Source organism: Mycobacterium sp. (assembly GCF_032159775.1).
In the GTDB taxonomy this organism is placed as follows: domain Bacteria; phylum Actinomycetota; class Actinomycetes; order Mycobacteriales; family Mycobacteriaceae; genus Mycobacterium.
This window is the reverse complement of the sequence record NZ_JAVHWK010000097.1, coordinates 1-49,866: the sequence shown is the minus strand read 5'-3', so window position 1 is coordinate 49,866 and position 49,866 is coordinate 1. Positions and strand designations below refer to the sequence as shown.

Below are 49,866 nucleotides of genomic sequence, written 5' to 3'. Positions count from 1 at the left end.
ACGATCCGCGCATCGATCGCATTGCGCTGCCCGGCCAACTCCGCCAACTCCTCGAACAACACCTCAAGACGCTCATTGGGGCGCACCTCAGCGGCCAAAGAGGTTGCGGTCGAAGCCATGACGCCATGGTTTCAGAGGGGTCCGACAAATCTTGGCCGCCAAGAGTCGGTCCTCACACCACCTTGATCGAGAAGCGGCTCGTCGCGGAACTCCCAGCGGACGCGCAGCTGTAGTCTCCGCGAGTCAGCGCATCCGTTGGTGCCGCCATCGGCTCGATGGCGATGAGGTCCTGGCCCGGCGGGGCGAACAACTGTGCTGCGGGATAACCCTTTTCGAACGTCACTTCGATGCGGCGGTCGCCGCCGGCCAGTGCGAACGTGGCGCCGTCGCCCACCTCGTCGAAGCCGTCGTCGTAGGTGACGTCGCCCAGCGGTCCGCTGGTGGTGTTCCAGTTCTCGGTCTGGCCGGTCGGGATACCTCCGCCGTCGACGGGGAGACGCCGCATGTCCGGCGTCGTGAGCGTCCATTCGTCGCGCGGCACATCCGGAATGACGAAGTAGGGGTGGTACCCGAAGCACAGCGGTACCGACGCACCGGTTGTGGGGGTCACTGTCGTCTCGACGGTGAGGGTTCGATCCGCCAACGTGATCTTCTGGGTCAGGATGTGCGGAAACGGGAACGACGCCAGCCGACGCGGGTCGGCGCCGTAGTCCAGGTCGGCGGTCAATCTGTTCTCTGACCTGGCGGTGACCACCCAGTTGGGGCAGGCCGCGAGGACACCGTGGATGGGCAGGCCGTTCGGGTCAGCACGTACGCCGTTGGATGCGGTCAGCGAGACGACTGTGCCATTGACCTGATAGCTGTTGCCACTCAACCGATTCGCCCACGGATACAGCAGCGGTATGCCCATGGTCTTGCCGTCGGCCACATAGGCATCGAGCCCGCGCCGTTGGCCGAGCAGTTCGACGCCGTCGTCGGCGAGCGAGGTGCCGATCATCCCTGCGGTTGGAACGTACGTCGCGGTCAGCGACGACGACGGGTCGCGCAGAGTTACCGACTCGAACTCACCCATGGCCGCGATCCTGCCATGGGTGACGTCAGCCGGCCAACGGATCGTGCTGGATACGTTCTGCCGGAGCGCCTTTGGCGATCAGCGCTTCCTTCGTCGCGGTCACCATGTCGGGGCCGCCACAGATCAGGATCTGTCTGTCGCCCCAGTTTCCGTACTTCGTCACCACCTCGGGCAGCCTGCCGGTCTGGTGCACATGAAGTCCGCGGGGCGGTTGCACGTCGGGGTAGTCGGCGGCCCACGGCGGGTTCTTGCGGAACTCCGAAACCGGCGACACCGACAGCCACGGGTTCTGCGACGCGATCTGCCACAGCGTGGGTAGGTCGTACAGCTCGCACGGGTAGCGCCCGCCGAAGAACAGATGCACCCTCGGGTTCACCCCCCACCGGGTGAGGTCCATGATGAGCGCCCGCAGCGGCGCCAGCCCGGTGCTGCCCGCGACCATCAACACGTCCCCGCCATCCCGGTCGATCTTCATGCCGCCGTGCGGATTCGACAACCGCCAGCGGTCACCGGGTCGAGTCTCGCCGACGACGGTGGGGCTGACCATTCCGCCCGCGACCGAGCGAACGTGAAATTCGATGGCGCCGCCGGGGTCGGGCGGCATGGCCGGGCTGAGGTAGCGCCAGCGCCGCGGCCACTGCGGCACCTGCACGGTGACGTACTGGCCCGCGAAGTAGGCCAGCGGTTGGTCCAGCGCAAGCCGCACCACCGAAATGTCTCGGGAGACCCGGTTCAGCTCTACGACGGTTCCGTCGCAGAACGGCGGCCCCTGCTCTGCATCCGCGGCGCCGCGCATGACGCCGATGAACAACTCGAGGGCGGCACGTGCGGTGTCGTCGAGCTTGTCGTCCCAGTTGTCGCTCAGCTTGCCGCGCAGCGTCGTGTAGAGCGCCTCGTGCATGCTGAAGTAGTGGCTCTGCACCACTCCGTATTTGCGATGATCGCGGCCCAGCTGCGCCAGAAACGCGACGGGCTCCTCGGCCCGCTGGTCGATGAGCTCACCGAACAGCCACGTCAAGGCCTGACTGAACACCGTGAATTGGCCGCCCAGATCGGGCGGGAAAAGGTCACGCACCGCCAAGTCGATGGCGAACCACTTGGTATAGAACCCGCGGATCAGGTCTTCGCCGCCGAGGCGTGGGTCGACCGCGTCGCGCAGCATCCGCAGCCCGTCGCGGTCGTCGAGTCCCACGTCGTTTGAGTGTAGGTATCAGCCGGGAAACCGCCCACCCTTGCCGGTACGGATCGCGGCAATCACGACCAACGCGGCTCCGACGGTGGCCCATCCGGCCAGCACGACGATCGCCATCGTTGCCCCCGAGCCACCGAAGAACGCCGTCGAGCGCAACAGTGTGGCATTGGCGCCCTGCGGCAACCACTGACCAAGGGCGCCCCATCCGCTTGGCAGTAATTCGGGTGCACTGGTCAGCCCCGACAACGGGTTGCCCAGCAACAGCGCGAGCAGCGCCCCGACAGCCAGCCCGGCGCGGCCGAACAGCGAGCCGAGGCCCAGCATCGACAGCCCTGAAGCAAGCGCGCCGAGAGCCAGGCCGCCGGCAACCCCCCAGAAATTCGCGTCGATCGAGCCGAGCACGAACCGCAGCAGCGCGGCGATGGTCGCGCCGGCAAGCCCCGCGAACACCACGGCGGCCGCGAACCGGGTCCACACCTCACGGCGAAGCACGAGCACGAGCGCGACCGCTGGCAGCAGACCCGCCAACGTGATCGGCAGCGCGGACGCCGCAAGCCCGGCTCCACGCGGGTCCTCGGCGGTCGGCGGAGCCATGTCCTCGGTTCGAAGCGCCACGCCGGCGTGCTGGGCGATGCCCGTGCCGACCTGGCTCAGCAGCTGCGCGACGGTCGGGCTCGCGCCGGTCGCGATCAGCAGGGTCCGGCTATCCGGACCGAACGAGACGCCGCCGTACACATCTCGATTGCGGATGGCGTCGCGCAGCGCCGCCTCGCCCGGGTAATAGGTGATCTCGAACGCGCCAGGCGCGTTCTTCTCGAGGATGTCGGCAACTTGACCGCTGGCCGCCTGCGGGCCCGCCGCGCCGATCGGGACGTCGTGCGGCTTCGACCGCGCGGCGGGCAGGGCGAAGGCGATCGCCACGATCGCGATCACCACAGCCAGCACCCCGACGACACCGCTCGCGCGCAGCGCGGCAGGGGGTTGATGGGCCGGGGCGGCGTGATGGGAGGGACTCGAGAGCGACTGCATTGTCATTGCTCACTCGCTTTTCATCCGACGTTGAATTTCCTGTCAGCGGTGAGCGTAACGCCGCGACCGTCAAATTTCAACATTGATTGAAATGATATCGTCGGAGTGTGTCTCCACCAGCGAAGACGACGAGCCGCCGCGGAAGGCGGCAAGGCGAGCCGGTGTCGCGGGACGCGGTGCTGCGCGCGGCCAAGCAGCGGTTCGCGGTGGAGGGTTACGAGAAGACGACGCTGCGCGCGATCGCCAGCGATGCGCGTGTCGACCCGTCGATGGTGCTCTATCTGTTCGGGTCGAAGGCCGAACTCTTCCGGGAATCGCTTCGTTTGATCCTCGACGCCGACGCGCTCGTCGCAGCACTCACCGAGGGTGACGATGACATCGGCACCCGAATGGTGCGCACATACCTGGGGATCTGGGAGCACCGGGACACCGGCGCCAGCATGGTCGCGATGCTGCAGTCGGCAACCTCGAACCCCGACGCGCACGAGGCGTTCCGGGCTTTCATGCAGAGCTACGTGCTGACCGCGGTGTCAGACGCGCTCGGCGGCGGCGAGCAGGCCCGGCTGCGGGCCATGCTGGCCGCGACCAACCTGGTCGGAACGGCGATCCTGCGCTATGTCATGCGCGTGCCGCCACTGGCCACGCTGCCGGCCGACGACGTCGTCAACCTCATCGGTCCGTCGGTGACCCGCTACCTCACGGCGTCGGCCGAGGAGCTGGGTCTGCCTGCGCTATAAGCCGTGAATTCCCTTGTACAACACAAGAAGACCGATGACGACCAGAATCGCGGCGACGAGTGTGGCGTGCTGGCGTTCCATCCAATCCTTGAGCCGGGTGAGAGGTTCGTGCAGGCGGTCGCCGGACACCGCGTAGGCCAGAATTGGGATCGCTACCGTCGAGGCGGCCACGGTGACGTACCAGATCTCGGCAATCCACACGCGATGACTGTCGAGGCCGGCGGTACCGATCGCCAAACCCGCTGCCGCACAGATGAACAACACCTTTGGGTTGGCCACCGTCAGGATCGCGGCCATGCCTGCCGCCTTGGGCGGGGTCAGCTTGCTCATGCTCTGCATCCATCGCGGGGTGTGCGACGAGCGGTTGCGTGTCAGCCACCGGTAGACACCGAAAACGACCAACGCCGCGCCGATGACGACGCGTAGCCAGGAAGCCCATCCCGGCGGTTTGTCACGCACGCCGCCCATGAGGTTGGACACCTCGACGAAGATCGCCGTCAGCGCCGCAAGGCCGACGAGCCAGCCGGCCAGATACGCCAGACCCGTGGGCCGGGGTCGCGCCGTGTGCAACACCAGCACGGCCGGGATGATCGACAGCGGCGACAGCGCGACCACCAGCGCGAGCGGAATGAGTTCGGTCAGAACCGATCCCCAATCGCCCGCCATCACCTGCCCTTTCGCCGCATCGTCACAGCAGAACGTAGCAAGCCAGGAGGCTGCTCCTCTACCATTTGCCGCCGTCCTAGTTCGACAGGATGGACGACTCGATCGCCGATTTGCCGTCCTACATGCTGCCTGGCTGACATACTCGCCTGCCATGACGCGATCCGCTTTGGTCAAGTGCGCGGCGGTTTTCGCGCTGACTGTTGCCATCTTGACCGTGCCGCAGGCCACCGCGCGAGCCGACAGCTGCTCGGACATCGCGTCCACCGCTGCGGTCGCGATCGACAGCGGTCCGTGCGCCGACGTGCTCGCACAGGAGCTGCGCTGGCTGACGGCCATCACCGACGGCGACCGCACAACGGTGGAATCGATTCTGGCGCCGGGCTTCAAGCACATCAACTCCGACGGCCTGCTGCTCGATCGCGCTCAGGAGGTCGCTGGCATGGAGAAGGTGTCGTTCACGATGAATCCGTCCGATCAGCTCGTCGACATCGCGGGAGACACGGCGGTGATTCACGGAGTGAACACCCTCGTTGACGGCGGCGAAGTGCTGGCGCGCGAGCGGTTCACCGACGTCTTCGTGCTGCAGAACCGAACATGGATGGCGCTTTCCGCCCAAGAGACCACGCTCGAATAATCGGCTCCTGCGGATTTGCCACCAGCGTGAGCCACGCTGGGTAGTGTTTTTGCTGGTCAGTACGCAACTCCGGAATTGGAGCTCAAATGCGGCGCCTTTGCAGCAACTCGATCTTCCTTGTCGCGCTTGTCACGGTCATCTCGATGACCGCGATGATGACGGGCTGCGCCAAGGAGAAGTCGGCGCCCGCGCCACAGGCCGGTGTCAACGCAGGGCCGGAAGGCAAGCCTGCGCCGTTCCGGGAACCGGTCAGGCTGTCTAGCAAGGACGGTGTGCTCGAAGTTCGACTCTCGGCCCGTCAAGGCACCGTCAACCTGGACACGGTGAAAGAGCCCGTCACCAACTTCCTGGTCTTCGGCTACGAGCTGATCAAGGGCACCAGCTCGGACGGATCGACCAAGAACGACAACGTATATCCCGCGCCGACGCTGCGCGTCGACCCCGGCGAACGCCTGATCGTCCACTACGACAACGACCTTCAAGGTCTCACGATCGACGACTTCAACGCGCAGACATACATCGCCGCAGGCAAAGATATTCCGATCTATCCGACGGTGCTGCGGGACGCGCCGCTGAACCTGCACACCCACGGACTGCACGTCAGCCCGTCGGGCAACGCCGACAACGTGCTGCTGTCGATTCCGGCGGGCATGGGCAACACGTACGACTATGCCGTGCCGTCGAACATGCCCAACGGCCTTTACTGGTATCACAGCCACCGCCACACCGTCACCGCCCAACAGACCTACATGGGATTGGCGGGCATGTTGGAGATCGGCCGCCCCGACGGCAACCTGCCACTGGTCACGAAGAACAACATCCCGATTCGCAACATGGCCCTGCAGTACAACTTCGTCTTCGACCGGAAAAATGGCGGGCACCAACTGAACAACCCGTACTGGGAGCAGTGGGTCAGCACGCTGAAGCCACCCGAGGGCAACCAGCTCGCCGACGGGACGTACCGACCGAGCCTGGCGCCGGTGAACTTCGCGAAGAGTTCGAAGGGTGCCGAGTTCTTCACCAACTGGTTTGCCGGGCCTCTGTCGATCCATAACCACCGCGGGCAGAACCAGTTCATTCCGCAGAACCTGCAGACGTTCACCAGCCCGACGAAGACCATCCCGGCCAACCCCGAGCTGCCGGAGAACCAACGCGACGTGCAGTTCACCATCAACGGACAGTTCCAGCCGGAGATGAAAGTCAAGCCGGGCCAGACCGAGATCTGGGTGTTCGCCAACATGAGCGACATCGCCTTCGTGCCATTGCGATTCACCGAGACGGCGACGGGCAACCATCCGAAATTCGCCGTCGTCGGCCAGGACGGCAACCCCTACACCCAGGTGCAGCGCCCCGTCGACGGCGACGGAACGTACCTCGAGATTCCGCCGGGGTCGCGCTACGCCGTCGCGGTGACCATGCCGAAGACCGGTGACCTCGTCGTGGACATGCCGCCAGGCCCCGGCGTCAAGGGCATCGACGAACCCGGCGTGCTCTACACGAACAACGGCACCGATAACTCTCCCGCCGTGTTGGGCAAGGTGACGATCGACCCCAAGTACATCGCAGCCAGAGACGGGTTCTTCACGTTCCCGACGCAGACGCTGTTGAAGGTCACGCCCGATAGCGGTGAGGGGCAGACGACCGCGTTCGAGCCGGGCCAGAACCTGGATGCCTACACGTCGTTCGTCGACACGTCGGTGATGGAGCCGGACGTCAAACGCGGGTTCGAGATCGGCGGTGGCTTCGACGACAGATACGCCAAGAACGACCCCAAGGCCTTCACCTACCAGTTCCAGGACAACATCTTCCCGAACGTGCCCCTGATCCAACCCCGACTGAACTCCGTCGAGGAATGGGGCTTCACCAACTTCAACAACGACAGCCATCCGATCCACATCCACGTCAACGACTTTCAGGTCCAACAGGTGGTCAGTCCACTCATCGGCACCACCACCGGAGTCCAGCCGTTCGGTATCGACAACGCGAACGTCCCACCGCCGGAGATCGACGAGAACGACACCGCGACCAAGACCTCGTCGCTGACGTTGCGGTCGGATTTCATCGAGTACGCGGGCACATATGTCGTGCACTGCCACCGGCTCAACCACGAGGACAACGGGCTGATGATGACGATCAACGTCATTCCCCAGGTGTCGACGTATGCGGTCGCGGTGCCGGGCGCAGGCGGAAAGCCGGCGTCGGTGCAGATTCATGACGGCAACGGAGACAAGGTGATCGCCTATGTCACTCCCTTCCCGGGTTTCGAGGGCACCCCGTCCGTCGCGATGGCCGACGTCAACGGCGACATGATTCTGGACCTGGTCGTCGGCACCGGGCCTGGAACCGAATCACAGGTCGTCGCCTATGACGGCAACGACTCGTCGCAGGGCCGCTTCACCGCGGAGTTGGCCCGCTTCAACCCGTTCGACGCCGGATTCACCGGGGGTGTCGCCGTCGCCGGCGCCGACATCGACGGAAACGCGTTGTCCGACAACATCATCGTCGGTACAGGATCCGGGATCGAGTCGCAGGTGAAGGTGTTCGCCTCCAAGCTGGCCGACGACAAAGGCACTGCGCCCGAGGTGTTCTCCACCTTCACCCCGTATCCGGGTTCGAAGTCCGGTCTCACACTTGCCACCGGGATGGTTGAGCTCGGCTCGGGACGCGAGAGCATCGTCACCGCTCCCGGCGCGGGAGATGCGCCGCAGATCAAGACCTTCCGCTACGACCTCTACAAGCCCACCGCGCGGGCTCAGGCCAACGGCACGGTACCCGAGCATCTCGGCAAGCCGAATGAGCCGACGATGACGTCGAACTTCCTGGCCTACGACGAGGGCTACCGGGACGGGGTGTCGCTTTCGACCGGGTGGGTCGCGGGCGCGGAGGGTGGCGCCAAGAGCATCGTCACCGGGCAGCTCGGGGACCGCGGTACGGTCCGGGTGTGGTCGAACGGGTCCCGGCTCGACGGGTTCCCGATCATGTACACCGACAACCCCAATCATCACGACGCCGACATCAAATACCGCCAGATCGCGTCGTTCGAGCCGTTCGCCGCGGGCCTCGGGGTGACCGTCGGGACCACGAGCACCACCAGTGGCGCGGATCTGCTGGTCAGCGGGAACGGCCCTGATCGCGCCGAGCTGCAGAAGCTTGCGCTCGCCAGGCCGGATCCGGCCGCCACGACCGTGACGCCGAAGGTGATCGCCGTGCTACCGCCGCTTGCGGGGCTGCGGGCTCCGGCGCCGCTCGGCGGTCAGTAGCGGGTCAAGGCAGATGCCAGAAGACCCTGGTGACGAGGTAGAACACCACGGTCCAGAAGGCGAGGGCGGCAACGGAAATGCCGATGCCGCGCCAGTTGGTGCGTGACTCCGGCACGTTGGCTGGAGGTCGCAACCAGTGTCTCAGCAGGGGATTGACGTAATAGGGCATCGTCACGAACGTCATGACGAAGCTGGAGAACAGGTTGCCGATGAGCAGGCCCAGCCACAGCGGCATGTGCAGCGGTGACAGGGCGAGGGAGAGAAGCACGACGGTGGGATACAGCCCCACCCAGACGGCGACGGATGTCCTGATGTCAGACGGCGGCGGTGTCTCGGCGCCGTGCTCGTCGAACGCGAACCAGCTGCCGAACGAGTTGTCGATAGTGCGGGATTTGAAGTCGGCGAACTTCTCACCCTCGGCCAGCAGTTGCCTGCGCTCGTCGGACACCAGCCAGCGGTCCAGGTCGGCGGCGGTGTCGAAGCGGTAGAGGGTGGTCCACTCCTCCTGCACACCGGCGACCGGGCGGAACACCTCGGTGCCGCGGAATCCCGGGAAAGTGCTCTCCGCCAAGCGAAGCCGGTCCTGCCAGGCCAGGAACTCGTCCACGCTCTCGGGGGGCACGTGATGGCTCACCGCCACCGTAACCAGCGGAGCCGAGTGTCTCGCACCGCCGCCGAGAACCTGCTGGGTGCCCGGGCCGTCGAAGAACTCCTGCCCGGCAGCCAGCCGCTCCTGCCGGGTCGCACTGTTGATCCAGGCCTGAACATGCGCGATCGAGTCGAAGCGGTAGACCACTATCCACTCGGGCTGCACCGCGGTAGGCGGATTGATCTCGGCGGCAAGGAAACCCGGGTACTTGGACGCCTCCCGGTTGAGATCCTTCTGCCATTCCTCGAAGGCCTGTTCCGAACCGGCGCGGACCGTCTGTCCGATGATGACCGTGGCCGCGGTGTCGGTCGGGTTCCTGGTGTCCATCAGCTGCCGATCAGTTCAGGGGAATCAGCCAGATCTCCCGAGAGCCTGCGGTAGATCCGCTCGGGGGTCAGCGGCAACTCACGGTAGCGCACGCCGGTGGCGTCCTGCAGAGCGTTGGCAAGTGCCGGGGCCACCGGGTTCACGTTCGACTCCGCAATTCCCTTGGCGCCCATCGGCCCGGCCGAATCGGCCGACTCCACGACGATCACCTCGGTGCGGGGGATGTCGGCGTAGGTGGGGATGCGGTAGTTCCGCAGGTTCGGGTTGACCATCACCCCGTTCCCGTCGAGGAGGAAGTTCTCGGTCAGCGCGAAGCCGATGGCCTGTGCCACCCCGCCCTCGATCTGCCCGCGCACCTGAGCCGGGTTGATCACCACGCCCGCGTCGGCGGCGTGAACGCTGTAGAGGATGCGGATCTCGCCGGTGATCCGGTGCACCGCGATGCGGAAGCCGTGCGCGTTGGACGTCACGCTGCGGGGAGACCCGTATGCCTTGCGGGACACCGTGAAGCGGATCCGGCGTGCCCTGGCCGCCGTCAACAGCTCCGTCAGCGGCACCGTGGTATCGCCACACTTAACGGCGTCATGGTGCAGCGAGCATGCTGTCGGGGCGACGCCGGCGTGCGCGGCAGCGAAGCGCAGGATGGCATCGCGAAGCGCCGTCGAGGCTTTCTGCACGGCGTTGCCGGAGACGAATAGTCCGGCGCTGGCGAAGGCGCCGGTGTCGAAGCCCGTCCGGTCGGTGTCCGACTGCACGAGGTGCACCCGCGACGGCGTCGTACCCAGCACGCTGGCAGCGATCTGCACGTGCGCGGTCGAGGTGCCTTCACCGAATTCGACCGTACCGACGGCGATCTCGTACACGCCGTCGTCACGCAGTGTCGCCCACGCGTCGGAGATGTGCTCGGTCGGCGGCGCGGTTTCGTGGATCGAACTCGCGGTGCCTGTACCGATCAGCCAGTCCTCGCCGAGGGCATGCCCGTTACTGCTGCGTTGCATTGCGGCGTCGACCCTGTCGATGCACGCGGTCAGGCTGTCTTCGGCGAACATCACGTCGTCGGGATGCTCGCCGATGGCCAGCAACGCGTCACCGGGCCGGATCACGTTGCGTCGCCGCAGCTCCATCGGGTCGAGATCCAACGCCAGCGCAAGCTCGGTGATGGCCGATTCGACGGCGAAGGTCGGCTGGGTCATGCCGTATCCGCGCAGCGCACCGCTGGGCACCGTGTTGGTGTAGACCGAGAAACCGTCGAATTTCTTGTTGGGACAGCGGTATTGCATCATGGCGGCGCCGCCGGCGAACAGTGTCTCGCCGCCGTGGTTGCCGTATGCGCCCGTGTTCGACACATTCTGGAAATGGAAGGCCGTCAGCGTGCCGTCGGCCTTCGCGCCGAGCTTGACCGTGATCCTCATCGGATGCCGCGGCGAGGCGGTGGTGAACTCCTCCTCGCGGGTGTACTCCCAGCACACCGGCTGTCCCGTGTCGAGTGTGGCCAAGGCGGGCAGATCCTCGGAGATCAGTTCCTGCTTGCCGCCGAAGCCGCCTCCGACGCGCTTGCAGAACACCCGGAGCTGGTCGGGCCGCAGATCGAAGAGGTGGGACAGCTTGAGCTTGCACACCGACGGGGACTGCGAACTGGTTCGCACGTTGAGCCGACCATCCTCCATCCAGGCGATCGAGCCGTGCGTCTCCAGATGTGCGTGCTGAACGCGGGGCGAGAAGTAGGTGCCCTCGTGGATGACGTCTGCCTCGGCGAAACCAGCTGCCACATCGCCGATCTCACCGTGCAGCTCGAGCAGGATGTTGCGGTCCTTGTCGTGCGCGAACGGGTCGTCATAGCTGTGAAGTTGCGGAGCACCTTCCCTCATCGCCTCTTCGGGGTCGAAGACCGCAGGCAGCACCTCGTAGGTGACGTCGACCTTTCGGCAGCCCTCCTCGGCGGCGCCGACGGTGTCGGCGAGCACCGCCACCACCCGCTGGCCCGCGAACCGAACGACGTTGTCGAGGATGTAGGTGTCGTCGGGATCCACCAGGTGGTCGGTGTGAATCGCGGTGCTGTAACGCTTGCGCGGGACGTCTTCCCAGGTGTAGACGCGGTGCACGCCGGGCACCGCAAGGGCGGCGGTTTTGTCGATCGACACGATGCGGGCGTGCGCGTGCGGTGAGTGCAGCACCTTCAGGTGCAGCATGCCGGCCATCTCGGTGTCCATTGTGTACTCGGCGCGACCGGTGACCACGCCGGTGGCCGCCGGGGCTCCGACGCTGGTGCCGACCGCCTCGCCCGGGGCCGCCTCCTCGATGTCGACGACGCCGTTGACGGCATCCTCGATCGCGCGGTATCCCGTGCAGCGGCAGAGGTTTCCCTTCAGCGCGCGCGGCAGGTCCTGCTTCTGCTCGTCGGTGAACGTCGCCGAGGTCATGATCATGCCCGCGGTGCAGAACCCGCACTGGAAGCCGGGGGCGTCGCGGAACTGCCGCTGCAGCGGGTGCAGGTTCTCGGGTGTACCGAGACCCTCGATCGTGGTGACGTCACGATCCTCGGCGCGGAACGCGGGGGTGATGCAACTGTGTACCGGGTCGCCGTCCAGCCACACCGTGCATGCGCCGCAATCGCCTGCGTCGCAACCTTTCTTGACGCCGTGCCAGCCCAGCGACCGGACGAATGTGCGGAGGCATTGCCCCGGTCGCGGCTCCTCTTCGAATATCGCGCCATTGACGGTGTACGTCATGCCAGCTCCTCTCGCAGCTCTTCGGCGAAGTGTGCGGCTAGGTGCTTGCGGTGGTCGGGCGTCCCGTTCGGATCGTCGAACCACACGTCGTGCGGGATCTCGTCGATGCTGTCCTGGAGGTCGTCGGCATCGGGCACCGAATCGAACCTGAGCCGTATCGGTCGGGTTGTGCCTGCGGTGATCGTCAGCAGGAAGTCGCCGCCTTCGCCCTGTGTCGCGATCATGAAGATGGTGGACCGGCCGAGGTGCGTCAGGGTAAATCGCCGGTTGGCGTGGCGCTTCCGCAGCGCGTCGGCCGGGATGTCGATCTTGCGCAGCAGTTCGCCCGGCGCGAGAACGTTCTCGTGGTCGCCGGTGACGAAGTCGGCCGCGTCGACGGTGCGTTCGGACCCGTCCGTTGCCTGCAGGGTGTAGTTGGCCTCGAGTGCAACGGTCATGGTGATCATCGGCCCCGCGGGCAGCGACATGCAGATGTTGCCGCCGACGGTGGCGGAGTTCCACACCTTGAACGATGCGAGAAACGCCTCGCAGCTGGTGGTGAACAGCGGTGCGGCGCGCCAGTCGGCTGGTGCCGCGAACGCATAGAGGTCGCGGACCGTGCACATCGCGCCGATCTCCAGGCCCGCTTCGCTGGTGGTCAGTCCGTTCCAGCCGAGCGGCATCAGGTCGATGAGGCGACGCAGGTCGGGTTGCTGGTCGGAGAACAGCCACGTGCCGCCGGCTAACCATGCATCGCCGTCGCGCCAGTCGCTGCCGGGACATTCGGAAGGTCGCCTGACGACCTCGGTGATGGTGTTGATGTCCACGTCAATGACCCTTCGAAGAATGGGACGCCGAGGGCTGGGTGACAACGCCGCGTAGCTGACTGTAGACACCGAATCCCAAGACCGAAGGCGATCGATCAGCCATCCAGCCATTTGCCAGTGGTCCGTCGCTCGGAAAAGAAGTTAAAGTTGAGCGGAACAGACTCAACCTTGACGGCGTTGACCAATACGACCAGCATTTTCTCTAGAAACGATCGGAGGTGTCGTGGACTCGTTCAACCCGACGACCAAGACCCAGGCTGCGCTGACCGCGGCGTTGCAGGCGGCGACCACCGCAGGCAACCCGCAGATCATGCCTGCCCACTTATTGATGGCACTGCTCACTCAGAACGATGGCATTGCCGCCCCTCTACTGGAGGCCGTCGGCGTCGAACCCGCGACCGTTCGCACCGAGACGCAACGGCTACTCGACCGGCTGCCCACCGCCAGTGGCGCAAGCTCGCAGCCGCAGCTGTCCCGCGAATCCATCGCGGCGATCACCACGGCGCAGAACCTGGCCACCGAGATGGACGACGAGTACGTCTCGACCGAGCACCTGATGGTCGGTTTGGCCACCGGCGACTCCGATGTCGCCAAGCTGCTCACGGGCCACGGTGCGTCCCCGCAAGCGCTGCGTGAGGCATTCGTGAAGGTGCGCGGCAGCGCTCGCGTCACAAGCGCCGACCCCGAGGGCAGCTATCAGGCGCTGGAGAAGTACTCCACCGACCTGACCGCGCGCGCCCGCGAAGGCAAACTAGATCCGGTCATCGGGCGTGACAACGAGATTCGTCGCGTCGTACAGGTGCTGAGCCGGCGCACCAAGAACAACCCGGTGCTCATCGGTGAGCCCGGCGTCGGCAAGACCGCCATCGTCGAGGGCCTGGCCCAGCGCATCATCGACGGCGACGTGCCGGAGAGCCTGCGCGACAAGACCGTGGTCTCGCTGGATCTCGGCTCGATGGTCGCGGGCGCCAAGTACCGCGGCGAATTCGAGGAACGCCTCAAGTCCGTCCTCGACGAGATCAAAAGCTCGGCGGGCCAGATCATCACGTTCATCGACGAGCTGCACACCATCGTGGGTGCCGGAGCGACCGGCGAAGGCGCGATGGACGCGGGCAACATGATCAAGCCGATGCTGGCCCGCGGCGAACTGCGGATGGTCGGCGCCACCACGCTCGACGAGTACCGCAAGTACATCGAGAAGGACGCCGCGTTGGAGCGTCGCTTCCAGCAGGTGCTGGTCGGGGAGCCGTCGGTCGACGACACCGTCGGCATCCTGCGCGGCCTCAAGGACCGCTACGAGGTGCACCACGGCGTGCGCATCACCGACTCCGCGCTCGTCGCGGCGGCGACGCTGTCCGACCGGTACATCACCTCACGTTTCCTGCCGGACAAGGCGATTGACCTTGTCGACGAGGCCGCGTCGCGGCTGCGGATGGAGATCGACTCCCGGCCCGTCGAGATCGACGAGGTCGAACGGCTCGTCCGTCGCCTAGAGATCGAGGAGATGGCGCTGGCCAAGGAGGAAGACGCCGCATCCAAGGACCGGCTGGAGAAGCTGCGCGCCGAGTTGGCCGACTACAAGGAGAAGCTCGCGGAGCTGACCACCCGTTGGCAGAACGAGAAGAGCGCCATCGACGTGGTCCGCGAACTCAAGGAACAGCTGGACACGCTGCGTGGTGAGGCCGACAGGGCCGAGCGCGACGGCGATCTGGCCAAGGCTTCCGAACTGCGTTACGGGCGCATCCCCGAGCTCGAGAAGAAGCTCGATGCGGCCATACCTCAGGCCGAGGCCCGCGAGAACGTCATGCTCAAGGAGGAGGTCGGCCCCGACGACATCGCCGACGTCGTCTCCGCGTGGACCGGTATTCCGGCGGGGCGCATGCTCGAGGGCGAAACCGCCAAGCTGCTGCGCATGGAGGACGAGCTCGGCAAGCGCGTCGTCGGACAGACCAAGGCCGTGCAGGCCGTGTCCGACGCGGTCCGGCGCAGCAGGGCAGGCGTTGCCGACCCGAACCGTCCGACGGGCTCGTTCATGTTTCTCGGACCGACGGGCGTCGGTAAGACGGAGCTGGCAAAAGCGTTGGCGGAGTTCCTGTTCGACGACGAGCGCGCGATGGTCCGCATCGACATGAGCGAGTACGGCGAGAAGCACTCGGTGGCCCGACTCGTCGGTGCGCCACCCGGCTACATCGGCTACGACCAGGGCGGTCAGCTGACCGAGGCGGTACGACGGCGTCCGTACACGGTGATCCTGTTCGACGAGATCGAGAAGGCCCACCCAGATGTGTTCGACGTGCTGCTGGCTGTGCTCGACGAAGGTCGGTTGACCGACGGGCAGGGCCGCACGGTCGACTTCCGCAACACGATCCTGATCCTGACGAGCAACCTCGGCGCAGGCGGCACCGAGGAACAGGTGATGGCCGCGGTGCGCTCGGCGTTCAAGCCCGAGTTCCTCAACCGGCTCGATGACGTGATCATCTTCGACGGGCTCAACCCCGAGGAGCTGGTGTCGATCGTCGACATCCAGCTGCAGCAGCTGGCGAAGCGGCTGGCCGCGCGGCGGCTCACGCTCGAGGTGTCGCTTCCCGCCAAGAAGTGGCTGGCCGAACGCGGCTTCGATCCGCTCTACGGAGCGCGTCCGCTGCGCAGGCTGATCCAGCAGGCCATCGGCGATCAGCTCGCGAAGCTGCTGCTTGCGGGCGACGTGCACGACGGCGACGTCGTGCCGGTCAACGTCACTCCGGACGGCGACGGGCTCGTACTGGGCTAGGGCCTGATCTCGCCGAGCTCGAACTCGCGGGTCTGGGCGCCTGCGTCGAGGATCGCCTGCAGCCGTTGGCGTGCGACCGGCTGCGCCAGCGCATCCCGGAACAGCTGATCCTCGGCGCGCAGCCCCGCGGTCACATCGCCCAACGCGGCGTCGACTGCGCGCTTGGCGCGCGAAATGGCCTCGAGTGGCGATGACGCGATGCGAGCGGCCAGCGTGTCGACGAAGCGGCGCAGTTCGTCTGCTGGCAGTGCGCGGTCGACGTAGCCCCACGCCGCGGCGGTCGCCGCGTCGACGTCCATGCACCCGAGGATGACCTCGAGCGCGCGCCCACGGCCGACGAGGCGGGGGAGCCGTTGCGTGCCGCCTCCGCCGGGGATGATTCCGACCGCCACCTCCGGTTGGCCGAAGCGGGCTTTGTTCAGCGCGGCGTAGCGCATGTCGAATGCCATCGCGAGCTCACTTCCGCCACCGCGGCAGACGCCCTCGATCACCGCGATGGTGGCCTGCGGCAAAGTTCGCAACTGTTCTGTGAAGGCGTGGAACATCGACAGTTCGTCGTGCAGCGAGGTGTCGTCCGTCGAAAGTCCCTGTATCAGTTCGACGTCCGCGTGTGCGATGAAGAATTCCGGATCGGCGGAGTCGACGATCAGCACCCGCACGTCGTCGTCCGCCCCGACCTCCTGCGTCAGGCGGCCGATCTCCCCGATCAGCGGCACATCGAGCAGGTTGATGGGCGGATGGTCGATGGTCGCCCGGCAGACACCACGGTCGACGGTGACGTGCAGAAGTTCGTATTTGTCGTAGGCCATACCGAGACGCTATGCGACGTGGATCACAAATTGACGTTTCCGTCGGACCGCTGCGGGGCACTCCTCTTCATTGACGAGGAGGTCAATCAAATGTCTGAGATGGTGTGGGTTCTCATCGCGGTCTTGGTCGTCGCTGCAGTGATCGTCATCGTGTGGTCGCTGAGCCGACGCAGACGGTCAACACGGCTGCAGCAGCACTTCGGCCCGGAATACGAACGCACGGTCGGCGAAGTCGGCGAGCAGCGTGCCGCAGAAGCCGAGCTGGTCGCACGCGAGAAGAAGCGCAAGAAGCTGGACATCGTCGAGCTGACGCCGGCGGCTCGGGCCGAGCACGCAGCGACCTGGCGGACGGTGCAGACCGAGTTCGTCGACGCCCCGACCGACGCCGTCGGACGGGCCGAGCGCCTGGTGACGCGGGTGATGCGCGAGCGCGGTTATCCGATCGACGACTTCGATCAGCGGGCCGCCGACATCTCTGTCGATCATCCGGACATCGTCGAGAACTACCGCGGCGCCCACGCGATCTATCAGTCGCAGCGGGGCGGCGAGATCAACACCGAGGACGCGCGGCAGGCATTCGTGCACTACCGCGCACTCTTCGACCGGTTACTCGGGTCCGACCCCGAGCCGCAGCACGTCAACGACGAACAACGGAGGCAGGAACATGACCACGCATGACATGCAGCCCGAAACGGCGGACCAGACAGTGCGCACCGATCGGCCCGCAGAGCCGCAACCCATGGAACCTCCTGTGGAAAGTGCCGACACCACAGGCGGTTTCGCGAATCCCACGGAGACTGGCCACGCACCCGACAACCCCAGTCACGCGCCCACCGACACAGCGGATTTGTCTGATGCGATGCTGTTCGCTGACAGCGAGCTGACGGACATGCGCTCACGCTGGGTCGAGGTGCAGTCGGCCTTCGTCGACGATCCCCGCGACTGCGTGCAGAAGGCCGACGGTCTGGTCGCCGATGTCGTCGACAAGCTCACGACGTCTTTTTCCGGCGCCCGCGCGCACCTCGAGGAGCAGTGGAGTCGAGGCGAAGAGGTCTCGACCGAGGACCTGCGAATCGCGCTCAAGCGCTACCGGGAATTCTTCGAACGCCTGCTCGCGGTCTAGTACTGGCCGATGTGACGCATGGGGGCACGCGCAATTGGGTTGTGACCTGCTCGAGTTCTGGCTATATACCCCTGAGCAGATAGGCTAGGGGTAATGGTGCCCCTCTGGTTCACGCTGTCTGCACTCTGTTTCGTGGGTGCGGCCGTGTTGCTCTACGTCGACATCGATCGTCGGCGCGGTTTGGGACGGCGTCGTAAGTCATGGGCGAAGTCGCACGGCTTCGACTACGAGCACGAGTCGGACGACCTGATCCGGCGCTGGAAGCGCGGCGTCATGTCGACCGTCGGCGACATCAGCGCCAAGAACGTGGTGCTCGGACAGATCCGCGGCGAGGCGGTATTCATCTTCGACCTCGAGGATGTCGCGACGGTCATCGCCCTGCACCGCAAGGTCGGCACCAACGTGGTGGTCGATCTGCGGCTCAAGGGCATCAAGGAACCGCGCGAGAACGACATCTGGCTGCTCGGCGCGATCGGCCCGCGGATGGTGTATTCCACCAACCTCGACGCCGCCCGGCGCGCCTGCGATCGCCGCATGGTGACGTTCGCCCACACCGCGCCCGACTGCGCCGAGATCATGTGGAACGAGCAGCACTGGACGCTGGTCAGCATGCCGGTCACCAGCACACGCGCCCAGTGGGACGAAGGCCTGCGGACCGTGCGGCAGTTCAACGACTTGCTGAGGGTGTTGCCGCCGATACCGCAGACCGGCGCTGCGGCGAGCCAACCCGCCCGTCGGGCCGCGGCACCCGGGCGCCCGGCCAAGCCGGCTCCCACAGAGGCGGGGTATGCCCAGCCACCTGCCGACGCCGACCGCTCGGACCCGGCCCTGCGCCGTCAGCCACCGCGAAACGGCCGCCAGTCACCGCACTATCAGCGGTAAGTAACCTGTCTGCATGCTGCGTCCCGTCGCTTTGATCACCGGACCGACATCCGGTCTTGGCGCCGGTTTTGCGCGGCGCTACGCCATCGACGGATACGACCTGGTTCTGGTCGCCCGCGATGTCGAGCGGCTGGAGCTACTCGCCGCCGAGCTGCACAATGAGGCAGGCGCCACCGTCGAAGTGCTGCCCGCCGACCTCGCGGAGGCCGCTGACCGCGCCAAGGTCGCCGACCGGCTGTCCGCCGGGGTCCGGGTACTGGTCAACAACGCCGGCTTCGGCACCTCCGGCGAGTTCTGGACCGCGAGCCTGTCGGTGCTGCAGTCACAGCTGGACGTCAACGTCACCGCGGTCATGCAGCTGACGCACGCCGCGCTGCCGCCGATGCTGGACGCGAACGAGGGCACCGTCATCAACGTCGCCAGCGTCGCGGGGCTGCTGCCCGGACGGGGATCGACCTATTCCGCATCGAAAGCATGGGTGGTGTCGTTCACTGAAGGTCTGGCCAACGGCCTGGGCGGCACGGGCGTCGGCGTGCACGCGTTGTGCCCCGGATTCGTGCGCACCGAGTTCCACGAGCGCGCAGGCATCGAGATGGACGGCACCCCGTCGTTCCTGTGGCTGGAGGTGGAAGACGTCGTGCGGGACTGTCTGGCTGACGCCGCAAAGGGCAACGTCGTCATCGTCCCTGGCGTGCAGTACAAGGCACTCACCACCGCGGGTCGGTTGGTACCGCGAAACCTGGTGCGCCGCATCAACAAAACAGTGGCCAAGGGCCGTGGCCGTACCTGAGTCGCGGTGCGCGCACTAGTCGCGCTGCTGTCGGCGGCCGTGTTGGCGATGTCGGCATGCTCGGGCGATGACGGCGGCAGTGCGCACCCCTACGGCGTGCAGACGGCCGCGGTCGGCGAATCGCTCGCCGTGCTCGGTTGGAACATGTCGTTGTCCAACCTCCGGTTCGACGGCGACTACGTTCTCTTCGACATCGACGCATCACCGACCAAGGCCGATGCGCCGCATGCCAACCCGTCAGACATCCGGTTCGGCCTGTACGGCGCGCTGGCGCATCCGTTGGAGGCGAACGCGATCGGGGGCTGCCGCGACGTCACCAATCTGGCGGTCCAGCCCGCGGCCGCCCCGACGCCCGACCGGCTGTCCGGCACGGTGTGCATCGGCCCGATGCGGGACCAGTCGCAGGTGCACGGCGCCTACGTGTACTCGCCGAAGGACCGGATGGCGGGCACCACGGTCTCCTACGGCGCCGCCTATCCGGTCGGACTGCCGCAGACCAACGAGAGCGACGCGGGCCTCTCGATCAGCACGACGAGCGTCGACGCGTTCCATGCCGACGGCGCACAGATCGATGTCGGCGCGCTGGGCGACCCGGCCGCGTTCAACGGCAAGGGATACATGCTGCTCGGCCTCGAAATCACCGGTCTGGCAGCGCGATACCGCGACGAGTCTGCCACCCGCGGCGGTCCGATGATGGTGTTGGTCGCCCCGACGATGCCCGCCCCCGGCCTGTCCCACGCGTGCGACATCTACGGCGCATCTTTGCTGGTGCTGCCGGACGCCTCGCTGGACGCCGTCTCGGTGCGCGCGTCGTTGTGTACGCAGGGCGAGATGGAGGCTGCAGCGCTCTACGCCTCGGTGTCACTCGTCGGCACGCACGCCGGCCTGTGGACCAGCGATGACTGAACTTGTGCCGGATGTCGCCGGCCAAGCGGCTCCGCCGCCCGATGTCGCCGGCCAAGCGGCTCCGGGGCCGACGGAGTGGGGTGAGGGCCCCGGTGTCGGCCCATGGCCGGGGCCGTTGCCGACCGATGCCCGGTACGACCAGGCGCTGCTGCGCGACGGCGACACCAGAAACGTCGTCGACGCCTACCGGTACTGGACCCGTGAGGCGATCGTCGCCGATATCGACACCCGCCGCCACCGGCTACACGTGGCGATCGAGAACTTCGGCAACGACGCCAACATCGGCTCGGTGGTGCGGACCGCCAACGCATTCGCCGTCGACACCGTGCACATCGTCGGACGGCGGCGCTGGAACCGCCGCGGCGCCATGGTGACCGACCGGTACCAGCGGCTGCGCCACCACGACACGACCGCTGACCTGCTGGCATTCGCGGCGGACGGCGGGCTGACCGTCGTCGCTGTCGACAACGTCCCCGGTGCGCGGCGCCTCGAGGAGACCGGACTCCCCGCGGCATGCCTGCTGGTCTTCGGGCAGGAGGGCCCCGGCATCACCGCGGAGGCCAGCGCGGGTGCCGCGATGACGGTGTCCATCGCCCAATTCGGGTCGACCCGCAGCATCAACGCGGGCGTCGCGGCAGGCATCGCGATGCACACCTGGATCAGAGAACACGGCGACATATCCCGGGCCTGGTAGGGCAGGATCTACGACATGGATCAGCTTTGGGCAAATCGGGCGGCGAGCGCAGAAGCCGCCGTCGCCAAGCGCCATCTGAAACGGCTCTGGGCGCTGCCCGGCACCCAGCTCGGAATGGTCGGATTCCCGCCCACGCGCAAGGATCTCACCTTCGGCACCTGGCACTACTGGTGGCAGGCACATCTGCTGGACAACCTCGTCGACGCGCAGCTGCGCGACCCGCAGCCCGAACGAGAAACCAAGATCAAGCGACAGATCCGGTCACATCGACTGCGGAACAACGGGTCCTGGGTCAACGACTACTACGACGACATGGCGTGGCTGGCGCTCGCACTGGAGCGGGCAGGCAGGCTCGCAGGAGTTGAGAAGCCCGGTGCGCTGAAGAAGCTCTGCGACCAGTTCGTCAACGCATGGGTGCCCGAGGACGGCGGGGGCATCCCGTGGCGCAAGCAGGACCAGTTCTTCAACGCCCCGGCCAATGGGCCTGCCGCGATTTTCCTGGCCCGCTATGACGACCGGCTGCGGCGTGCCCAGCAGATGGCGGACTGGATTGACGAGACCCTTATCGACCCGGAGACCCATCTGGTGTTCGACGGCATCAAGGCCGGCTCGATGGTGCGCGCCCAATACACGTACTGCCAGGGCGTCGTGCTCGGGTTGGAGACCGAGCTTGCCGCGCGCACCGAGGACCCCGAGCATGCGCAGCGCGTGCACCGCCTCGTCGCCGCAATCGACAAGGAGATGGCCCCCGACGGTGTGATCAAGGGAGCGGGCGGCGGCGATGGCGGGCTGTTCAACGGGGTGACCGCCCGCTACTTGGCGTTGGTCGTCACAACGCTGCCCAACAATTCACCCGAAGACGCAGCCGCGATAGCCACTGCGCAAAATATCGTGATCTCCTCCGCTCAGTCGGCGTGGGACTACCGCCAGACCCTTGACGGCCTGCCGCTGTTCGGACCGTTCTGGGACCGCAATGCCGAGATGCCGGTTGCGGGTGGGCAGGACGCCCAGTTCGTCGAGGGCGCCGTCAACTCGTCCTCGATCCCCGAGCGCGATCTGTCGGTCCAACTGTCGGGCTGGATGTTGATGGAGGCGGCGCACGCCATCTCTGCGAACGGAGAGAGCAATCCAGACACAGCGGAGGGCACCTCGGAATGACCGAACCCGGCGGCTGGATTCCAGACGAAGAAACCGTCGAGCGCGCCAACGTCACCCGCTTCATGGCATGGCTTGCCGAGACCGGCCGCGGCCAGTTCGACGACTACCACCAGCTGTTGGCGAAGTCGCTGGACGACATCGCGTGGTTCTGGGACGCCGTGTGGCACTTCTTCGACATCCGCGCGACCACGCCGGCCGACGCCGTGCTCGCCGATCGGGAAATGCCTGGGGCACAATGGTTTCCGGGTGCGACGCTGAACTACGCGATCGAGGCGTTTCGCCACGAGACCGACGAGTACCCGGCGCTTGTGGTGGCGGGGGAGGACGGCTCGACGGAGTGGTCGTGGGCGCGGTTGCGTCAGGAGACCGCCGCATTCGCGAACTACCTGCGCAGGCTCGGCGTCATGCCGGGCGATCGGGTCGTCGGATACCTGCCGAACATCGGCGAAGCCGTGGCGGCGTTCCTCGGGGCGGCCAGCGTCGGTGCGACGTGGGCGGTGTGCAACCAGGACCTCGCCGTCGACGGTGTAGTCGCCCGGCTCGGCCAGCTCGAGCCTGTGGTTCTGGTGGCCAGCGACGGTTCGGTCTACGCCGGGAAGCGCCACGACCGCAGCTCCGAACTCGCCGAGATCCGTTCCAAGCTGCCGACATTGAAGGCGACCGTCCTGGTGCCGCGGCTCGGCACCACTGCGTCCGACGACGTCACGCCGTGGTCGAAGGTCCTCGATCTCGACGCGCCGCTGGAGATCACCCCGGTGCCGTTCGGTCACCCGCTGTGGGTGCTGTTCTCCTCCGGCACCACGGGCACGCCGAAGGGCATCGTGCACGGCCACGGCGGGGTGACGCTCGAGCACCTCAAGTACCTGAGCCTGCACGCCGACCTCAAACCCGGCGAGCGCTTCTGTTGGTACTCGACCACCAGCTGGATGATGTGGAACCTTCTGGTCTCCGGACTGCTCGTCGGTGCGACGGTGGTGCTGTACGACGGCAGCCCCACCTATCCGCGGACCGACAGCATGTGGAAGGTCGTCGCCGACCACGACGTCGCCCTGTTCGGTGCGGGCGCAGGCTATTTCCTCGGGTGCGCCAAGGAGGAGTGCCGTCCCGGCGAGGAGTATCGGCTCGACGCATTGCGCGGAGTCGGCTCGACGGGATCGCCGCTACCGGCTTCAGGGTTCCGGTGGATCCAGGAGGGCGTCGGTCGCGCGGTGCCCGTGATGTCGATGAGCGGTGGAACCGATGTCGTGACCGCGTTCATCGGCGGCTGTCCGATCGTTCCGATTGTCGCGGGCGAGCTGAACGTCATCTGCCTCGGCGCCGATGTGCAGGCGTGGACAGAGGCGGACACCCCGGTGGTGGGCGAGGCCGGCGAGCTCGTGATCACCCAGCCGATGCCGTCGATGCCGGTGTTCTTCTGGAACGACGCCGACGGCGCCCGCTACCGTAAGGCCTATTTCGACAAGTATCCCGGCGTCTGGTGCCACGGTGACTGGATCACCATCACCGACCGCGAATCGGTTGTGGTGCACGGTCGTTCGGATGCCACCCTGAACCGTCAGGGTGTCCGGATGGGAAGCGCCGAGATCTACAACGCGGTCGAATCGCTCACCGAGGTCCAGGACTGCCTTGTGGTCGGGGTCGAACAGGACGACGGCGGCTACTGGATGCCGTTGTTCGTGCACCTCGCCGGTGACGCCGAGCTGGACGACGAGTTGCGCAACAAGATCACCGTCGCCATCCGCAACGGTGCATCACCGCGTCACGTCCCCGACGACATCGTCGGCGTGCCCGGCATTCCTCGCACCATGACCGGTAAGCGGTTGGAGATTCCGATCAAACGAATCCTGCTCGGCGCCGAACCCGCCGATGTGGTGTCGGCAAGCGCCGTCGACAAACCCGACCTGCTCAGCGTCTTCTCCGAGCACGCCCGGGCGTGAGCGTCGAAGCGGGAGGTTCGAGCGTAGGCGGCGTCCCGCGCATCGTCCGGATGCTGCCCAGTCGCTTCAGCCGCGACCCGAAGGTCAAGACCTCAACCGAGAACAGCGCCGCTGGTTTGCTGCTGCTGGCCACAGTGGTTGCGATCCTGTGGGCGAATTCGCCTTGGTCACACAGCTACTGGGCATTGCTGGACACACACGTCGGGTTCAGCTTCGGCAACATGCACTTCGAGATGACGGTCAAGCACCTCATCAACGACGGCTTGATGACGTTCTTCTTCTTCGTCGTCGGCCTCGAGGTGATGGCCGAGTTCACCATCGGTCAGCTGACCGACCGCGCACGGGCGGCGGTTCCGGTGCTCGCGGCGGTCGCAGGTCTTGCCGTGCCCGCGCTGATCTTCCTGATGATCAATTCGTCTGGCGACAATGCCAACGCGTGGGGTGTGGTGATTTCCACCGACACGGCGTTCCTGATCGGCGCGCTGGCCATCATCAACCCGAAATTCCCTGCGCGGCTGCGGCTTTTCCTGCTCACGCTCGCCGTCGTCGACGATATCGGTGCTCTTTCGGTGATCGCGCTGTTCTACTCCGACGACATCCGGCTCGAGCCGCTGCTCGTCGCAGTACTCCTGATCGCTGCGATCGCACTGGTGCGTTACCTTCCCGCCGGCCGCGGTCCCGCCTACGCGGTGATCGGCTTCGCGCTGTGGGTGGCGTTGTACGCAGGTGGTGTTCACCCGACGCTGGCTGGCGTCGCGATCGCGCTGCTGATCCCCGTGTTCAGCCCCGAGCGCAGGCAGGTCGAGGAGACCGTGGACCTGATTCGCGCTTTCCGGCAGTCGCCGAACTCCGACTATGCGCGTGCCGCCAGTCGCGGCCTGCGGGACTCGATTTCGATCAACGAGCGGTTGCAGACCCAGTTCGGCCCCTATGTGTCGTTCCTCGTCCTGCCGCTCTTCGCCTTGGTCAACGCAGGCGTCCGGCTGACCGCCGAGACGATGTCCGCGGCGATGCGGTCACCGCTGACGTGGGGCATCGTCGCAGGCCTTGTGCTCGGCAAGTTGATCGGCATCACCACTGCGACGTGGCTTGTTGCCCGGCTTCGCTGGGGCCAGCTCGCACCCGGCCTGACATTGCGCCGAATCGCGGGCGGGGCGGCGCTGTCCGGAATCGGTTTCACCATATCGCTTTTCATCATTGACATCGCGATCAGCGACCCGCTGCGACAGGACGAGGCCAGGGTCGGCGTGCTGCTGGCGTCGCTGCTGGCGTTCCTGCTGGGCTGGGCGATCTTCCGGATCACCGACTGGATCAGCCCGCCCGAGGCGGTCGGCATGAAGTTGGTTCGGCCTGTCGACCCCGAACGCGACCATATCCGCGGGGAAGTCGATGGGCCGCTGATCCTCGTTGAGTACGGCGATTTCGAGTGCCCGTTCTGCAGCCGCGCCACCGGATCGATAGACCAGGTGCGTGAACATTTCGGCGGCGAACTGCGGTACGTGTGGCGACACCTACCACTGGAACGCGTGCATCCGCGCGCCTTCGACGCGGCACGGGCCAGTGAGGCGGCTGCGTCGCAGGGCAGGTTCTGGGAGATGGCACGCGAGTTGTTCAGCCACCAGGACGATCTCGAGTGGTCCGACATCTACCGTTACGCCGTCACCGCGGGCTGTGACATCGAACAGTTCGACAAGGACGTTCGCGTCCATGCATCGAGGGTGGTGCACCGGGTGCAGGACGACGCACAGGACGCCGAGGTGATGGACCTCAACTCGACGCCGACGTTTTTTGTCAACGGCAGGCGGCACAAGGGGCCCTGGGACGCCGCCAGCCTCATTCGTGCCCTGGAGGAGAGCCGACATGCGTGACGTGCTGGCGGAGCTGCTGGACGTCTGGGAGTCGGGCGGCACCGCCGGGGTCGGCACAGTCGTGCGTACGTTCCAGTCGGCCCCCCGACCGCCTGGCGCGTCGATGGTGGTCGCGCCCGACGGCTCCGTCAGCGGTTCGGTATCCGGCGGGTGTGTCGAGGGAGCCGTGTACGAGGCCGCCAATGAAGTTGTGCGGGAAGGCACTTCGCGACTCGTGCGCTACGGGATCTCCAACGACGACGCGTTCTCCGTCGGGCTGACCTGCGGCGGCGTGATCGACGTCTTTGTCGAGTCTATTTCGGTGACCACTTTTCCCGAACTCAAGACGGTGGCCGATGCCATCGCCGCCCATCGGCCGGTCGCGGTCGCCACGGTCATCGCCCATTCCGATCCCAACTGGGTGGGGCGCAGGCTCGTCGTCGGCGCCGACTCGACTCACGGCACCTTGGGCAGCGACCGTGCCGACGGGGCCGTCATCGACGATGCCGCAGGACTGCTGGCGTCGGGGCGCAGCGAGGTGCTCACCTACGGCCCCGACGGTCAGCGCCGTGGCGCGGGCATGGAGGTGTTCGTGGCCGGCTATGCGCCACGGCCACGGATGCTCATCTTCGGCGCGATCGACTTCGCCGCCGCGCTTGCCCGGCAAGGATCGCTGCTCGGCTACCGGGTCACCGTCTGCGACGCTCGGCCGGTGTTCGCGACGGCTGCGCGATTTCCGACCGCCGACGAGGTCGTCGCCGAGTGGCCCAACCGCTATCTGGCCGCACAGCACGACGCAGGCGAGATTGACGCGCGCACCGTCATCTGCGTGCTCACCCACGACCCGAAGTTCGACGTTCCCCTGCTCGAGGTGGCGTTACGCCTCCCCGAGGTCGGCTATCTGGGCGCGATGGGTTCACGACGTACCCATGATGACCGGCTGGCCCGATTGCGCGAGGCGGGCCTGACCGAGTCCGAGCTGGCCAGGCTGGCCAGTCCGATCGGGCTGGATCTCGGCGCGAGGACGCCCGAGGAGACGGCGGTGTCGATCGCCGCAGAGATCATCGCAAGGCGGTGGGGTGGCGGGGGTCGCCCGCTGGCCGACGTCGACGGCCGCATCCATCACGAGGGCGGCAGATGGCCGCAGTAGCGATCAGGAGGGCTGCTCAGCCGAAGGTCCGGTAGTCGAACTCCCGGCTGCCTTGGCAGCTTTTCGCCGCTTGTACCACTCGATGATCATCGGGGTGATCGAGGCCACGGCGATGAAAATGAAGATCGGCTCGAGCAGCTTCTGAACGATCTCGAACTGACCCAGCCCGTATCCGAGGAGCGTCAGACCCACGCCCCACACGACCGCACCGATGACATTGAAGAGGGTGAAGACGCCGTAGCTCATCTTGGCGGCCCCCGCCGTGATCGGCGCCAGCGTCCGCACGATCGGCACGAATCGGGCGATCACGATCGCGAACGGTCCGCGCTGTTCGAAGAAGGCGTGCGCCTCGTCCAGGTAGCGCTGTTTGAGGATGCGCGCGTTGGGCTTGAACATCGTGGTGCCCAGGTACCGGCCGACGAAGTAGCCGACCTGCCCACCGAGGACGGCGGCGATCGGGATGAAAACCAGCAGCTGCCACAGCGCGAAGTTGGCCTGGCCCGCGGCCGCGGTGCCCGCGGCCAGCATTCCCGCCACGAAGAGCAGGGTGTCGCCGGGCAGAACGGGAAAGAGCACGCCCGACTCGACGAAGATGACAACCAGCAGCCCGACCAGGGCCCACGCGCCGAAGTAGCCGATGAGCTTGATCGGGTCAAGGAAATCCGGCATCAACATCACCGTGGTGCTGGTCATGGCTCACCAAGATACCGGCGTGTCGGGTAGGGCTGCTCAGCGCGCCTCGCCTTGACATACTGCGGGTGCACAGTTGAACCAGCGAGAGGACGACCCATGCCCATCGCCACCCCCGAGGTCTATGCCGAGATGCTGGCCCGCGCCAAGGAGCACTCGTATGCGTTTCCCGCGATCAACTGCACCTCATCCGAGTCGATCAACGCCGCGCTGAAGGGGTTCGCCGATGCGGGCAGCGACGGCATCATCCAGTTCTCGACCGGTGGCGCGGAGTTCGGCTCCGGGCTGGGCATCAAGGACATGGTCACCGGGGCGGTGGCGCTCGCCGAGTTCGCACACATCGTCGCCGAGAAATACCCCGTCACCGTCGCGCTGCACACCGACCACTGCCCGAAGGACAAGCTCGACACCTATGTCCGACCGCTGCTGGCGATCTCGCAGAAGAGGGTGGCCGACGGCGGCAACCCGCTGATCCAGTCGCACATGTGGGACGGGTCGGCGGTACCCATCGACGAGAACCTGACGATCGCCAAGGAACTGCTCAAGCTGGCGGCCGCCGCCAAGATCGTTCTCGAGATCGAGATCGGTGTCGTCGGTGGCGAGGAGGACGGCGTCGAGGCCGAGATCAACGAGAAGCTCTACACCACCCCGGAGGACTTCGAGAAGACGATCGAAGCCCTCGGCGCGGGTGAGCACGGGCACTATCTGCTGGCCGCGACGTTCGGCAACGTGCACGGCGTGTACAAGCCCGGCAATGTCAAACTGCGCCCCGACATCCTGCAGCAGGGTCAGAAGGTGGCCGCGGCCAAGCTCAGATTGGCCGACGATGCAATGCCTTTCGACTTCGTGTTCCACGGCGGGTCCGGCTCGCTGAAGTCGGAGATCGAGGAGTCGCTGCGCTACGGCGTGGTCAAGATGAACGTCGACACCGACACCCAGTACGCATTCACCCGTCCCGTTGCAGGCCACATGTTCGCCAACTACGACGGCGTGCTGAAGATCGACGGCGAAGTCGGCAACAAGAAGGTCTACGACCCGCGCAGCTATATGAAGAAGGCCGAGGCATCGATGGCCGACCGGGTCGTCGAGGCGTGCAACGACCTGCACAGCGCAGGCCGAAGTGTCAGCGCCTAAAAGTCGATGGTGGTGTCTGTCCTGGTGCCGTTGTCGCACGTGACGGTGACGGGCCATGCCTTGAAAAGCGGGACAGCGGGCACGAGATTCACGTCTGCGGTGGAAAACGCGTTCAGGGTGAAGTCGCGGTCATAGACCTCTGAGTCGTAATGGCATCTCGAGGTCTTGCCTGAGTGGTCCGTTACGTGAATGACGATGCCGCCCAGAATCGGTTCACCCGTCACGTCCGGGGCTGGCAACGCCACCTGCTTTGTGCACGTCAGCGGGGCGGTTGTGGACCACGAGAGACCCGCAGGCTGGACATCGCCGCTCACCTTCCCGTCATCGAAGGCGTTGCCTGCGAAATGGCGGTCGTCGTTGGCGCCGTGAATGAAATGGAAGTCCATGCGGCCGGTGTTCGGGTCGACAGTGCCTTGGACGGCCCCCGGGGTGCCGCCGATCTCGGTCGGCGCGTTGATGGACGTTCCGCCGCCATTGAACGTCATGCTGGTGCCGTCGCTGATGTTGATATTGACGACGCCGGGGAGGGCGAACCCCTCGCACCCGGGCGGGCCAGCATGTGCGGGAAGAGCGTTGGCGAACAAACCGGCGGCGATTGCCACGGCCGCCGCCACCGCCGTGTGTCGAGGCATCATGGCTTCGACGCTATGCCTGCGCATAAGTCCGAAAAAATAGGGTGTTTCCCTATATTTGCCGGTCCCCTAGCTATTGGGCGCCTGGCAGATCTTCCACTGGTCGTCGCGGAACTGCAGGTCGAAACTGCGGGTGGACCGGGTTTGCGGCGCATACGCCATGAACGTCGTCACGTTGGCCTCTGCGTGGTCGTCGTTGACGACGACCTGGTCGATGCTGGCGACGACCGGATACTGCTTGGCCGCGGCGACGCGGGCATGGGTGTCGGTCCATGCGCGGTCGTCGTAGTTCACGTAACTGTCGCGGGTGGCGCCGCAGGTGATGCTGCGCAGGGTGGCCAGATCACCTTTCTGGACCGCCACGTCGAAGTTCTTGATGGTGGTGCGGACCATCTCCTCCTGCGACGCTTTCGAATCGGAATCGCGGGTCAGCAGGAGGGTGCCCAGTATCGCGACGGCGGCCAGCGCGGCGATCACCAGGATCAGCGCCACCACCCAGCCCCAGCTGCGATTGCGGCCGGGAGGTTTGGGTGCGTCGTCACGCCCTGGAATCATCAGCGGCGCAACAGGTTTGTCGGACGGCAGCGATCCGTTGGGCGTCGAGATGATCTCGGTGGCCGGCTCAGGATTGGTTTCGATGAACTTGGTCGCCGACGAGTCCATGGCCGACGGTGCGGTGTACCTCCGCTCGGCGGGCTGCTCCTCGGTCGCGGGCTCCGAGTCCACCGCACCGGTGTCCTCCACCGCCATCACTTCGGTGGGGTGCTCCTCGACGATCGGCGCCGCTTCGGTCGGGGCGCTGTCCTCGGACGGCGATTCTTGCCCTGGTGTCGATATGTAGTCGGTCGGTTTGTCCGCCGATTCCTCGGCCGTACCGTTCCCCTGGTCGGGCCCTGATGGGTTTGACATCCCTGCAGCAGTCCTCCCGTACCATCAGCGTCTGTCGGCTCGGCCGACGGTCTCTGCACGAGCTTAGTTGCCCCACGGCACAATAGGGCCATGACGCGGATGGGTGATCTCCTGGGACCGGATCCAGTCCTTCTTCCCGGCGACAGTGCCGCCGAGGCGGAGCTCGAAGCCGGCGAGAAGCCGGCGATCGTGGCTGCTGCCCACCCCACCGCTTCGGTGGCGTGGGCAGAGCTCGCCGAGCGTGCGCTGGCCGACGACCAGGCCATCACCGCGTACGCCTACGCCAGGACCGGCTACCACCGCGGTCTGGACAAGTTGCGGCGCAACGGCTGGAAGGGATTTGGTCCCGTCCCCTACTCGCATGTGCCGAACCGGGGCTTCCTACGGTGCGTGGCCGTTCTCGCGAAGGCGGCGGATGCGATCGGCGAGTCCGATGAACACGCCCGCTGCCTCGATCTGCTCGACGACTGCGATCCGGCCGCGCGCGGCGAACTGGGGCTCTAGCTACCAGCTGGCTTCGCAGTTGCAGTCGCCTGCGGCGTTGGGCGGCTCGACCTGCACCGTCGCGTGTTCGAGGCCCCGTGCCGTCAGTACCGCCTTGGCCTCGTCGAGCACCTTCGCCGAGTCTGCGGTTGACGTCAGATGCGCGGTGACCATGTCCTTGCCGGGCACCAGTGTCCACACGTGCAGGTCGTGCACCTCGGTCACGCCGTTGACCGCGCAGAGCGCGGTGCGCAGCTCCTCGACGTCGATGTGCGTGGGGGAGGACTCCGACAGGATCCGCAGCGCCGCCCGCGCCAATGCAATCGCGCGCGGCAGCACCCACAACGCGACGAACACCGCGACCACGACGTCGGCATAGGGCCAGCTGGTGGTGACCGTGACGATGCCTGCGATGAGCACACCGACGCTGCCGACGGTGTCGGCGACGACCTCCATGTACGCGCCCTTGACGGCGAGGCTGGACTCCGAGTGCGAGCGAAGGAGCAAGACGACGATGGCGTTGGCAATCAGACCCGCCAACGCGACGACGATCATCGGCACACCGGGGATGTCGGGCGCGTCGCCGAGCCGCTCGAACGCCTCGAAGAGGATGAAGCCCGCGACGAACAACAGCAGCACGGCATTGGCGACGGCGGTGAACACCTCCGCGCGGTGCCAGCCGTACGTCCGTTTAGGCGACGCACTGCCGTGCCGGGCGAGCAGCACCGCCGTCAAGCCCATGAACATGGCGACAAGATCGGTGAGCATGTGGCCCGCGTCGGCCAGCAGCGCGATCGAGTTGATCAAAAGTGCGGTCGTCAGCTCGATGACGAAGAAGACCGTCAGGATGCCCGCGGCGGTGAGCATCCGACTGATACGGGTGTCGGCGTCTCCGTGACTGTGGCCCGCACCCATGCACCCAATCTATGCGTAATGACGCATATGTCGCAAGGCGCTCGTTGCTAGCGCCAGGCTGACCAGAACTGGGTGAGCCGAAGGCCGGACCCGACCAGGAACCTCTCCACGCCTGAGAGGTCGACGAACCAGGTGATCACGGCGAAGAAGTACTGGCTCAGCGGCGTCGCGATGAACAGGATCAAAAGGATGAACAATCCCCATTGCTTGGCGGGCGCAAGGGCACGCTGGGTCTCTTCGCTCAGGTGCGGTTCCAGCGCGCTGTAGCCGTCGAGGCCCGGCACCGGCAGCAGGTTGAGGACAGCGGCAGTGACCTGGAGGAAGCCCGAGAACGCCATGCCCGCCCAGAACACATTGTGGTCGGGGTCATAGAACAGCGCCGTGACGGCGAGCAGGATCACGGCGAACGCGACGTTGGTGAGCGGCCCTGAGAGGCTGACGATCGTCTTCTGCCTGTTGGTCATGAACGACGTCCGGACGTACACCGCGCCGCCTGGCACACCGATACCACCGAGCGCGATGAAAATGATCGGCAGCACCAGCGACAGCACCGGGTGCGTGTACTTCAGCGGGTTCAACGTCAGGTAGCCGCGCATCGCTACCCCGTGGTCGCCGAACCGCCATGCGGTGAAGGCGTGCGCGAACTCGTGCACACACAGCGAAACAACCCAACCGGCGATGACAAGCGTGAAGACCCCGACGTAGGCCAGCGGCTTGACCTCGTTTGCGGCCATCCACGCCACCACACCGCCTGCGACGGTGATCGCCACGATGGCCAGGAAGACCGGGCTGGGTCGAACCGATCCGCGCACAACTGGAACGCTCACCTCACGAAACTACCGTTGCTGTGCTCCTCACGTCCGCGCGTGGCTTTGCTCGTCACGTCCGCGCCTGCCAGTCGCATTCGGTCAGCTCTACCGACAGCTTCCACAGCCGGTTTGCGGTTCGTGCGTCGGCGGCCTTCTTCAACGGCTTGGTCACCCTGGGCTTGCCGAATTGCTTGAACATCGGCGCCAGATACGTTCCCGGCGGCAGATCGCTTGTCGCGCCGATGATGCTCGACCGGGCGGCGGTCTTCGCGCTCTGCGGGAAGTCGCGCAAGAAGCTCAGCCCGGACGACCAGCCGAGGAAACCCGTGCTGTAGCGGACGATGTCGGTGTCGGCGCCGCCGGGATCCACGACGATCGCGCGGACGCCCCTCCTGGCGAGTTCGTCGGTGAACAACATGACCGCCAGCTTGGACTGCCCGTAGGCGGCCCACTTCGAATACCGGCGGGTGTGCCAATTCAGGTCGTCCAGGTGCAACCGGCTGAACATGTGGTTCATGCTCGTCACCGACACGACCCGGTCTCTGATCCGGTCGCCGAGAAGGCACGTCAACGCGAAATGGCCGAGATAGTTCGTGCCCATGTGCGTTTCGAAGCCGTCCGCGGTGCGGGTCAGCGGTAAGCCGAGGACGCCTGCGTTGTTGACCAGGACGTCGACGGCGTCCACCGAGTCGGCGAACTTCCGCACGCTGGTCAGGTCGGCCAGATCGAGGTGGGCCACCTCCACGTCGCCCGGAATCTCGGCGGCCACCCGCTCCGACTTCGGGATGTCTCTCGCCGCGATCAACACGCGGTGGCCCTCGGCCGCCAGCGCCGTCGCCGTTTCCCTGCCAACACCGCTGTTGCCCCCGGTGACGATGATTCGCACGGGCCTATCTCACCAGCAGCCAGCCCTGGGTGTGGCGATAAAACGTAGATCGGCGAACGATTTTCGAGGCGTCGGTGTCGTCGCGCACCACCGTCGCGCCCGTGGTGCCGAGCTGGGCCGCCCGGCCGGCTACCCAGCGGCGCCTGCGAGGGCCGATAACGCACGCCCGCAGCCCGGGCATGGCCTGCGTCGGCTCCACGCGAACACCCGCGACGTCGCCGTCGAACAGCTGGGTGTCGTCGACAACCGCCTCACCGTGCAGCGGTGCGCCGTCCTCGCCGCGCCATTCGGCCGACCCGACGATGACGTGGCCGGTCTCGTCGCGGATCAACGGCACTCGGCACGCGGTGCCGCGGCGTGCCCTCCTGGCCGCCCACCACCCGTTCCCGTGGCCGACCTCGACGTCGAGCCGGTCGGCCCGCAGGAGCCACGCGAGCACCGCGGCCACATCGGCGTCGGAGCCCACCACGATCACCCGTCCACAGCGGCCGATTGCGTCGTCGATGTCCTCCGGCCCAGCCGCCGTCCGGGTCGCCAGACCGGCCAGCGGTCGGGGCGGGCGCCTGCCACCGAACAGCAACACCACGACATCAGCGGTGTTCAAGGCGGCTCCTCACGTCTGCTGGGATAGTGTGGCTCACCGGCTGGACCACAATAAGCGGGAGAAACGCCATGCCGGCAATCGTGCTCATCGGCGCCCAGTGGGGCGACGAGGGCAAAGGTAAGGCCACCGATCTGCTCGGTGGACGCGTGCAATGGGTCGTGCGGTATCAGGGCGGCAACAACGCAGGCCACACTGTGGTGCTGCCGACGGGCGAGAACTTCGCGCTGCACCTGATTCCGTCGGGCATCCTGACGCCAGGCGTCACCAACGTGATCGGCAACGGCGTGGTGGTCGACCCGGGCGTCCTGCTCGACGAGCTGAAGGGCCTCCAGGATCGCGGGGTGGACACCGAGCGCCTGCTGATCTCCGCCGACGCGCATTTGCTCATGCCCTATCACGTGGCCATGGACAAGGTGGTCGAGCGGTACGCAGGCAGTAAGAAGATCGGCACCACCGGCCGGGGCATCGGCCCGTGCTACCAGGACAAGATCGCTCGTATCGGAATACGCGTCGCCGATGTTCTCGACGAGGCGCAGCTGGCCCAAAAGGTCGAGGCGGCACTGGAATTCAAGAACCAGGTGCTGGTCAAGATCTACAACCGCAAGGCGCTGGTGCCCGAAGAGGTGACCGAGAACCTGCTCGCGACGGCGGAAGGATTCAAGCACCGCATCGCCGACGCCCGCCTGCTGCTCAACGTCGCCTTGGACAACGGTGAGACCGTGCTTCTCGAGGGCTCACAGGGCACGCTGCTGGATGTCGACCACGGTACGTATCCCTTCGTCACGTCGTCGAACCCAACCGCAGGCGGTGCCGCCGTCGGTTCCGGCATCGGCCCGACCCGCATCACCACGGTGCTGGGGATCCTGAAGGCGTACACCACCAGGGTCGGCTCGGGTCCGTTCCCCACCGAGTTGTTCGACGAGATGGGCGAATACCTGTCCAAGACGGGCGGAGAGTTCGGGGTGACGACGGGCAGGCGTCGCCGCTGCGGCTGGTTCGACTCGGTGATCGCGCGCTACGCCACCCGGGTCAACGGCATCACCGACTACTTCCTGACCAAGCTCGACGTGCTGTCCAGCCTCGAGACGGTGCCGATCTGCGTCGGCTACACGGTGAACGGCAAGCGCACCGACGACATGCCGATGACGCAGAGTGACATCCACGCCGCGGAGCCGATCTACGAAGAGATGCCGGGCTGGTGGGAGGACATCTCCGAGGCGCGCGACTTCGACGACCTGCCCGCCAAGGCGCGCGACTACGTGTTGCGGCTGGAAGACCTTGCCGGCGCCCGTATTTCGTGTATCGGCGTCGGACCGGGCCGTGAGCAGACGATCGTGCGTCGCGACATTCTGGCCGGCCCGTGACCGATCCCCGGCTCGTCGACCCGGACTACGACAGCCACGGCGGCTTCCCGAATTTCGAAGCGGCACAGCCAGGGCCGGGATTCGGGCGGTTCCTGTTGGCGATGCGTCGGACGCAGGACCTTGCGGTGTCGGCAGACCCCGACAGTGACACCTGGAATGAAGCGGCCGATCTGGCCGAAAAGCTGGTGACGCTGCTCGACCCGTTCGAGGCCGCAGAAGGTGTCGGTCCCGCCAACCGGGTGCCCGCGCTGCCCGGCTCGGGCAGCCTGTTGATGCCTCCGTATGCGGTGACGAAGTTCGAGTCCGACGGGGTCGAATTGACCGTGCAGTTCAGCAGATATCACGTCGGTGGCAATTACGCCGTGCACGGGGGTGTCTTACCGCTAATGTTCGACTCGATGTTCGGCATGGTGATTCACGCCTCCGGACGGCCCATCAGCCGGACCGGCTTTCTGCACGTCGACTACCGGAAAGTGACGCCCATCGACACGCCGCTGACCATGCGTGGATGGGTCGAAAGGACGGAAGGCCGAAAGGCGTTCGTCAACGCCGAACTGCGCGACCCGGACGGCAACCTGCTCGCCGAGGCCAACGGGCTGATGATCCGCCTGCTGGCGGGCCAGCCGTGAAAACCCAACGGCCGCATCCGCTGACCACTCCGCGCGCGGCGGCGCTGGCAGGCGTGTTGTTCGGGCTCTTATTCGGCACAGCGCTGATCCTGATCCGCACCGCGCTGCCTGAAGGCGCCGAAGAGGGCGCGCAATGGATGGACGCAGGCAGTCATCGAATGAAGGTGGCCGCCATCCTGATGCCGTTCGCGGGCATCGCGTTTCTCTGGTTCATCGGCGTCGTGCGAGACGGTTTCGGCCGCCTCGAGGACAGATTCTTCTCGTCGGTGTTCATCGGCGCCGGGCTGCTGTTTCTGGCGATGGTGTTCGTGTCGTCGGCCATCGGCGCCGGTTTGGCTGCCAGCGGCAGGGATGCCGTGGACATGTCTGCGCATACGGAGGTGGCCACCTTCGGACAGATGGTCTTGATCACGTTGACAAAGACGTATGCCTTGCGAATGGGCGCGGTTTTCATGATCTCGCTGGCCACCATCTGGCTCAAGACCGGCCTGATGCCGCGTTGGTTGGTGATCGTGACTTATGTTCTGGCGGTGGGGATTCTGCTGGCCAGCGACATCAGCATGTGGATGACGCTGGCGTTCCCGGTGTGGGTGCTCGTCGTCAGCGTGCTGTTGTTGGTCCGGGCCGGCGTGATCGACCTGGACCGCGACGATTAGTCGACGATCGTCAGTGCCTGCGACGGGCAGAGCTTGACCGCTTCTCTCGCCTTGTCCTGTTCGTCGTCGGGGATGTCGTCGACGAGAACCACCACGATGCCGTCGTCGTCCTGGTCGAAGACGCTGTCGGCAACCATCACACAGTTGCCTGCCTGAATGCAGACGTCGCGATCGGCGTGCACCTTCACCAGCTCACCTCCAGTGACTTGAGGCCGTAGATGAAGCTCCAGGTGCGGAACGCCACATCGGTGAAATCCTCGGCCAGCGCCAGGTTCGGAAAGCGGCGCAGCAGTGCGGGAAACGCGATGCGCATCTCCATCCGGGCCAGTGGCGCGCCGAGACAGTGATGCACGCCGTGCCCGAACGCCAGGTGACCGGGAGCGCCGCGGCGGATGTCGAGGACTTCGGGTGAGTCGATGAAGGCCGGGTCCCGGTTGCCCGATGGCATGGACGGGAAGACCAGATTGCCCGCCGGGATCGTCACGCCCGCCACCTCGACGTCGGTGGTGGTGACGCGCGGGATCGCGGACTGCACGATGGAAAGCCAGCGCAACAGCTCTTCGATGGCGGGGCCGATGGCGTCGGGATCGTCGCGCACGAGGGCGAGTTGCTCGGGGTGACGCAGCAGCGCCAGCGTGCCGAGGCCGAGCATGTTCGAGGTGGTTTCGTGGCCGGCGAGCAACAGCAGGCTCGCGACGCCGATGAGCTCGTCGTCGGTGAGCTCGTCGCCGTGTTCGCGCACCAGCATGCCGAGGATGTCCTCACCTGGGTGGCGCCGCGCACGCGCGACAAGCGTGGTCATGTACGCGCGGCCCTGCCGCTGCAGCTCGAGCCGCTCCGGTATCGGAACGGAGAAGTCAAGCTGGCGAACGCTGCGTCGCTGAAAGTCCTCGCGGTCGTCATACGGTACTCCGAGGAGCTCGCAGATGACCAGCGAGGGGATCGGCAGCGCGAAGTTCTCTACCAAATCGACTGGCGGGCCTGGCTTTTCCATCGCGTCCAGCTGCGCGTCGACGATCTCGACGATGCGCCGTTCGAGACGCTTCATCCGTCTGATGGTGAACTCGGGTGTCAGCATGCGGCGCAGCCGGGAATGGTCGGGGGGGTCGAGGCCGAGCAGGTTGCCGGCCCGCGCGGTGGCCTGCTCCTCCTCGGTCGTCTGGACGCCCTGGGCCACGAAACCGGGCGGACGCTCGTTGGAGAACCGCTCATGGTCGGACAACACGGCCTTGATGTCCTCGTACCGAGTGACCAGATACACCTGCATTCCGAACGCGTTGGTGAACACCCGGACGCCTTGCGTCTCGCGAATCTCGCGGAGTCCCGCGGTGGGGCTGAACGCATCGCGCCGCATATGCAGCGGCGGAAGGCCGGTCGCTTCGGTCATGATTCGACGCTACTCGCGAAAAACGAACTCCCCGATGAGCGCGTTGACCAATGGCGGGTTCTCCAGCCCGGCCAGATGTGCGACGCCGTCGAGCACCGCGACGGCGGCACCGGGTATCGCCTCGGCCATTGCGATGGTTTCGGGCAGCGGGAACGTCGCGTCCTCGGCCCCCGCGACGACCAGCACAGGTGTCGTGATGTTCGCGAACAGCGGACGCTGGTCCGGGCGCCCGGGCACCACGCTTTTGACCGCCCACGATGCCGAGCCGATGTCGACGGCAGTAACGGTGTCGCGGACGAATGCGACGACGTCGGGCCGGGTGGCGAAGGTCGTCGGCCCGAGGAACGCCTTGAGCACCGATCGGGTCAGCGGCGGCCGGACACCGCCGGCCAGCTTCGCCATCTGCAGCAGGAATCCGTACTCGATCTTCTGCCGGGTGCCCGCGGGCGATGCGGTGCAGTTCATCAACACGGCGCTGCCGATGCGGTCGGGGTAGGTCGCAGCGAAGGTGCCGCCGATCATTCCGCCCCACGAGTTGCCGACGAAGTGGGTCCGATCCTCGCCGAGCGCGTCGAGGATGTCGACGATGCAGCGGGCGCAGTCGGCGAAATCGAACGTCGCCGTGAGCTTCTCGCTCTGTCCGTGACCCGGCGGGTCGACCATGATGACGCGGTGACGATCGCCGAAGTGGTCAGCCTGGCCGGCCCACATGTCGCCGGTCATCAGCAGGCTGGGCCAGAACATCAGCGCGCCGCCGCTACCGCGAACCTGTACCCCTAGCCGCCCCAGCGCGGTGTCGACCATGTGTCTTTCCACTTCTCGAACCGTAGCCCCCGTCCCGCAGTGCGGGCCACCAGATCCTCGGCCCGATGAGGGTGAAGAGGGCGGGAATGATCACGGTGCGCACGACGAACGTGTCGAGCAGGATGCCGAGGCCGACGATGATGCCGACCTGGGTGAGCACGATCAGGGGCAGCACACCCAGCACGCAGAACACCGCGGCCAGCACGATGCCCGCGCTGGTGATGACCGCGCCGGTGGCGGACACCGCCCGCACGATGCCGTCCCGGGTGCCGTGGCCGGGCGTCTCCTCGCGAGCACGGGTGACAAGGAAGATCGTGTAGTCGACGCCCAGCGCCACCAGGAACAGGAACGCGAACAGCGGAGCGGTGTTGTCGAGTGCCGGAAAGCCGAAGACGTGCACGCTCGCCCAGCCGCCGAGTCCGAGAGCGGCCAGCGCGCTGAGCACCGTGACGGCGACCAGGATCAGCGGCGCAAGCGCCGATCGCAGCAGAACGTATAGCACGATCACCACCACGGCGAGGATGGCGGGGATGATCACGAGCCGGTCGCGATCCGCTGCCGCGCCCGCGTCCCTGGCCTGCGCGTCCGGTCCGCCGACCAGCGCGCCCGGATCCACGTCGTGGAGCGAATCGCGCAGCGCATCAATGGTTGTGAAGGCATCGTCGCTTGCCGGTTCGGCACTCAGCACCACCGACCACTGGCTGAGTCCGTCTTGTGAGGTACCTGCGGGGTTGGCCGAGACGACTCCCGGGGTGGATGTGATCGCCTTCTCGACCTGCGCTGCCTTGCCGGTGCCGGTGATGACGCGGGTGGGGTTGGTCAGGCCGCTGGGAAAGTGGGCCGCGAGTGTGTCGTATCCGCTGACCGACTCGGCCTGCACCCGGAACTGTTCAGTCTGCGAAAGGCCGATCGGCGTGGTCAGGATTCCGAGGCAGAGCAGAGCCAGGCCGACGACGGCGACGGTCGTGACGCGGGCCGGTCTGCGTGCCACCGCGTCTGCGACACGGTGCCAAACGCCGCTCTCGGTAAGGGGTTTCGCGCCGACCTTCGGGACGAATGGCCAGAACAGCCCGCGACCGAACAGGGCCAGCATGGGTGGCAGCACAAGCAGGACGAACACCACGGCCACCACGAGACCCGCGGCGGCCTGTACCCCGAGGCTCCTGGTGCTGGGCGACGAGGCGAGCACCAGAGTCAGCAGCGCCAGCACGACGGTGGCGTTGCTAGCCAGGATGGCGGGTCCCGCCTGGCGGACAGCCACCCGAAGCGCGTCGCGGTGGTTTCCTTTGCGGCCCAACTCTTCTCGGTACCGTGAGATCAGCAGGAGGGCGTAGTTCGTGCCTGCGCCGAATACCAGCACGCTGGTGATGCCGCCTGTCGAGCCGTCCGGCGTCATCCCGACGGCCTGGGCGACCGCACTGCCGACAACGGCGGCGACGCGGTCGGCGAAGCCGATCACGCCGAGCGGGACCAGCCATAGCACCGGTGATCGGTAGGTCACGATCAGCAGGAGCGCTACCACGAGTGCAGTGACGGCGAGCAGCGTGATGTTGGCTCCGGAGAACGAGTCTGCGATGTCGGCGCCGAACGCGGGTCCGCCGGTGACCTCGACTCGCAGGTCGTCGGGCAGTCCATCTCGCGCAGAATCTCGCAGTGCCTTGACGGCATCACGGAGCGCAAAGCCGGACAGCCCAACGTTCAGCGGCACGGTGGCCACCGCCGCCTTGCCGTCCTCGGACACCATGACGGGTTTCTTCTTTATCGCGCCAAGGTCGGCTGGCGTCAACTCCTCGCCGTCAGTGCGGCTGAACACCACGATGACGGGGACCTGTTCACCGCCGGGCAGCTGTGCCCGCACGACGTCGGCCCGGGTGGACTCGGCGCTGGTGGGCACGGGAATCGGAGACTGCTGAGCGGAGTCGTCGTTGCCGATGAGACCCATCAGCGCACCGGAGACGATCAGCACCGCAAGTGCCAGCGCCCATGAGAACCGCCCGTTCATGACACCCAATATTTCAGATACTTAATTATTAATCAAATGAACCTATCGCCGGTATGCTATGTGGGTGCCCAAGACCGACCGTGCCGCAATGGAGTCGATCATCGCGACCGACGTGCGGGCGATGACCGCAGAATCCGACCAGATCGGCAGGCACTTCGCCGGCCAGCATGATGTGGCGGCCAATGACTTTCGGGCTCTGTTACACGTCATGGTCGCCGAGACGGCGGGTTCGCCGCTCACCGCGGGCGAACTCAGAACACGGATGGGTATGTCCGGAGCGGCCATCACGTATCTCGTCGAGCGGATGATCACCTCCGGGCACTTCCGGCGCGAGTCCGACCCGTCCGATCGACGCAAAGTCATTCTGCGGATCGCCGACGACGGAATAGCCGTCGCCCGAGGCTTTTTCGGGCCCCTCGCCGAACACAACCGGCGCGCGATGGCAAGGCTGCCCACCGACGACCTCGCCGCCGCGCACCGGACGTTCACTGCGATCATCGACGCGATGCGGGCATTTCGTTCCGAACTCGACCCGTCGTGATCTCCTCGACGAGCCGCTGTGCGGCCACCGATGCGCCGTCGGTGCGAATCCTGCCTGCCGTCTCAGCCGCGCGGTCGCGGATCTCGGGGCTCATGGCGGTCTGAAGCGCCGCCGCCAGCGACTCGAGCGTCGGGGCGGGTCCGTCATGGGCAACGCCGATGCCGAGAGCAGCCACCCGGCCCGCCCAGTAGGGCTGGTCGGCAATCTGCGGAACGACGACCTGGGGCACGCCCGCCCTCGCTGCGGTGGCCGTCGTGCCCGCGCCGCCGTGGTGCACGACCGCCGCAACCCGCTTGAACAGAGCCTGGTGGTTGACCTCGCCGACGGCGAGACAGTCATCCTCGTCGTCGATCAGCGCCAGGTCGGCCCAGCCGCGTGAGACGACGGCGCGGTGACCCCGTCCGCGAATGGCCCCGATGGCGATCCTGGCGACGTCCTCGGGAGCGCGCACACTGCTGAATCCGACGTATACCGGCGGTGTGCCCGCATCGAGGAACGCCGTCAGGTCGGCAGGAAGCGGCCGGTCATCGGGCAAGGTCCACGCGCCGGTCTGCACCACCTCGTGATCCGGCGAACCCGGCCACGGGCCGAGGATCGGATCGACCGCAAGCCATGGCCGGTCGGTGTGCACGTGATCGCGGACGTTGTCCACCGGCGGCAAGCCGATGGCGGCCCGATGCGCGTTGAGCGGGTCACGGTACAGCGCATTCACCCGCTCGGCATCCAGCTCCCAGAGCACCCGGTTGTCGGTCTCGCCCGGCGGGAACGGCCGGCCAGGCCGCTGCATCGGCACCTGATGCGGGGACGGGATCGTGCCGGGCAGGAACGCAACGCACACGTAGTGGATGCCCAACGTCTCTGCAATCGATCGGACACCCGCGGGCATCAAACCCGTCGCCACCACCGCATCACATCCCTGCGCGGCGGCGGCGACCGTGTCGAACTGCATCGCAACAAGATTGGCCGCCATCCGCGGCGCGTCGGCAGGAGTCAGCGGCCTCTCGCCGTGCAGCATCTCGCGCAACGACTTGCCCATGGGAATCAACGGCACGTCGACCCTGGCGGCAAGATCGGCGAAGTCGGGTGGTGCGCACACCCGAACCTCAACGCCGAGCTGCTTGAGCGCCAGCGCGAATCCCATCAACGGCTCGACATCCCCGCGTGAACCCCACGACGACAACAAAACACGCATTGCCCAACCCCCACATTCCTCGACTTCTGGTTCAGGGCTGGGGGTACCCCCCGCCGCAGGCTAGGGGGACGATTCTGGGTCATCACCGGGGTCTTGCCGCAAGCCCCCCTGTGCGCTATATGTTGAAGAGGGAAGGAAAACTGCTCCGGCCTAAGTGCGGTTGAGCGTCGCTTCCTCGAGATCGAGTCCGTGTAGCACCGACCGCAGCACCTCGTCGTCGATGTGTCCGGTGTCGCGCTCGGCGATGAATGCCTCGCGTTCGGCGGCCAGCATCTCCAGCCGTAGTCGCCGAAATGCCGATGTCGGGCTCTCGCCGATCTCCTCCTCGGTGCGGCCGAGCCGCTCCCACGCTGAGTTGCGTCGGCGAGTGTTCCACGCGCGCAACACATCTGCGGCCCGCTCGTGTACTTCCGCCGTTTTCGGATCGGCCAGCAGTTCGTCGAGCCGGTCGGCCGCCGCAGTCGCTGCCTTCTCCTGCGCGGCCGCCGCGGCGATCGCATCGGTGCGCGCCTCGTTGCCCTGGACGCCGAGCCTGCGGATCAGCAACGGCAGCGTCAGCCCGTGCAGCAGGAGCGTGCCGATGACGACCACGAAAGTCAGGAACACGATGTGCGAACGACCGGGGAACGGAGCCCCCGAGAGCGTCGTCATCGGCACCGCGAACGCAGCTGCCAACGAGACCACGCCACGCATCCCCGCCCACGCCACGACGAACACCTGCGCGACGGTCGGTGCGGCCTCGAGCTCCCTGATGCGCTTCGACAGAATTCTGGGCAGGTAGGCGAACGTGTACACCCACACAATGCGCACCACGATGACGGTCGCGAGGACAGCGACCGACGAGGCGACGATCACCGACGCGGAGATGCCCGCCAGTGCGCCGATCACCGTCGGCAGCTGCAGGCCGATCATCAGGAACGCGAACGATTCGAGCAGCAGCTGAACGGCCTTCCACACCGCCTGGTCCTGCAGCCGGGTCTCGTAGCCGGCATGCGGTGACAGCTGGCCGAGCATGAGCGCGGCGACCACGACCGCGAGCACACCCGATCCGTGCGCCTCCTCTGCGGTGAGGTAGATGACGAACGGAGCGACGAGGCCGAGCGCGCTTTCCACCAGCGGATCCTTCAGCCGGTGCCGGATCAGGGCGATAACGGCACCGAGGGCGATGCCGATCACGACGCCGCCGCCGGCCGCCAATGCGAACGTGCCGAGCCCCTTGCTCCAGGTCGCCGCACTGCCGATGGCCGCGGCGAGCGCGACCTTGTAGGCGGTCAGCGCGGTCGCATCGTTGAGCAGGCTCTCACCACCGAGCAGCGTCATCACCCGGCGCGGCAGGCCGAGTCTGCGGCCGACCGCGGTCGCCGAAACCGCATCGGGTGGCGCCACGATGGCGCCGAGCGTCAGCGCGGCCGCGACCGTGAGCTCCGGCACCGTCTTGAAGGCGACGAAGCCGACCGCGAACGTCGTCGCCAGCGGGAGTCCGACGGCGAGCAGCCCGACGGGCCGGATGTTTCGTTTCAGGTTGAGGTAGCTGCTTTCGAGGCCCGCCGACCAGAGCAACGGAGGAAGTAGCACATAGAGCACGAGCTCCGGGTCGAGCTCGATGTCCTTGAAGCCGGGGATCGCGCTCACCGCCAGCCCCGCCACCACCAGAGCCAGCGGAGCGGACGCGTTGACGCGGCGCGCAAGGGCGGCCAGCAGCACCGACAGCACCAACACCGCAAGCAGCGAGCCTTGCACCTGATCAACCTCCTAGGCCGAACCTCGATGGGCCGATGTCCCTATCCTTGGACAGCATGCTCAAGAGATCGCGCGGACGCGAAGCGAACGCATCGGCTGCACCGACCACATGCACGCATCTCTTGGCTGCAACCTCAGAACCCGAGCCGCTTACTCCCGGACGGTGCCAGTCCTGCGCCGAGCTGGGCGAGAACACCTGGGCGCATTTGCGGATGTGCATGACGTGCGGTCGTGTCGGCTGCTGCGACTCGAGCCCGCATCAGCACGCGAGCGAACACTTCCATGACACCGGGCACCCCGTGATGCGATCCGTGGAACCGGGGGAGGACTGGCGATGGTGCTACATCGACATCCGGCTCGGGTGAAGATCTGGCAGGCTTGACCCCCGATGAGTGAAACCACGCAGGCCCCCGAACCACTGGACACGTCGGACGACGAGTCGACCGACGCCGAGCCGGTCGCGCAGCGCGACAACCGCAGCGCAGTGATGCTGCTGGGCTCGGGCGAGTTGAGCCGTGAGTTGACGCTCGCCTTCCAGCGGCTAGGCCGGGAGGTGGTGGCCGTCGACCGGCACGCGAACGCGCCCGCGCACGGCGTTGCCGACCGGGCCGCCGTGGTGAAGATGAACGACGCAGAGGCGCTCACCGCGATCATCGACCGGGCCAACCCGATGTACGTGGTCGCCGAGTCCGGCGTCATCGCAGTCGACGCGCTGGTGGCCGCCGCAGAACGCGGACTCGAGGTGTATCCCACCCCCCGCGGTGTGCGGATGAGCCAGGATCGCGAGGGCATGCGGAAGCTGGCCGCCGACGAGCTGGGCCTGCCGACCGTGCCGTTCTGGTTCGCCGGGTCGGTCGACGAGCTGACCGCGGTGGCCGAGCACGCCGGCTTCCCGCTGGTGGTCAAACCGATCGCGGGCGTGCCAGGCGAGGGCGAATCGGTGTTGTTGCGCACCGAGGATGTCGAGGCTGCCTGGCAGCGTGCCGTTTCCGCGGGCCGGATACCGCACAGCAGGGTGCTCGCCGAGACCGTCGTCGAGGTCGATCACGAAATCACCCTCATCACGGTCCGGACGACCGGACCGACGGGGCCTGCGCTGCACTTCTGCGAACCGATCGGTCACCGCGCGGCAGACAGCGACCTGCTCGAGGCGTGGCAGCCGCAGCCGCTGTCCGCCCCGGCGTTGGATGCGGCCAAGTCGATTGCCGCGCGCATTGTCAATGCGCTCGGCGGTCGCGGCGTCTTCGGGGTCGAACTGCTGGTCAGCGGCGACGACGTGTACTTCGCCGACGTCCGCACCCGACCGCATGACAGTGGGCTGGTAACCCTACGGTCGCAACGGCTTTCGGAGTTCGAACTGCACGCCCGGGCGATCCTGGGGCTGCACGTGGACACCATCATGATCTCGCCGGGGGCCGCCGAGGTGACGTACGCGGGCGCCGAGTCGGCGCCGGTCGACATCGCGCCGGAGAACGTCAACGCGGTGCTCGGCGACGCCCTGGCGGTGGCCGAAAGCGATGCCCGGCTGTTCAACCGGCCCGACGAGGGAGAACCACGCCGTCGGCTCGGGCTGGCGCTCGCGACTGCGCCGGACGTGACGACTGCCAGGGACAGGGTGCGTCGAGTCACCGGCGTGCTGCGCAAACTCTGGTAGCCGTGCCGTCCGACGAGGCCAACGACCGGCCGACCATGGCCCCGTTTCTGGGGGCGCTGGCAATCATTGTGGTCGTCGTGATCGCAATCTGGTTGTTCAGCGTTTTCGAGACCGACCGCACCCCGGAAGATCAACGGGTCGGCCGGGCCGCGGTCGGTCAGAACGACGCGCTGCAGCGGGAGGACTTCGCCGACTTCAGCGCCTACACCTGTGAAAAGTCGCGGGGTTCTCAGACCGATATGGTTGCGCACCAACGGGATTCAGCGACCAAGCGCGGAGCGCGGTTCGTCGATGACGTCACCGATGTCAAGATCGACGGGGACCGTGCGACGGCCACCGTCACCTATCATTTCGACAAGGCGCCGGACGCGAAAACGCCTGTTCCGATGACCTTCGTACGCGAGGATGGAGCATGGAAGGTCTGTTCGACCGGCCCCAGTTAGGTATGGGACACTCGCGATTGTGAGCTACGCGGGAGACATCACACCTGAAGAGGCCTGGAAAATTCTCAACGATGACTCCCGGGCCGTGCTCGTAGACTGCCGCACCGACGCCGAATGGCGCTTCGTCGGCGTGCCCGACCTGACGGCACTCGATCGCGATGTCGTGTACATCGAATGGAACCGCACCGACGGCAGCCGGAACGACGGCTTCGTCGACGACCTCGTCGCGGCGGGCGTCGAACCCGGCGACCGGCCGGTGGTTTTCCTGTGCCGCTCGGGCAACCGATCGATCGGCGCCGCGGAGGCCGCGACAGAAGCGGGGATCGCGCCGTCCTACAACGTCCTGGACGGATTCGAGGGTGACCTCGACGAGAACAAGCATCGCGGGGCCGCCGGCTGGAAGGCTGTCGGCCTGCCCTGGAGGCAGTCGTGAGCCAGGACAAGCAGGTGCCGTCGGTCCGCATCCCGGCCGAACTACCGGATGGCGTCAGCCAGGCCACCCTCGGAGTTCGCGGCGGTCTGTTGAGGTCCGGCTTTGAAGAGACCTCCGAAGCGATCTACCCGACATCGGGGTACGTGTATGCAAGCGCGGCCGAAGCGGAGAAGGCGTTCACCGGGGAGATCGACCGGTACGTGTACTCGCGATACGGCAACCCGACGATCTCGATGTTCGAGGAGCGCCTGCGGCTCATCGAAGGCGCGCCCGCGGCATTCGCGACGGCGACCGGGATGGCCGCGGTGTTCACATCGCTTGGCGCGTTGCTGGCCAGCGGTGACCGACTTGTCGCGGCGCGCAGCCTGTTCGGCTCGTGCTTCGTGGTGTGCAACGAGATACTGCCCCGGTGGGGCGTGGAGACGGTCTTCGTCGACGGTGAGGACCTGTCACAGTGGGAGGAAGCGCTGTCGACGCCCACGCAGGCGGTGTTCTTCGAGACGCCGTCCAATCCGATGCAGTCACTGGTCGACATCGCGGCGGTGTCGGAGATGGCGCACGGCGCGGGGGCAAAAGTGGTGTTGGACAACGTGTTCGCCACCCCGATTCTGCAGCAGGGTTTCCCACTCGGTGTCGACGTGGTGGTGTATTCGGGCACCAAGCACATCGATGGACAAGGCCGCGTGCTCGGCGGCGCGATCCTGGGCGACAAGACCTACATCGACGAGCCGGTGCAGAAGCTGATGCGGCACACCGGTCCTGCGCTGAGCCCCTTCAACGCGTGGGTTCTGTTGAAAGGCCTTGAGACGCTGGCGGTTCGCGTGCAGTACGGCACCGATTCCGCAATGCGCGTCGCGCAGTTCCTCGAGGACCATCCCGCCGTGAGTTGGGTGCGTTACCCGTTCCTCGAGTCGCATCCGCAGTACGACCTGGCCAAGCGGCAGATGACCGGCGGCGGCACCGTCGTCACCTTCGAGTTCAAGGGCGGCACCAAGGAGCGGGCGTTCGAGGTGCTGGACAAGTTGAAGATCGTCGACATCTCCAACAACCTCGGCGACGCGAAGTCGCTCATCACCCACCCGGCCACCACCACCCATCGGGCGATGGGTCCCGAGGGCCGCGCGGCGATCGGGCTCGGTGACGGGGTGGTGCGGATCTCGGTCGGGCTGGAAGGGACCGAGGATCTGATCAACGATCTGGACCAGGCGCTCGGCTAGTTGTCCAGAAGGTCAGAAGCCAAGCGTGCGCGCCGCGACAAGCGGCGGGCCACCCGGGACGTGAACTGGATTCCCGACGCGGTGCTGGAGGAGATGGTCGACGGCGTTGAGCTGGTCGAAGACCTGGAGACCTTTGACGCGCGAATTACGCAGCGTGGCTGGACATTCGATGAGGACCAGTCCGACGAGGAGTTCGTGATCTGGTTCTATCCGCCGTCGGGAGCCCTCGTCGGCGAGGGCGTCGAGCCGGTGACGACGATCTGGATGCACGTCACGGAAAACGCCGAAATCGTGCACGTGATCCTGGTCGGGACCGCGGACGACCGGCAGATGACGCCCGACGACTTCTTCGAGAAGATAGACGCGATCGAGGCCTACCGGTCCGGCGACTCCACGACGCCCTGAGCGGCCTGCGCGCGCTGTTCGTAGTTTTGCCTCGCCTTCGCATCGAAGTCGAGGAACACCGTGTCGTTTCCCATCCTGTGCGACATCCAGCGGCGAGCCCTCGCGGACAGCGTTGGCGTGATAGCGCTGATGAACCGGCCCCACGGCGGAACCGACACCAGTGTGGTCGGCTTGTCCAGCACCTTGACCACGGCCGCCGCGATGTCCTCGGGCTCGACCGGCTTCTGCAGTGCAGAGGTGTGGGTGCCGGTGATGAGTTCGGTGTTGGTGAACGTCGGCATGACGCAGCTCACCTCGACGCCCTGCGCAGCGAACTCATCGGACAATCCGGAGGACAGGCCTACCACCGCGAACTTGGTTCCCGCGTAGACAACCTGCCCGGGCACGGCCAGCATGCCGGCGAGCGAGGCGATGTTGATGATGTGGCCCCTGCGGCGGGCCGCCATGTCTGGCAGCACGAGCTGGCACCCGATGAGCACACCGTAGAAGTTCACCTCGATGGTCGACCGGATCGTCTGCTCGGATTGTTCGAGGAAGGGTCCGATCGGCATCACGCCCGCGTTGTTGATCAACACGTCGATGTGGCCGCCGCCGTCGGTGCGGGCCTTGTCGAGGAACGTCGCGAACGATTCGCGATCGGTGACGTCGAGCGGGTAGCCCGACACCGGGCCGAGCTTGGTCAGGCTGGCGACCGAAGACTCCTGCAGCGCCACATCGCGGTCGCCGATGACCACCCGCGCACCGCGGGCTAGCAGCGCCTTGGCGGTCGCGAAGCCGATGCCGCGGGCGGCGCCGGTGATGGCGATGGTCTTGCCCCGGATGGTGTCCATGCGACGAAACTTTACAGGTGTCAAGTTTCGATGGGAAGGCGTCGTGCGGAGCGGTTATCCACAGTTGTAGTTTCATCCACAGGCGGCGGTTGAGCTGGTGGTTTCGGTCGATGGTGCTGGGTAGTTTCGAATGCATGTTCGATGGTTCGATGCCCGAGATCGCCGACCTCTCTGCGTTGAGTGACGCGCAGGTAGTCGACGCGGTCGGGGTGTTGACCCGCGCGGAGAACGCGATCTGCGCCCGCAAGCTGGCCGTGATGGCCGAGCTGTTCGGTCGGCGCACCGGATGCGCCGATGCCGCCGACCGCGATACCTGGTGGCTGGATCCCGACGCGGCGGT

The 49,866-nt window shown here is 66.4% G+C and carries 48 protein-coding genes and 1 pseudogene; 27 read left to right on the top strand and 22 right to left on the bottom strand.

Annotated elements, in window-relative coordinates:
• Window positions 1–172: 172 nt before the first annotated feature.
• Genes QOJ24_RS10660 through QOJ24_RS10650 form a run of 3 tightly spaced genes read right to left on the bottom strand, consistent with a single transcriptional unit; the run spans window position 173 to window position 3,293 of the window.
• Window positions 173–1,072, bottom strand: coding sequence for an aldose 1-epimerase (locus QOJ24_RS10660; protein WP_526260954.1), 900 nt, complete (start codon window positions 1,070–1,072; stop codon window positions 173–175).
• A gap of 25 nt (window positions 1,073–1,097) precedes the next feature.
• The gene (locus QOJ24_RS10655) at window positions 1,098–2,264 is read right to left on the bottom strand and encodes an FAD-binding oxidoreductase (RefSeq protein ID WP_526260953.1); all 1,167 of its coding nucleotides are present in this window, start codon (window positions 2,262–2,264) and stop codon (window positions 1,098–1,100) included.
• Window positions 2,265–2,282: 18 nt separating this feature from the next.
• Window positions 2,283–3,293: an ABC transporter permease gene (locus tag QOJ24_RS10650; RefSeq protein WP_526260960.1), complete on the bottom strand. Its 1,011-nt coding sequence runs from the start codon at window positions 3,291–3,293 to the stop codon at window positions 2,283–2,285.
• Between the two features lie 107 nt (window positions 3,294–3,400).
• On the opposite strand from QOJ24_RS10650, the gene QOJ24_RS10645 reads away from it, so the two are divergent.
• Complete coding sequence (locus QOJ24_RS10645; RefSeq protein WP_526260952.1) at window positions 3,401–4,030, top strand: TetR/AcrR family transcriptional regulator; 630 nt, start codon at window positions 3,401–3,403, stop codon at window positions 4,028–4,030.
• Here the strand turns inward: QOJ24_RS10645 and QOJ24_RS10640 are convergent.
• Complete coding sequence (locus QOJ24_RS10640; RefSeq protein ID WP_526260951.1) at window positions 4,025–4,696, bottom strand: GAP family protein; 672 nt, start codon at window positions 4,694–4,696, stop codon at window positions 4,025–4,027. The genes QOJ24_RS10645 and QOJ24_RS10640 overlap by 6 nt on opposite strands.
• Before the next feature lie 151 nt (window positions 4,697–4,847).
• Here QOJ24_RS10640 and QOJ24_RS10635 point away from each other — a divergent pair, with 151 nt between their 5' ends.
• Both QOJ24_RS10635 and QOJ24_RS10630 read left to right on the top strand, forming a co-directional pair.
• Window positions 4,848–5,330 (top strand): DUF4440 domain-containing protein, encoded by a 483-nt coding sequence (locus QOJ24_RS10635; protein ID WP_526260950.1) that lies wholly within the window; start codon window positions 4,848–4,850, stop codon window positions 5,328–5,330.
• 86 nt (window positions 5,331–5,416) lie between these two features.
• Entirely contained in the window at window positions 5,417–8,590 is a 3,174-nt protein-coding gene (locus tag QOJ24_RS10630; RefSeq protein WP_526260949.1) for a multicopper oxidase family protein, read from the top strand.
• Between the two features lie 4 nt (window positions 8,591–8,594).
• Here QOJ24_RS10630 and QOJ24_RS10625 read toward each other — a convergent pair whose 3' ends face one another.
• From QOJ24_RS10625 to QOJ24_RS10615, 3 genes are read right to left on the bottom strand one after another with little or no spacing between them, the layout of a single operon-like run.
• Window positions 8,595–9,566 carry an antibiotic biosynthesis monooxygenase gene (locus tag QOJ24_RS10625; RefSeq protein ID WP_526260948.1) on the bottom strand — a complete coding sequence of 324 codons (972 nt, stop codon included), beginning with the start codon at window positions 9,564–9,566 and terminating at the stop codon, window positions 8,595–8,597.
• Window positions 9,566–12,295 carry a molybdopterin-dependent oxidoreductase gene (locus QOJ24_RS10620; protein WP_526260947.1) on the bottom strand — a complete coding sequence of 910 codons (2,730 nt, stop codon included), beginning with the start codon at window positions 12,293–12,295 and terminating at the stop codon, window positions 9,566–9,568. Before QOJ24_RS10620 ends, QOJ24_RS10625 begins: the two co-directional genes overlap by 1 nt.
• Window positions 12,292–13,101: an FAD binding domain-containing protein gene (locus tag QOJ24_RS10615; protein ID WP_526260946.1), complete on the bottom strand. Its 810-nt coding sequence runs from the start codon at window positions 13,099–13,101 to the stop codon at window positions 12,292–12,294. Before QOJ24_RS10615 ends, QOJ24_RS10620 begins: the two co-directional genes overlap by 4 nt.
• Before the next feature lie 223 nt (window positions 13,102–13,324).
• Here QOJ24_RS10615 and clpB point away from each other — a divergent pair, with 223 nt between their 5' ends.
• Window positions 13,325–15,871, top strand: coding sequence for an ATP-dependent chaperone ClpB (gene clpB, locus QOJ24_RS10610; RefSeq protein ID WP_526260945.1), 2,547 nt, complete (start codon window positions 13,325–13,327; stop codon window positions 15,869–15,871).
• Here clpB and QOJ24_RS10605 read toward each other — a convergent pair.
• Entirely contained in the window at window positions 15,868–16,680 is an 813-nt protein-coding gene (locus QOJ24_RS10605; RefSeq protein ID WP_526260944.1) for an enoyl-CoA hydratase/isomerase family protein, read from the bottom strand. The two genes, clpB and QOJ24_RS10605, sit on opposite strands and share 4 nt — an antisense overlap.
• A gap of 90 nt (window positions 16,681–16,770) precedes the next feature.
• Between QOJ24_RS10605 and QOJ24_RS10600 the strand changes: the two genes are divergently transcribed.
• The 10 genes from QOJ24_RS10600 to QOJ24_RS10555 all read left to right on the top strand — a co-directional run bounded on the left by QOJ24_RS10600 (window position 16,771) and on the right by QOJ24_RS10555 (window position 27,167).
• Complete coding sequence (locus QOJ24_RS10600) at window positions 16,771–17,358, top strand: hypothetical protein (RefSeq protein WP_526260959.1); 588 nt, start codon at window positions 16,771–16,773, stop codon at window positions 17,356–17,358.
• Window positions 17,345–17,803, top strand: coding sequence for a hypothetical protein (locus QOJ24_RS10595; RefSeq protein ID WP_526260943.1), 459 nt, complete (start codon window positions 17,345–17,347; stop codon window positions 17,801–17,803). Before QOJ24_RS10600 ends, QOJ24_RS10595 begins: the two co-directional genes overlap by 14 nt.
• Window positions 17,804–17,896: 93 nt before the next feature.
• On the top strand, window positions 17,897–18,685 hold the full coding sequence (gene ttfA, locus QOJ24_RS10590; protein ID WP_526260942.1) for a trehalose monomycolate transport factor TtfA: 789 nt from the start codon (window positions 17,897–17,899) through the stop codon (window positions 18,683–18,685).
• Window positions 18,686–18,698: 13 nt separating this feature from the next.
• The gene (locus tag QOJ24_RS10585; protein WP_526260941.1) at window positions 18,699–19,475 is read left to right on the top strand and encodes an SDR family NAD(P)-dependent oxidoreductase; all 777 of its coding nucleotides are present in this window, start codon (window positions 18,699–18,701) and stop codon (window positions 19,473–19,475) included.
• A 6-nt stretch (window positions 19,476–19,481) separates the two neighbouring features.
• Window positions 19,482–20,381 carry a hypothetical protein gene (locus QOJ24_RS10580; protein ID WP_526260940.1) on the top strand — a complete coding sequence of 300 codons (900 nt, stop codon included), beginning with the start codon at window positions 19,482–19,484 and terminating at the stop codon, window positions 20,379–20,381.
• The gene (locus QOJ24_RS10575; protein ID WP_526260939.1) at window positions 20,374–21,075 is read left to right on the top strand and encodes a TrmH family RNA methyltransferase; all 702 of its coding nucleotides are present in this window, start codon (window positions 20,374–20,376) and stop codon (window positions 21,073–21,075) included. The genes QOJ24_RS10580 and QOJ24_RS10575 overlap by 8 nt, the downstream gene beginning before the upstream one ends.
• A gap of 15 nt (window positions 21,076–21,090) precedes the next feature.
• On the top strand, window positions 21,091–22,233 hold the full coding sequence (locus QOJ24_RS10570) for a glycoside hydrolase family 76 protein (RefSeq protein WP_526260938.1): 1,143 nt from the start codon (window positions 21,091–21,093) through the stop codon (window positions 22,231–22,233).
• Window positions 22,230–24,170 carry an acetoacetate--CoA ligase gene (locus QOJ24_RS10565; protein WP_526260937.1) on the top strand — a complete coding sequence of 647 codons (1,941 nt, stop codon included), beginning with the start codon at window positions 22,230–22,232 and terminating at the stop codon, window positions 24,168–24,170. The genes QOJ24_RS10570 and QOJ24_RS10565 overlap by 4 nt, the downstream gene beginning before the upstream one ends.
• Window positions 24,171–24,220: 50 nt before the next feature.
• Window positions 24,221–26,038, top strand: a complete 1,818-nt coding sequence (gene nhaA / locus QOJ24_RS10560; protein ID WP_526260958.1) for a Na+/H+ antiporter NhaA — start codon at window positions 24,221–24,223, stop codon at window positions 26,036–26,038.
• Window positions 26,031–27,167: an XdhC family protein gene (locus tag QOJ24_RS10555; RefSeq protein ID WP_526260936.1), complete on the top strand. Its 1,137-nt coding sequence runs from the start codon at window positions 26,031–26,033 to the stop codon at window positions 27,165–27,167. Before nhaA ends, QOJ24_RS10555 begins: the two co-directional genes overlap by 8 nt.
• Before the next feature lie 3 nt (window positions 27,168–27,170).
• Here the strand turns inward: QOJ24_RS10555 and QOJ24_RS10550 are convergent, their stop codons facing one another.
• Entirely contained in the window at window positions 27,171–27,860 is a 690-nt protein-coding gene (locus tag QOJ24_RS10550; RefSeq protein WP_526260935.1) for a VTT domain-containing protein, read from the bottom strand.
• A 96-nt stretch (window positions 27,861–27,956) separates the two neighbouring features.
• Between QOJ24_RS10550 and fbaA the strand changes: the two genes are divergently transcribed.
• Complete coding sequence (fbaA, locus tag QOJ24_RS10545) at window positions 27,957–28,991, top strand: class II fructose-bisphosphate aldolase (protein ID WP_526260934.1); 1,035 nt, start codon at window positions 27,957–27,959, stop codon at window positions 28,989–28,991.
• On the opposite strand, the gene QOJ24_RS10540 is transcribed toward fbaA, so the two are convergent.
• The gene (locus tag QOJ24_RS10540; RefSeq protein ID WP_526260933.1) at window positions 28,988–29,626 is read right to left on the bottom strand and encodes a hypothetical protein; all 639 of its coding nucleotides are present in this window, start codon (window positions 29,624–29,626) and stop codon (window positions 28,988–28,990) included. The genes fbaA and QOJ24_RS10540 overlap by 4 nt on opposite strands.
• 66 nt (window positions 29,627–29,692) lie before the next feature.
• Window positions 29,693–30,532 carry an Rv0361 family membrane protein gene (locus QOJ24_RS10535; RefSeq protein ID WP_526260932.1) on the bottom strand — a complete coding sequence of 280 codons (840 nt, stop codon included), beginning with the start codon at window positions 30,530–30,532 and terminating at the stop codon, window positions 29,693–29,695.
• Between the two features lie 90 nt (window positions 30,533–30,622).
• Between QOJ24_RS10535 and QOJ24_RS10530 the strand changes: the two genes are divergently transcribed.
• Window positions 30,623–31,036 (top strand): DUF3151 family protein, encoded by a 414-nt coding sequence (locus tag QOJ24_RS10530; RefSeq protein ID WP_526260931.1) that lies wholly within the window; start codon window positions 30,623–30,625, stop codon window positions 31,034–31,036.
• Here the strand turns inward: QOJ24_RS10530 and QOJ24_RS10525 are convergent, their stop codons facing one another.
• The 4 genes from QOJ24_RS10525 to QOJ24_RS10510 are packed head-to-tail and all read right to left on the bottom strand — an operon-like array spanning window position 31,037 to window position 34,229.
• Window positions 31,037–31,930, bottom strand: a complete 894-nt coding sequence (locus QOJ24_RS10525; RefSeq protein ID WP_526260930.1) for a cation diffusion facilitator family transporter — start codon at window positions 31,928–31,930, stop codon at window positions 31,037–31,039.
• Between the two features lie 47 nt (window positions 31,931–31,977).
• Complete coding sequence (locus QOJ24_RS10520; protein ID WP_526260929.1) at window positions 31,978–32,757, bottom strand: site-2 protease family protein; 780 nt, start codon at window positions 32,755–32,757, stop codon at window positions 31,978–31,980.
• Window positions 32,758–32,809: 52 nt separating this feature from the next.
• The gene (locus tag QOJ24_RS10515) at window positions 32,810–33,625 is read right to left on the bottom strand and encodes an SDR family NAD(P)-dependent oxidoreductase (RefSeq protein WP_526260928.1); all 816 of its coding nucleotides are present in this window, start codon (window positions 33,623–33,625) and stop codon (window positions 32,810–32,812) included.
• 4 nt (window positions 33,626–33,629) lie between these two features.
• Window positions 33,630–34,229: a peptidase M50 gene (locus QOJ24_RS10510; protein WP_526260927.1), complete on the bottom strand. Its 600-nt coding sequence runs from the start codon at window positions 34,227–34,229 to the stop codon at window positions 33,630–33,632.
• A gap of 68 nt (window positions 34,230–34,297) precedes the next feature.
• Between QOJ24_RS10510 and QOJ24_RS10505 the strand changes: the two genes are divergently transcribed.
• The 3 genes from QOJ24_RS10505 to QOJ24_RS10495 are packed head-to-tail and all read left to right on the top strand — an operon-like array spanning window position 34,298 to window position 36,878.
• Complete coding sequence (locus QOJ24_RS10505; RefSeq protein WP_526260926.1) at window positions 34,298–35,593, top strand: adenylosuccinate synthase; 1,296 nt, start codon at window positions 34,298–34,300, stop codon at window positions 35,591–35,593.
• Window positions 35,590–36,222: a PaaI family thioesterase gene (locus QOJ24_RS10500; RefSeq protein WP_526260925.1), complete on the top strand. Its 633-nt coding sequence runs from the start codon at window positions 35,590–35,592 to the stop codon at window positions 36,220–36,222. The genes QOJ24_RS10505 and QOJ24_RS10500 overlap by 4 nt, the downstream gene beginning before the upstream one ends.
• Window positions 36,219–36,878 carry a hypothetical protein gene (locus tag QOJ24_RS10495; RefSeq protein ID WP_526260924.1) on the top strand — a complete coding sequence of 220 codons (660 nt, stop codon included), beginning with the start codon at window positions 36,219–36,221 and terminating at the stop codon, window positions 36,876–36,878. Before QOJ24_RS10500 ends, QOJ24_RS10495 begins: the two co-directional genes overlap by 4 nt.
• Here QOJ24_RS10495 and QOJ24_RS10490 read toward each other — a convergent pair.
• The 4 genes from QOJ24_RS10490 to QOJ24_RS10475 are packed head-to-tail and all read right to left on the bottom strand — an operon-like array spanning window position 36,875 to window position 41,071.
• Window positions 36,875–37,066, bottom strand: coding sequence for a ferredoxin (locus QOJ24_RS10490; protein WP_526260923.1), 192 nt, complete (start codon window positions 37,064–37,066; stop codon window positions 36,875–36,877). The genes QOJ24_RS10495 and QOJ24_RS10490 overlap by 4 nt on opposite strands.
• Window positions 37,063–38,265 (bottom strand): cytochrome P450, encoded by a 1,203-nt coding sequence (locus QOJ24_RS10485; RefSeq protein WP_526260922.1) that lies wholly within the window; start codon window positions 38,263–38,265, stop codon window positions 37,063–37,065. Before QOJ24_RS10485 ends, QOJ24_RS10490 begins: the two co-directional genes overlap by 4 nt.
• 9 nt (window positions 38,266–38,274) lie before the next feature.
• Window positions 38,275–39,069 carry an alpha/beta fold hydrolase gene (locus QOJ24_RS10480; protein ID WP_526260957.1) on the bottom strand — a complete coding sequence of 265 codons (795 nt, stop codon included), beginning with the start codon at window positions 39,067–39,069 and terminating at the stop codon, window positions 38,275–38,277.
• Window positions 39,023–41,071: an MMPL family transporter gene (locus QOJ24_RS10475; RefSeq protein ID WP_526260921.1), complete on the bottom strand. Its 2,049-nt coding sequence runs from the start codon at window positions 41,069–41,071 to the stop codon at window positions 39,023–39,025. The genes QOJ24_RS10480 and QOJ24_RS10475 overlap by 47 nt, the downstream gene beginning before the upstream one ends.
• Before the next feature lie 58 nt (window positions 41,072–41,129).
• Between QOJ24_RS10475 and QOJ24_RS10470 the strand changes: the two genes are divergently transcribed.
• Window positions 41,130–41,612, top strand: coding sequence for a MarR family winged helix-turn-helix transcriptional regulator (locus tag QOJ24_RS10470; protein ID WP_526260920.1), 483 nt, complete (start codon window positions 41,130–41,132; stop codon window positions 41,610–41,612).
• Here the strand turns inward: QOJ24_RS10470 and QOJ24_RS10465 are convergent.
• Window positions 41,566–42,804 (bottom strand): glycosyltransferase, encoded by a 1,239-nt coding sequence (locus QOJ24_RS10465; RefSeq protein ID WP_526260919.1) that lies wholly within the window; start codon window positions 42,802–42,804, stop codon window positions 41,566–41,568. The two genes, QOJ24_RS10470 and QOJ24_RS10465, sit on opposite strands and share 47 nt — an antisense overlap.
• 150 nt (window positions 42,805–42,954) lie before the next feature.
• Window positions 42,955–44,544, bottom strand: coding sequence for a Na+/H+ antiporter (locus tag QOJ24_RS10460; RefSeq protein WP_526260918.1), 1,590 nt, complete (start codon window positions 44,542–44,544; stop codon window positions 42,955–42,957).
• Between the two features lie 56 nt (window positions 44,545–44,600).
• Here QOJ24_RS10460 and QOJ24_RS10455 point away from each other — a divergent pair, with 56 nt between their 5' ends.
• Genes QOJ24_RS10455 through QOJ24_RS10430 form a run of 6 tightly spaced genes read left to right on the top strand, consistent with a single transcriptional unit; the run spans window position 44,601 to window position 48,696 of the window.
• Complete coding sequence (locus tag QOJ24_RS10455; protein ID WP_526260917.1) at window positions 44,601–44,909, top strand: UBP-type zinc finger domain-containing protein; 309 nt, start codon at window positions 44,601–44,603, stop codon at window positions 44,907–44,909.
• A 23-nt stretch (window positions 44,910–44,932) separates the two neighbouring features.
• Window positions 44,933–46,198 carry a formate-dependent phosphoribosylglycinamide formyltransferase gene (gene purT, locus QOJ24_RS10450; RefSeq protein ID WP_526260916.1) on the top strand — a complete coding sequence of 422 codons (1,266 nt, stop codon included), beginning with the start codon at window positions 44,933–44,935 and terminating at the stop codon, window positions 46,196–46,198.
• Between the two features lie 35 nt (window positions 46,199–46,233).
• Window positions 46,234–46,641: an Rv0361 family membrane protein gene (locus QOJ24_RS10445; protein ID WP_526260956.1), complete on the top strand. Its 408-nt coding sequence runs from the start codon at window positions 46,234–46,236 to the stop codon at window positions 46,639–46,641.
• 19 nt (window positions 46,642–46,660) lie between these two features.
• Entirely contained in the window at window positions 46,661–47,074 is a 414-nt protein-coding gene (locus tag QOJ24_RS10440) for a rhodanese-like domain-containing protein (RefSeq protein WP_526260915.1), read from the top strand.
• Window positions 47,075–47,088: 14 nt separating this feature from the next.
• Window positions 47,089–48,291 carry an O-succinylhomoserine sulfhydrylase gene (locus QOJ24_RS10435; RefSeq protein ID WP_526260955.1) on the top strand — a complete coding sequence of 401 codons (1,203 nt, stop codon included), beginning with the start codon at window positions 47,089–47,091 and terminating at the stop codon, window positions 48,289–48,291.
• On the top strand, window positions 48,292–48,696 hold the full coding sequence (locus QOJ24_RS10430; RefSeq protein WP_526260914.1) for a hypothetical protein: 405 nt from the start codon (window positions 48,292–48,294) through the stop codon (window positions 48,694–48,696).
• On the opposite strand, the gene QOJ24_RS10425 is transcribed toward QOJ24_RS10430, so the two are convergent.
• Window positions 48,666–49,526, bottom strand: coding sequence for an SDR family NAD(P)-dependent oxidoreductase (locus QOJ24_RS10425; RefSeq protein WP_526260913.1), 861 nt, complete (start codon window positions 49,524–49,526; stop codon window positions 48,666–48,668). The genes QOJ24_RS10430 and QOJ24_RS10425 overlap by 31 nt on opposite strands.
• A 134-nt stretch (window positions 49,527–49,660) precedes the next feature.
• Here QOJ24_RS10425 and QOJ24_RS10420 point away from each other — a divergent pair.
• A pseudogene (locus tag QOJ24_RS10420) lies at window positions 49,661–49,866 on the top strand (HNH endonuclease signature motif containing protein); the annotation flags it as partial.

Bases quoted from the DNA above. Each gene is read 5' to 3' on its own strand.
- QOJ24_RS10530 (WP_526260931.1), top strand. From the start codon at position 30,623: ATGACGCGGATGGGTGATCTCCTGGGACCGGATCCAGTCCTTCTTCCC.
- QOJ24_RS10620 (WP_526260947.1), bottom strand. From the start codon at position 12,295: ATGACGTACACCGTCAATGGCGCGATATTCGAAGAGGAGCCGCGACCG.
- QOJ24_RS10465 (WP_526260919.1), bottom strand. From the start codon at position 42,804: ATGCGTGTTTTGTTGTCGTCGTGGGGTTCACGCGGGGATGTCGAGCCG.
- QOJ24_RS10565 (WP_526260937.1), top strand. From the start codon at position 22,230: ATGACCGAACCCGGCGGCTGGATTCCAGACGAAGAAACCGTCGAGCGC.
- QOJ24_RS10470 (WP_526260920.1), top strand. From the start codon at position 41,130: ATGTGGGTGCCCAAGACCGACCGTGCCGCAATGGAGTCGATCATCGCG.
- QOJ24_RS10625 (WP_526260948.1), bottom strand. From the start codon at position 9,566: ATGGACACCAGGAACCCGACCGACACCGCGGCCACGGTCATCATCGGA.
- QOJ24_RS10425 (WP_526260913.1), bottom strand. From the start codon at position 49,526: ATGGACACCATCCGGGGCAAGACCATCGCCATCACCGGCGCCGCCCGC.
- QOJ24_RS10550 (WP_526260935.1), bottom strand. From the start codon at position 27,860: ATGACCAGCACCACGGTGATGTTGATGCCGGATTTCCTTGACCCGATC.
- nhaA (WP_526260958.1), top strand. From the start codon at position 24,221: ATGCTGCCCAGTCGCTTCAGCCGCGACCCGAAGGTCAAGACCTCAACC.
- QOJ24_RS10535 (WP_526260932.1), bottom strand. From the start codon at position 30,532: ATGTCAAACCCATCAGGGCCCGACCAGGGGAACGGTACGGCCGAGGAA.
- QOJ24_RS10605 (WP_526260944.1), bottom strand. From the start codon at position 16,680: ATGGCCTACGACAAATACGAACTTCTGCACGTCACCGTCGACCGTGGT.
- QOJ24_RS10600 (WP_526260959.1), top strand. From the start codon at position 16,771: ATGTCTGAGATGGTGTGGGTTCTCATCGCGGTCTTGGTCGTCGCTGCA.
- QOJ24_RS10635 (WP_526260950.1), top strand. From the start codon at position 4,848: ATGACGCGATCCGCTTTGGTCAAGTGCGCGGCGGTTTTCGCGCTGACT.
- QOJ24_RS10475 (WP_526260921.1), bottom strand. From the start codon at position 41,071: ATGAACGGGCGGTTCTCATGGGCGCTGGCACTTGCGGTGCTGATCGTC.
- QOJ24_RS10630 (WP_526260949.1), top strand. From the start codon at position 5,417: ATGCGGCGCCTTTGCAGCAACTCGATCTTCCTTGTCGCGCTTGTCACG.
- fbaA (WP_526260934.1), top strand. From the start codon at position 27,957: ATGCCCATCGCCACCCCCGAGGTCTATGCCGAGATGCTGGCCCGCGCC.
- QOJ24_RS10575 (WP_526260939.1), top strand. From the start codon at position 20,374: ATGACTGAACTTGTGCCGGATGTCGCCGGCCAAGCGGCTCCGCCGCCC.
- QOJ24_RS10505 (WP_526260926.1), top strand. From the start codon at position 34,298: ATGCCGGCAATCGTGCTCATCGGCGCCCAGTGGGGCGACGAGGGCAAA.
- QOJ24_RS10570 (WP_526260938.1), top strand. From the start codon at position 21,091: ATGGATCAGCTTTGGGCAAATCGGGCGGCGAGCGCAGAAGCCGCCGTC.
- QOJ24_RS10595 (WP_526260943.1), top strand. From the start codon at position 17,345: ATGACCACGCATGACATGCAGCCCGAAACGGCGGACCAGACAGTGCGC.
- QOJ24_RS10650 (WP_526260960.1), bottom strand. From the start codon at position 3,293: ATGCAGTCGCTCTCGAGTCCCTCCCATCACGCCGCCCCGGCCCATCAA.
- QOJ24_RS10640 (WP_526260951.1), bottom strand. From the start codon at position 4,696: ATGGCGGGCGATTGGGGATCGGTTCTGACCGAACTCATTCCGCTCGCG.
- QOJ24_RS10455 (WP_526260917.1), top strand. From the start codon at position 44,601: ATGCTCAAGAGATCGCGCGGACGCGAAGCGAACGCATCGGCTGCACCG.
- QOJ24_RS10445 (WP_526260956.1), top strand. From the start codon at position 46,234: ATGGCCCCGTTTCTGGGGGCGCTGGCAATCATTGTGGTCGTCGTGATC.
- QOJ24_RS10480 (WP_526260957.1), bottom strand. From the start codon at position 39,069: ATGGTCGACACCGCGCTGGGGCGGCTAGGGGTACAGGTTCGCGGTAGC.
- QOJ24_RS10540 (WP_526260933.1), bottom strand. From the start codon at position 29,626: ATGATGCCTCGACACACGGCGGTGGCGGCGGCCGTGGCAATCGCCGCC.
- QOJ24_RS10525 (WP_526260930.1), bottom strand. From the start codon at position 31,930: ATGGGTGCGGGCCACAGTCACGGAGACGCCGACACCCGTATCAGTCGG.
- QOJ24_RS10660 (WP_526260954.1), bottom strand. From the start codon at position 1,072: ATGGGTGAGTTCGAGTCGGTAACTCTGCGCGACCCGTCGTCGTCGCTG.
- purT (WP_526260916.1), top strand. From the start codon at position 44,933: ATGAGTGAAACCACGCAGGCCCCCGAACCACTGGACACGTCGGACGAC.
- QOJ24_RS10555 (WP_526260936.1), top strand. From the start codon at position 26,031: ATGCGTGACGTGCTGGCGGAGCTGCTGGACGTCTGGGAGTCGGGCGGC.
- QOJ24_RS10585 (WP_526260941.1), top strand. From the start codon at position 18,699: ATGCTGCGTCCCGTCGCTTTGATCACCGGACCGACATCCGGTCTTGGC.
- ttfA (WP_526260942.1), top strand. From the start codon at position 17,897: ATGGTGCCCCTCTGGTTCACGCTGTCTGCACTCTGTTTCGTGGGTGCG.
- QOJ24_RS10485 (WP_526260922.1), bottom strand. From the start codon at position 38,265: ATGACCGAAGCGACCGGCCTTCCGCCGCTGCATATGCGGCGCGATGCG.